Genomic DNA, 57671 nt, shown 5'->3' with positions numbered 1-57671 from the left:
CTAAAGTGTAAATAAGTCTAAAGGATAAGATTTTCCAGATTGTCAGCAAATACTTCTAAATTAGCGAAATAGTATTTCAGATGTCAAAAAAAATCTCACGAAAGTTTTAAAAGTCTTTGGCGAATAGAATTCGCTACTATACAAACAAAGTCCACGGAGGTGGACTAATAAAAACGTGGACTAATAAAAAATCAAGAGTTTCATAACCTGCCTCCGCAGGTTATGTCTGTATAGCCGCGATTTCTAATCGCCAGGATACTCTAATAAGCTAAAAGTGAATCATCCTGGAAAAATGAATGACGATTAGCTTATCATGACTCGCACTCCCGTTTAGTGACATCGTGGCGATAGCGAAACATTGCTTCTAGTTGCACTTGCACTAACCAACCACTGACAAATTCAACTGTTCCTCCGCCAGGCATAGAGAAGGAAATAGCATCAGTTAATTTGGTTTTGCCATCTTCCGGTTCAAATTCATGTCGATGTACCCAAGACTCAAAAGGGCCAGATATCTGTTCGTCGGTAAACAGGCGATATTTTTCACATTGAGTATGCCGCGCTAACCAAGTTAAGGGTAATGGGCCGAGAAACAGGCGAAATTCGGTGATAGCACCCACGTTTAGCCCCCCCTCACGACGAACTACTTGGACTGGCTGCCAAGGTGGATTCAGCAGTTGCAAAATATCTGGCCTTTCGTGAAATTTCCAAACTACTTCTGGTGGGGCATTAATTACTGAGGAATGTTTAAAGTGCAGCATGGAAAGAAAAACCTAAAATTTAACTTTCGGATTCGGCATCAATCTCGATATCTAGGGTATCTTCATCAACCCGCACATACAAAATATTTGGGTTACAGCAAACTTGACAATCTTCAATGTAAGATTGCTGTCCTCCAGCACTCAAATCAATAAAAGTTAAGTTCGGTTCACCGCAATAGGCGCAGTAATACTCAGCTGTGTTTTGCATCAAGTTTTCAGCTATGAATTCAATGGCTGTAATTCCTTTGGGGATGGATTGATATAACTCTTAGCATCAGCCAAATGCTTTAGTAGTGTAGACTGTGGCAGAGGCCCTTGCAAGTGGCTCCAGGGTAATACTTGCTCTGTTGACCACTCGGCGTGGACGTAGAAATCTAAATCGGGGATTTGTCCTTTGAGTTGTTTGAAAGCACGTTTGTAGCTACCCAAGGAATCGCCAAAGTCACGAGTAAGTTGGAGGAGTTGGGACACTCTGCGATCGCCTCTGGATAACAAAGCCTGTATAATCGACCAATTATAGCTTTCTGGGCGAAATTCTATCCCCTGTGGTTTTAGCTGTTTTTGCAAAAACTGCAACCGCTTTTCTGCTTGACGATTTACGCCAAACCATTGAAACGGCGTATGTGCTTTGGGTACAAAGGTGCTGCATCCGAATGTTAAGCGCAATCCCGGCACAGCTTTTTTGATATTACGCATCATCGCCACGGTTTGCTCCAAATCCTCTGCTTCCTCACCGGGAATTCCTGCCATTCCGTAGAGTTTCAAGCTTTTTAATCCGCCAGCTTTGGCATTTACAGCTGCTTGAATAATTTCGTCGTTATGCAGCTTTTTGTTGATGATTTGCCGGATTTTTTCGGAACCACTTTCTACAGCAATTGTAAGCGATCGCGTGTCTCGTTTCGTCAAAGTTTCTGCTAACTGCACTGTTACGGTATTGGTTCGCACTGATGCAATACTGAGACGGACATCATCATACTTTGGCTGACTAATATAATCCAGCAAAGTCTCAAATTCTGGATGCTGTGTAACAGAAGCTCCTAATAATCCTAACCGATTTGTAACTTCTAAACCTCTGGCGATCGCTGGAATTAAAGAATCTTCAAGACTCGCTGTTCTAAAAGGCAGTGTGAGATAACTCGCCAAACAAAAGCGGCACATTTCTGGACAACTTCTCACCACTTCCACCATGTAAATATTTTCCCATGCGGCTTTTTCGGTGACTACAGTCGATGCCGATAGAGTATTTCCTCGATAAGTCTGCTTTTGCACCACTGCGGGAATTTCTGGAGAAATTGGTTTAATTGACTTTACTGCACCATCTATTGCGTGATACTCGACTTCATATAAACTGGGAATATAAATTCCTGGGACTTGTGCAAGTCTTTTTAGTTGAGTTTGTCTTGAGGCATTTCTTACTTCTTTGTACGCTTCAATGAAATTCCCCAGCAGGTTTTCACCATCCCCCAGCAAAATTACATCAAAAAAAGCTGCAAAAGGTTCGGGATTAGCTGTGAGAACGGGGCCACCACCAAAAATTATCGGATGAGAATCATCGCGAGAAGTTGCCAAAATGGGAATTTCTAAAGATTCCAGCAAATTTAAAATATTCACATAATCCAGTTCCCAGGAAATCGAAAATCCCACAATTTTCGGGGTTCTGGGGAGTTGTTCGTGAGTATCTGTAAACAGGCGACTCACCTGTACATCATCACGCATTGCCAAGGTTGCCCACACTACCTGATAGCCGAGGCTAGTGATACCTACGCTGTACTCATTGGGAAAGGCAAAAATGATGGGGATAGCGTTGGTGTCTGGGGTGGCGGGAGTGAAAAGGAGGCGTTCAGAGGTAAATACAGATGATGTCACAGGTGTTTCTTACAGGCAAGTTTATCTATATCTAATTTTAAGCCATAGAATAATGAAGTTAAAAACCAATGTCACGCTGTTAGCAAGAATAATCGGTAAGGATTGTAGATATATTCCATAAATTAACCACAAAAAAATCCCAGTTATGAATGTAATCAGTGTAACCAAAGAAACATCTTTTGCTGATTTTGTTTGCCACGTTTTAAACATCTGTGGCAAAAAAGAGATTGTGGTTATTGTGGCAGCCGCTAATCCTAAAATTGTCAGAAAATCCATTTATACAAACCTATAAAATAAACTTTTTATTGGTTACAAACTTAGAACCTGATTTTTATAATACTGTATTAATGTCTTCTATTTTACATTGGAACGTGAGGTAGAAAATGGAGAAAACAAAAAGGGAAAAGTTAAACTCTTTCCCCTTCTCCTTTCAGCTTTATCTTAATCATTAAAGGATATTAGGACTTACGCACTGTAAAAAAGAATTATGTTGTGTATCAACGTCAATATGTCGTTTCAGGTTTTTATTAATCATTCTTTGATGGGAAGTAGACCCGCGCGGTAGGGGCAATTCATGAATTGCCCCTACGACAAATGTGGTTTTTCAAATCACCCATATTTGCTCTTTCGTGTCAATGCGTAAGTCCTAGATATGTGATTGACGCTAGCAAAATCGATTAATTAATTCTTCACGGGATAACTGCAATAGTAAAGGCGTAAACTCTTCTGGTGATAACGCTAATAAAGGTTCAATAATTGCTTGAAGCTCATTATCTATTTCACCAAAGCGAACTTTGAGCAAGTTTTCCACCACTAAGCGTTCTCCCTGCTGAATTCCTTGTTGTTTAGCTTGTTCTCGGTCTTGTTGGTAAAGTGGTGCTAATCTCATAAGTAATTCCCTATCTTCCTCGTCTTGATTTTGAGTGATTTGTAAGTGAGTAATTGTTCGAGGTAATCTTTGGCAAATTGGTCGTGAATAAATCTGGTCATGTTGGTAGTTTGGTGATGCAAACCAGTTTATTTACCATTGTCTGACGATTTTTTGAGATAAGATTTAGCCCAAGCATAGCGAGATGCATCTTCTTTTAACAAATACTCTGCTGCTTCATGTCGTTTTTCCTCATTTTTTGTACTCCTGATTACTCGTTTTATTTCAGCATCTATATCTTTAGTTTCAGCCCCACGCTCAATGGCTTGTTGAAACCAATAATTACCTTGCTCATAGTTATATTTGTCATAACATATAGCACCCATTAAGGTGTAAGGTTGATGACTATCAGGCTGATACTCCATAGCTTTTTTTGCACAATTTTCTGCATCATTTAATTTATCACTATCTCTGAATGCTGCTCCTCTAGTGACTAAAATAGCTGATTTTAGATTACTATCGTTGACTCTATTTAAGTCCAGGTCAGTAAGTTTTAATGCCCGTTTAGGTTCATTTGCTTTGCGCCAATAACCACTAGCTGTGGGGATATGCCACTTGTGTCCAGTACGACCAAGTTCTTGTTCATAAAACTCTGCTTCAAGTTTGTAATAGGCGAGAGCGATTTTACCATTATCAGATAATAGCCCCTTTTCCATAAGCTGCAAAACGAACTTAGGATCTAGCCGTTCTTTTTTCTCTAATTTGACCATGATCGCGTAAAATGGCTCTTGTGGAAGTGAAATATCTGTCAATCCATATTTTATTTTGAGTGCAGCAAAGTGCTTTTTTTGGGCTAAAATAATGATATCTTCATATTCATTATTTCTTAGCCAGTCAATTTCTAAATCGCTCATAACGATTAATGATACTATCTTTGACTTCAAAAGAAAAGCATATTTATCATTAGCAATTTCAATTGTTTCAGACAATTTAAACTGTCTTAAAAAAATAATATCCTGCTCATTTAAATGAGTTTCCGAATCAAGTTTTTTCAGAATTGCATATAAATAATTAGTAGGTGATAAATCTTCATGTTGGCTAGCTTTATACTTTGCCTTCAATGCAATAAATTCCCGTTTTTGTTCGAGTTCTTCAGCAATGGCAATTGTTTCGGTAAGTCCTTGCTTTTCTAGCCAGTCAATTTCTGAATCAATTAATTTTTCGTCTGCATCAAGTTTTTGCAGTATTTTATATAGTTGACTTGATAATGATGTGTCTGGATGTTGGCTTGCTTGATACTTACTCTTTAGCTGGGTAACTTTAGCTCGTGTTGCAGACTCTTCTTTTTCAAAAATTTCTATAGCTTCAAAAAGTTCATTATTTAACAGCCACTCGTATTCATTATCATTTAAGCTTGCTTCTGTGTCGAGCTTTTTTAGTATTCTATACAGTCGGTTATTAGGATGTGAATCTTGATACTTGGTGGCTTGATATTTCTCCTTTAGTTGTGCAAAACGTTTTATATCTTGAGCAATTGTAACTATTTGAGTAAGATTATTATCTTGCAATAATTTGATTTCTGAATCAGTCAAACTCTTTTCTGATTCAAGTTTCCAAAGTATTGGATACAAAACACTGCTTACTGATGATTCCCCATTTTTGGCAACTTTATACTTAGCTTTAAGATCAGAAAATTCAGCTTCTAGTCTTTTGGATTCTCCCATCCTAAATTGTTGTAGCCAGATAATTTCAAGGGTTTCAAAAAGCTCATATTCTTGTAACCAATTAGATTCTAAGTCAAGCAGTTCAATTCCTAAATCAACTTTTCGCAGTATGAGATACAGCAGACTAGCGGGTGATGAATCTTGATATTGAGTTGCTTGGTACTTGGACTTTAAAGCAGCAAAGTGTTTTAACCGATTTTGAGACTCTTTAGCCATGTTGATAGTAGATGCGATCGCACTTAGTCAAATGTGTTATCCGCTACTATAGCAATACCAATAAAAAAGGGCGAGTGAGACACCCACCCCCGAAGCATAAATATTTTCTGTACGTTCTGTAGTCCTTACAAGACCTGACACTGCCCATGATGCCGTAATAAATGGTTCAAAGTGAAAAAGCTTTCTCTCGTTCCCAGACTCTGGTTGGGAATGCCTATTGGGGGGCTGCCGCCTCCTGAATTTGCGACAGAGCCACAATGAGCAGCATTTCCAGCAGAGGCTAGAAACGAGAATTTTTTCTCTCTTGTTTTTTGGGGCTTAAGTTGACACCCATGAGCAAGGCTATGCCCCTCAGCGTGGTCTATTTCCTATAAGCAGAAACTTATCAAAGAGTTCCTTTAGAATGAAATCGCCCTAGTATTGGGTCATAACATCTCTGCAATTTCTACTACAAGTTTTCTGACATGAGGTTCTTTCAAAACTGTTTGATGTTCACCAGTTACACAACAAACGCGCACTCGGTCACTGGTTAATTGCCCCCAACCCACAGTAGGATCATCTGGAAACTGTTCTGCTAATGATGCAGTTTTGAACAATGAGATAGCACCTTTAATCGGTTGTGGTTGATAACGCAGACTTGCCCGCAAATTAGCTTTGTAAACGTTGAGTAAGCCTAAAATTAAATTCCGTCCCGAATCAGGAGGAATGAGTTCATGGTGTTGCAACAGTTGCAGCACATAATCAAATTGAGCCGCTTTATCTAGAATCGAAAGTTCCTCATAAGTAACATTTACAGTTTTATAAAAATGCAGTCCTATTTGCTCAACAATGAAGCAAAGAATTGCAGCTTCATCTTCAAGAGAAGCCTCAATTTGTGGAGTGGGTAATGGTGGATGGGTATCGATAATTAATAGATGCTCAACCTGTTCTCCTATAGCTTCCAATTGGGAAGCCATTTCAAAAGCAACCAGTCCTCCCAAAGAGTGACCACCTAGCAAATAAGGCCCAAAAGGCAGGATTTCTCGAATTGCATTTAGGTAACTAGCAGCCATTGCTTCGATAGTATCTAAAGGCAGTTGTTTCCCATCTAAACCTTTTGCCTGAAGTGCATAGACTGGACGTTTTTGACCCAAAGCTTGAGCAAGTACGGAGTAGGAAAGAGCATAACCGCCTGCTTGATGTATGAGAAATAAGGGGGGTAAATCACCCTTAGTTTGTAGAGGAACTATAACATCTAAATCGCTGCTTGATCGCTCTTGTTCTAGCAAAGCTGCCATCTTTTCTATTGTACCTTCGCGGAATAAAGTAACAACAGGTAGATTACATCCTAATCGCTGTTCAATTGTTGCTATTAACCGAATAGCTAAGAGCGAATGACCACCCAAGTCAAAGAAGTTTTCAGTAACACCAATAGGGCTAATTTTTAGTATTTCTTCCCAAATTTGCACTAATTTATGCTCTAACGCTGTCCGAGGCAAAACTTGTTGGCTGGAGTCGATATTTCTTTCAAAGTTAAGTGCAGATAGTGCCTTTCTGTCAACTTTGCCATTAGGTGTTAAAGGTAGAGAATCTAATATGACAAAGTGTGCTGGTACCATGTAGTCAGGCAGTTTTTCTTTCAGGAAGGTACGTAGCTGATTTACAGAGGTAGGTTGCTCGGTTGAGGGGACAATGTATGCAACTAGGCGTTGGCTTTCTATTGAATCTGCACAAGTAATCACTACCGCATTGAGGACATCTGGATGCTGATTTAATACTTCTTCAATTTCTCCTAATTCGATGCGTAAACCGCGAATTTTTACTTGGTTATCAATACGGCCCAAAAATTCAATATTGCCATCAGTAAGATAACGGGCTAAGTCACCTGTTTTATAGAGACGTTCTGATTTAGAATTATTAAAAGGATTGGGAATAAACTTCTCGGCGGTTAACTCTGAACGGTTTAAATAACCACGCGCCAGTCCAGCGCCACCAATGTGCAGTTCACCAGGAACACCAATAGGAACTGGTTGCAAATTCTGATCGAGAATATAAATCTGGTTGTTAGAAATTGGGCGACCAATTGGAACAATTTTTTGCTTAATTCCAGGCTGACAAGTTGAGAATGTTGAATTGATGCAAACTTCAGTTGGCCCATAGAGATTGTGAAAGTTTACCTTTAGTTTACTAAACAAACCTTCTTGTAGAGAAACTGATAAAGTTTCACCTCCACAGAAGACGTGTTTTAGAGAATTACAAGTTTCAATTCCTCCTTGTTCTAAGATCATTTGTAGTAAGGATGGAACAAATTGAACAAAGGTGATTTTCTGTTCGTTAATGATTTTAATTAGATAAGCACTATCCTGATGACCTCCTGGACGAGCTATAACTAACTGTGCGCCTACTAACAATGGTGCGTATAATTCCCAAACCGAAGCATCGAAACTTAAGGGAGTTTTTTGTAGCAGCTTGTCTGCTTCCGTTAGGGGAAATGTTGCTTGTATCCAGAACATATGATTGCAAATAGCGCGGTGAGAGATCATCACTCCCTTGGGTTTACCTGTAGAACCAGATGTGTAAATGCTATAGGCTAAGTTTTCCGCTACTACGCCGCTAATGGGGTTTTCTGTACTTTGTTGGGTAATGGTTTCCCAGTCAGTATCTAAACAAATAATCTGTATATTGTCTTGAACATCAAATTTTTCTAGTAGTTTTTGTTGAGTTAACAAGATTGGTGTCTGAGCATCTTCTAAGATGAAATTGATCCGCTCTTGGGGATAAGCTGAATCGATGGGAACATAAGCGCCACCAGCTTTAAGAATACCCAACAACCCAATTACCATTTCTAGCGATGCCTGCGGCAACGTCTCCGACGAACGCTCAACGCAAATCCCTACTAATACATCTGATTTTACCCCAAATGAACGCAGATAATGCGCCAATTGATTGGCCTGTTTATTCAACTCCTTATAAGTCATATTTTCGTCTTCAAACACCACCGCTATTGCATCTGGTGTCTTCTCTACCTGAGATTCAAACAATTGATGAAGACACTTATCTTGAGGATACTCAACTTGAGTTTGATTCCAATTTCCCAATAATTGATTTTGCTCAGTTGCTGTTAGTAGAGGTAATTCTGTAATTCGCTGTTGAGGATTAGCAACAATACTTTCTAGCAATGTTTGAAAATGACCGACCATCCGGTTAATTGTAGTTACATCAAATAAATCGGTTCTATATTCCCATGTTCCCTGAATTCCTGTTTCTGTTTCAATCATTAATAGAGTTAAATCAAACTTAGCTGTCACCTGTTCTAATTCCAAGGGAATGAGGCTCAAATTAGGTAGTTCTAAATTGCCTATCGGAGCATTTTGTAAAACAAACATCACCTGAAACAAGGGATGATGGCTGAGATTTCTTTCGGGATGTAGTTCTTCGACAATTTTTTCTAGGGGGACATCCTGATGAGCGTAAGCTTGCAGCGTTTCTTCTTTAATTCGCAACAGTAATGTATTAAAATCAAGATTACCAGTTAAATCGGTTCTGATGACTAAAGTATTGACAAAAAAACCAATCAGTTCTTCAATTTGTTTGTGATTCCGGTTAGCAATTGGCGTACCAATTAATAAATCCTGCTGTCCCGAATAACGCATTAACAGGGTGCTAAATACGCCTAACAATCCCATGAACAGGGTAGCACCTTGAGATTCGCATAACTTCTGTAAGCGATCGCTCACTTCTGTATTAATCGTAAAGGATACTGTAGCGCCTTGATAACGTGCGATCGCAGGACGGGGAAAATCAGTCGGTAACTCTAAAATATCGATTTTCCCACCAAGTTTTGCTTTCCAATAAGCTAGTTGTGCAGGTAGTTGGGTTTGCTCAAAAATTGTTCGTTGCCAATGGGCAAATTCCCAATATTGTAGAGATAAAGGTGATAAAGGCGATGCATCACCCCGGCAAAATGCTGCATAAGATAAGGATAATTCCTTAATCATTAAACCCAATGACCAACCATCAGAAATAATATGGTGCATTACCAAGACAAAAACATGAACGTCCTCAGCTAACTGATAGAGATGGACGCGCAATAAAGGCAGTGTGCGAAGATTGAAGGGAGAAATAATTGCTTCTCTAATTGCTTTTTTAACTGCTTCTTCCTGGTTTTCTGGCTCTAAATGACTCAGATTTATTAGCGTCAATGGAACTTCATCGGATTCATGAATAACTTGTATAGGAACTCCGTCATTACTCTCAAAAGTTGTGCGTAATACTTCATGACGTTGAATTATTTCTTGTAAACTGCGGTGTAGCGCCTCTTGATTTAAATCTCCATCCAAACGAAAAGCGATCGCCATATTGTAAGCAGCATTATTCGGTTCCAACCAATCTAAAAACCAGAGTCGTGCTTGAGAGAAAGAAAGCGGTAAGTTTTCTCGCTGGGCAATGTGGGGGATAATATCTTGAAGCGTATTTGTAAAATCGCTCACCACAGCCAAGCGCTCAATTTCCTCAGCTAAACCTGCGATCGTTGAATGCTCAAAAACTTTTCTTAACGGTAATGCTAAATTAAATTCTTCGCGAATCCGAGAAACTAACTTAGTTGCTAGCAGCGAATGTCCTCCTAAATGGAAGAAATCGTCTGTCACACCGATGCTATCAATGCCTAGCACATCAAGCCAGAGGGTGCATAGTCTTGCTTGGGTGCGGGTTGTGGCTTGAATAAAGGCTTGTTTACTAAGTGCTAAATCTCGCTCTGGTGCAGGTAAAGCGCGTCTATCCAGTTTACCACTGGGAGTCATCGGGAAGCTTTCTAGAAGGACAAAGGAAGACGGACGCATATATTCTGGTAATTCTTCCCGCACTTGTTCTTTTAACTGGGAAATTAGCGTTTTTGCAAAACGTCCTTTGAGCGGATCAATCCAGTAATAATTAGTAGCTTGAGTAGAAATTATACTATTAATTGGCATTACTGGAGAGCGGCGTTTTCCATCTGTTGCTGGATAGAAACAAACATCAAAATAACTCGGACTCAAATCTGGAGAGTAGCTAATAATTAATTGACAACCAATTTCTTTAGCAATAGCAGATAAATCTGCTGGATCAATTGCTTGTGTTAAGTTAATTTCATCGATAAATTCGCGTAACTCTCCAATTGTTTTTTCACCATCATTTCCTTCTACCCACTGTAAAACTGCTTCATCTTTAATTAAACGTGCATTGGGAATACCACGCCAACCAATTGCACCTGTTTTGATGATTTCTTGACGTAAATCGTCTAATTGCAAATTAGCTGTTTCCCAATTTTTCCAAACAGGTTCTATAGCATTATTTGGTGATACACCTAACTTGTGCAATACGACATCATAACGATATTTAGTTAGTTCGTTGTGGTTACTTTCCTCTTTGAGGTGAACTTCTACCGCCGCCAAACTGGGGAAAACTTCGGTCAGATTCACAAAGAAAGTTGGATCAAGTACTAATTCATTTTCTGTTTCTGCCAGTCGTCGAACTTGGGTTTTAAAACTTTCCCTATTTGTATTGTCATCAGCTTGAGAAAAGGCAACGCTGGTATGAAAATAATTTAAAAGTGGTAAATTACGATTATCGCCAATAAATAGACTTCCTCCCGGTGCTAATATTTCCAACGCGCCTGCAATTACCTGCTGTAAATACTCGATAGAGGGGAAATATTGAGCGACAGAATTAATAATAATAGTATCGAACTCAGCATCAGGAATTTGGGAAAAATCAATGGCTTCTCGTGTCAATAAATTTACATTATTCCACGAGCGATTTTGAATAATATTTGTCAATCGGCTAATTGCTTCCTGGGAAAAATCAGTTCCCCAATAAGATTCTACCTGAGTAGCGATATTCAATAAAATCATCCCCGTACCGCAGCCAATTTCTAGAATCCGTTGGGGTTTGAGTGCTTGAATTCGCGCCAGAGTATTATTTAGCCATTGACGCATATCGGCGGCGGGAATGGGTTGATTATCATAACTACTATTCCAACCAGTGATATTAAAGGCTTCGTTGGCTTCAGTTTCATTATTACGATAGGTTTCGTTAAAGGTATATTGCCATTCTTGGGTTTGTTCCTGCTTCAATGTTTCATAGTCTGGAATTTGATGTTTGGGAACGATGTAAGCGGCTATTCTCACATCTTCTTGGCTTTCTTTCTGGACAATTACTAAAGCATCGCGCACCCCTGGATGACGTTTGATAACTCCTTCAATTTCACCCAATTCGATGCGAAAACCACGAATTTTTACTTGATGGTCGTTACGTCCTATATATTCAATTTCGCCATTCTCAAGGAAACGAGCTAAATCACCAGTTTTGTAGAGACGTTCTGGGTTTGAATTGTTAAATGGATTGGGAATCATCCGTTCTGCGGTTAATTGTGGGCGGTTAAAATAACCGCGAGTTACACCCGCACCACCAATATACATTTCACCAACTACCCCAATGGGAACAGGTTGGCAGTGATGATCTAGAATATATAGAGAAAGGTCGGGAATCGGTTCGCCAATTAAACTACCAAGACGTTGTTTTACATCCCTTAAGCGAATCGGACGGTAAGTAACGTGAACGGTGGTTTCTGTAATTCCGTACATATTTACTAGCAAAGGGAACTCATCATCATGGCGTTCAAACCAAGTTTCTAGACTTGCTAAATCGAGCGCTTCACCACCAAAAATTACATAGCGTAATTCTAGTTCTCCTTCCCGACAAAGTATTTCTTCCGCTTGCATTAATTGTCTAAAGGCTGAAGGTGTTTGGTTTAAAACTGTGACTTTAGCATCGCACAGTAAGTTATAAAATTCTTCGGGAGAACGACTTACTAAATAAGGTACAATTACTAAACGACCACCAAATAAAAGAGCGCCCCAAATTTCCCAAACGGAGAAATCAAAGGCGCAGGAGTGAAAGAGTGTCCACACATCTTTGGCGTTAAACTTGAACCATTTCTCAGTAGCCAACATTAAACGCACAACATGACGATGGGTAACAACGACTCCTTTGGGTTTTCCTGTGGAACCGGAGGTGTAAATAATGTAAGCTGCGTTATCTGGCTGAACTAAAACTTCTGGTTCTGTTGTTTGTAGTTTTGCTAGTTCAGCTTTGCAATTATCAATAAATATAACAGTAGCTTGGTAAGGTGGAATTTGCTCTTGAAATTGGGTGTGTGTGAGCAAAACTGCAACTTGACTATCTTCAATCATATAAGCGATGCGATCGCTCGGATAATCGGGATCGAAGGGAACATAAACCCCACCCACTTTCAGAATCGCCAAAATAGAAACTACCAAATCTAAAGAACGAGACAGCCACAGTCCCACTCGTGATTCTGGTTTGACACCAAGATTAATTAAATGATGTGCTAATTGGTTAGCGCGATGATTTAATTGTGAGTATGTCAGGGTTTCGTTTTCAAATATTAACGCTGTCTGTTGGGGACGCAACTTTGCTTGTTGACTAAAGATTTCATGCAAACAAAATTGCACGGGAAAAGTTTGGTGAGGTTTAGCTGGAACTAATTGAGATAATTCTTCAGTCAGCAGAAAAGGTAAGCGGCTCACGGGTGTATCCGGTTGCGCTATTAAATTTTCTAGGAGTTGGCAAAAATGACGCGCAAATCTTTCTACAGTTTCTCTTTTGAATAAATCTACGTTGTAAGATAAAACCCCATTTAGCTGCTCTTGGCTTTCGGTGATAAACAACTCTAAATCAAAACGAGATGCTTCTTGAGTTGCTAATATTGAAACTTCTAAATCACCTGTACTAAATTGCGGCTTGGGTGCATTTAATAAAGTAAACGCAATTTGAAATAAAGGATTGCGACTAGTATCTCGTTCAAGATGCAGACGGTCTACTAAGGTTTCAAATGGTACTTCTGTATGTTCAAAAGCCTCCAGTACTGTTTCTCTGACTCTATTTAGCAGCTTGCGAAAACTAGGTTCGTCTGATAAATCGGTGCGAATCACCAACATATTGACGAAAAAACCAATGAGTTTTTCAGCATCGATTCCTGGACGGTTGGCGATGGAAGTACCGACTGGTATATCCTCTTGTCCGGTATAACGCGCCAAAAGAGCCTGGAAAGCACCCATCAGGGTCATAAATAAAGTAGTACCTTCTTTTTGGCTAAAGGTACGAATGGCATTTGTGAGAGAAATAGGTAGAGAAAATTTCACCAAATCTCCCCGAAATGATTGGAGGCGGGGTCTAGTAAAATCAATGGGAAATTGCAAAACTGGTAATTCTGCTAATTGTTTCTCCCAATAAGCAAGACTATCTTGCAAAGCTAAATTGTTAAATTTTTCTTGTTGCCATAAGGCATAATCGGCGTATTGAATTTCTAAGTCTGGAAGTGCTGTTTTATCTTTTTTAATAGCCAGTTGGTAAAGAGCAGCAATTTCTTGTAAAAAAACACCAATTGACCAAGCATCAGCAATGGTATGATGAAGAGTGAGGGTGAGTATGTATTGTTTTGATGCTAGCCGAAAAAGGCGCGATCGCACTAATGGCCCTGTTTCTAAATCAAAGGCATATTCAGCTTCAGAACGCGCTATTATCAAGATTTGTTTTTCAGTTTCTGTTGTATTATTACTCCAATCTTCTAATATAATTTCGGCTAAATAATTTGGGTGAATCCGTTGCCAAGGTTCCCCATCAATTGCTATAAATGTGGTTCGTAGGCTTTCATGTCGCTGCTGCAATTGTTTAAAAGCTTGCTGCAAAGCTTCTACCTGCAAATCTCCATGTAGACTAAATACAGAATAAATATTATAAGCAGAAGATGTCGGTTCTAATTCACAAAGAAACCACAAGCGCCTTTGTTGAAAAGAAGCAGGTGCTTGGGTAAGACTGCGGCGCGGAATTAAAAACTGGTCTTTTTCTAGTTCGAGTCCTTCCTCTTCTAGAAGGAATTCTAAAAGTTCTATATCGTTGATTTCTGAGTAGTTCATCATAATATAGCAATCCTAAATGAGTTGTAAAAAATAGTTTTTTAATCAAACCACAGAGACACAGGAGCTATCTTGCAAGGCACTGGGATGTTTCTGTATGTCTGAGATATGGATGTCAAGAAAGTTAAACAGGGGTTTTTTGGAAATGACTCTTTTAGGCATAATCTTTACTTAAAATTTTTGGGTTAAACAATCCTGAAACCTATTTACTCGTTGCGTTCAAAGCAGACATAAATCCAGTCTTTATAGTCTGTACTAGTGGAAGTTCCAGCCCTTTGCATTTGTAGACTCACAATATTTTTGGGAAAATTTTACCTCTCAAGATTTGGCCCTCAGCACAAGGAAGCCTGCTTCAATTGCAGAATAAGATAAATTTTTTACATCATGGTGTTGACATGATCATATATTTCATATAATTATCTTCTTGTCAACCACACTTGGACTGACGATAAGTTTTAGTTATAGCTTTTATAAGCAAATTCTCGAAATAAAAACATTTTATCTCAAATGAGCTAAACCATATTTATAAATGAGGAGATTTATATAGTTAAAATTTATACCATAATCCTTTATACAACCTTGAGAGTAAGTGTTAAATAATTAACTTAATGTTTTTCAATCCGTGCGTACTTGGTAAATATTAACTTCGCCTGAAAGCCAATTATCCCATAGCTTTTGCCCCTAAAAAAGGTTAAATTATTTAAGGAATTATGACACCGTGAATAAAATATTTCCATTATCAATCAATCAAAGAGAAATTTATATCGACCAAATGATGTGGTTGGAAGGTTCCCATCTGAATATCGGTGCAGTTGTCACGGTTCAGGGTGTTTTCGATATTGAAGTTTTCAATTATGCAATTAACAAAATAATCCGCTCCCATCCAGGTTTACGAACACGAATTTATGAATCTGAAGGCAAACCTTTGCAGACAATTGCACCGCACCAAGATGCAAAAGTGACTTTGGTTGATTTCTCCAGTCATGAAGATAGTGAAGGAGATGCCGAAAAATATATAAAAAGAGAATTTTCCACGCCTTTTAGCTTTGGTGAAAATACCCCACTTGTGGCTTTTCAACTAATTCGTACCAACAGCCAAAAACATATTATTTTTGGTAAATATCATCATGTTATTACCGATGGTTGGGGAACCTCTATTTTCTTCAGAGAATTCATAAGAACTTACAATCAAATTATCAACAACGGTGCAGATAATCAAACAGAAAGAGATTGGTATTTAAGTGAATATCTTCAGGAAGAATCAGATTATTTAAAATCAAATAATTTTCAGCGCGATCGCGAATATTGGCAGCAGCGCTTAAAGCAGGTTTCACCTAATATTTTCCCTCAAATTAAATCCCAAAAATTGATGGGGAACCGCCAATCTATTTATATTTCTCGTGAGCAATATAACCGAGTTAATACTATTGTCCAAAATATCCAATCAAATGTTTTTCATTTGATTCTGAGTTTAGTTACAATTTATTTAGCTAAACGCTATACCAAAAGTGATTTAGTTGTTGGTTTGTCTCTTTTAAATCGCAATAAAAAAAGCTTTAAAGATGCCATTGGTTTATTTGTCAGCACTATTCCATTCCGGGTGGAAATCAATGGCAATAAAACAGTCCATGAACTTCTAGATCAAATCCGTTCTCTATTACGGCAAGACTATCGCCATCAACGCTTTCCTTTAGGAGAAATAAAGCGAATTTCTGGCTTACAACCAAGTAGCAAAGACCATTTATTTGAAGTTTATCTTTCCTATGAAAGACACGATTACAACGAATGTTTTACTAATAGTGAAACAAGCTGTGTTCCTCTCTACAGCTATCAACAGAAAGTTCCACTCATTATCTATGTGCGAGAATATGAGGAACATAGTGACATCAAAATTGATTTTGACTACAACCTTTCCTATCTAGATTCTGAGACAGTAGAACAGATAGTTACAAACTTCCAAAACCTGTTTGAGGAAGCTGGAGAAAATTTAGAAAAAACCATTTCTAGCCTTTCTATTGTATTACCAGAAACAAGAGTTTCACGGGATATTGAAAACCTCTACCCTTGTAGGGGAGAGGCTTTGAATTTTCCCCCTTCCCTTGTAGGGAAGGGGGTTAGAGGGTTAGGTTCCGCGTTAACCACAGAAACACTCGTTTCTGCTTTTGATAGCACCGCCAATAAGTATTCTGAAAATATCGCAGTTCAATTTAACAAAATCACTCTCACCTACGCCGAACTCAATGCAAAGGCGAATCGCCTCGCTCATTATTTGCAAAGCCAAGGAGTGCAGCCAGGAACACGAGTAGGATTATGTTTAGAACGTTCAGAAAACGTAATTATTGCCATACTAGGAATCCTGAAAGCTGGTGCAGCCTATGTTCCCCTAGATCCTAATTCTCCCTCTGCACGTCTGCAACTAATTCTAGAAGATAGCGGGATTTCGGCACTCATTTCTGAAGACTCAGTTTTATCCGAATTGACTAACAAAGAAGTAGTAGCATTCACTCTCAAATCTATAGAAAAGGAACTTAGCAATCAGCCAGATACATCACCACAAATTTACTTTCAATCGGAATTTCCCGCTTATATAATTTACACGAGTGGTTCCACTGGTACACCTAAAGGTTGTGTTGTAACCCATGCTAACGCCATCCGGCTAATGCGTTCCACAGAAGCTTGGTTTGGCTTTAACGAAAAAGATATTTGGACGCTGTTTCACTCCTTCGCTTTTGATTTTTCTGTGTGGGAATTGTGGGGAGCTTTGCTCTACGGTGGTAGAGTGATTATTGTTCCTTTCTGGTTAAGTAGAACGCCAGAAACATTCCGCGAATTTCTCACCACAGAAAAAGTAACTGTCCTCAATCAAACTCCTTCGGCGTTCAACCAACTGATTCGCGCCGACGAAGCCAGTGTGGGAAAACTGGCGTTGCGCTATGTTATCTTTGGCGGTGAAGCTTTAGATTTGCCAAGTCTGAATCCCTGGCTGGAACGATACGGAGATAAAACCCCGCGTCTAATTAATATGTACGGGATTACAGAAACCACTGTTCATGTCACCTATCGCCCCATTTACCAGAGCGACCTCACCAAAAACCGTGCTAGTGTAATCGGTACAGAGATTCCCGACTTGCAGATATACCTGCTCGATGAAAAACTAGAACCCGTTGCTGATGGATTACCAGGGGAAATTTATGTCGCCGGTGCAGGGGTGACTTGCGGTTATTTAAATCGTCCCGCACTGACAGCAGAACGGTTTTTACCGAATCCTTTTGCAGAAGGACGACTTTACCGCAGTGGCGATTTAGCGCGAAGATTGCCTAACGGTGATTTAGAATATTTAGGAAGGGTAGATAGACAAGTCAAAATTCGCGGTTTTCGGATTGAGTTGGGAGAAATCCAAACAGCGCTAACGTCCCATTCTCAAGTTCGTGAAGCTTTGATTTTGACTGATGAATGGGAAGAAGAAAATAGGCTGGTTGCTTATTATGTTCCAGGAGAATCTCATCCCAATAGCAATGAATTGCGTCAATACCTAAAAACCAAGCTGCCTGAGTATATGATACCAGCAGCTTACGTGAGTTTAGAAGCCTTTCCTTTGACTGTTAATGGTAAAATTGATACTAAAGCATTACCCGCGACCGATTGGAACCTTTTAAGGGTAGAAGAAGATTATGTAGCTCCCCGCAATGCTGATGAAGAAAGCTTCTGTGCAATTGTAGCCGCAGTCCTTGGTCTGGAAAAAGTCGGGATTGATGATAATTTCTTTGAAATTGGCGGTGATTCAATTCTGGCTTTGCAAGTGATCGCTAAAGCTAAAAAAGCAGGTTTTGCAATTTCCGCCAGAGACCTCTATGAGTTTGCAACTGTGCGTCAGTTGGCTGTGAAAAAAGCAGTATTAACTACAACTGAGTTAAGTGAAAATATTGATATTTACCTTCTATCAGAAAGCGATCGCCAACGTTTACCAAAAGATGCAGAAGATGCTTATCCCCTCTCCAGTTTACAGGGGGGAATGCTCTATCACAGTGAGATGCATCCTGATTCGGCGATTTTCCACCAAATTTTCACCTTTGATTTACGCCTCACCTATTCTGAAGCAGCTTGGAAAAATGCGATCGCTGATATATGTCTAGCACATCCAGTATTGCGGACTTCTTTCCATTGGACAGGATACAGCACGCCGATTCAAATCGTTCACGCCCAAGTTGAATTACCTTTAACGGTTGTCGATTTACGTAATTTGGGAGCGAATGCACCTCAGCAAGTTGTGGAATGGATTGAATCTGAAAAAACCCGCTCCTTTGATATTACGAAACCTCCCTTATTCCGCTTCCAGATTCACCGACTCTCAGATGAACAACTCAGCTTCAGCTTCAGTTTTCACCACGTCATTCTGGATGGTTGGAGTGTCGCAACATTGCTCACGCAATTGTTACAACGTTATGTTCAGTATTTAGAAACCGGAAATGTTCCAGCGTTGACAGTTCCAGAGATTGCTTACAGAGATTTTATCACTCAAGAACAACAAGCGATCGCTGACAAGGAACTGCAAGAATTTTGGCAAAAACATCTCAGCAACTTGGAAGTTAGCACCCTCCCGCGTCTGAATGTAGAGCATCCCATGTCTCTAAAACGCCATCTGCAACGCTTATCAATCACCATTAACGAGCAGTTAGCGAATAACCTCCGCAAACTTGCCAAAAATGCCGGAGTTCCTCTGAAAACAGCGCTTTTAGCCGTGCATCTGCGCGTTCTCTCCTTTTTAACTGGACAAAATGAAGTCGTAACTGGTAACGTCATCAATGGACGACCCGAAACCCTCGACAGTCAAAATCTGTTGGGTTTGTTCGTCAATACGGTACCGTTGAGGATGCAATTGACATCTGGTAGTTGGTTAGAGTTAATCCAAGCCGTTTTCCGTGCTGAACGGGACATCCTCCCTTATCGGAATTTCCCGTTAGCTGAGATGCAACGCCTGATTGATCAACGTCCTCTATTTGAAGTGGGATTCAACTACGTCCATTTTCACGTATATGAAGGCTTGCTAAATCTACCCCAAGTTGAAGTTAAGAACGTTGATATTTTTGAAGAGACAGACTTTCCCTTTCTGGTAGAGTTTTGTCTGGTTCCAAAAAGTGCAGCCCTGCAATTGAATTTAATCTATGACGTGCAGCAGTTTGGGGCAGCACAAGTTGAGCAATATGGCAAGTATTATCAAACTGCCCTGACTGAACTCGCCTCTGAAACCCAAACAATATACCACAGGCGATCGCTCATCTCTGCTGAAGAACGCCATAGCTTACTGCAAGCTTCCAATCTCAACTCAGCCAGTTATCTATCTGACCAAACTCTGGTTTTTGCTTTTACTCAAGCGGTGTCCCAATATGCGTATAAAACCGCCCTCTGTTTCCAAGAAACTACTCTCAGTTTTGCAGAATTAGATACTCGTTCCAATCGCCTTGCACATTACCTAAAAAACCGAGGCGTTAGACCAGAAACCCTTGTGGGGCTTTGTTTAGAACGTTCCGAACAGTTAGTAATAGCCATCCTGGCAATTCTCAAAGCTGGTGGTGCTTATGTTCCAGTTGATACTAGTTATCCGAGCGATCGCATTGATTTTCTATTACAAGATAGTGGCGTTTCTCTACTCATCACCCAGCGTTCAGTTGTTACCCAAATTCCCGCAGGTGATACCGAAATTGTCATTCTAGAAGATATAGCCACCCAACTAGAAAATCAAAGCAATGAGTCCTTAGCAGTTCAGATATTACCAGAGCATCCCGCTTATGTAATTTATACAAGTGGTTCCACAGGTAAACCCAAAGGTTGTATCGTTACCCATGCTAACGTTATCCGCCTGCTCAAAGCCACTCAATCCTGGTTTGAATTTAACAGTGCAGATATTTGGACATTGTTTCACTCTTACGCCTTCGATTTCTCCGTTTGGGAACTGTGGGGAGCCTTGTTGTATGGCGGTCAAGTAGTCGTAGTCCCCTATTGGACAAGTCGCTCACCAAAGGACTTTTACCAACTGCTCCAAAACCACAAAGTCACGGTATTAAATCAAACTCCTTCAGCCTTCAAGCAATTAATTCAAATAGCAACAATAGAGACAGAAAAACTACCTTTACGGTACGTAATTTTCGGTGGAGAAGCCTTAGAATTACCAAGCCTACAACCTTGGTTTGAGTTATATGGCGACGAAAAACCGAGGTTAATTAATATGTACGGCATCACCGAAACCACCGTTCATGTCACCTATAGACCTATTATCCAAGCAGATGTAAACACCAATCGAGGTAGCGTTATTGGTCAACCGATTCCCGATTTAAATCTCTATATCTTAGATGAAAATCTGGAACCAATGCCGGTAGGAGTTCCTGGGGAAATGTACATTGGCGGTGCGGGAGTGACGCGGGGTTATCTGCATCAGCCTTGTTTGAGTGCAGAGAGATTTATTCCCGACCCCTACGCCAAAACTCCCGGTAGTCGTCTATATCGCAGTGGAGATTTAGCGCGTCGTTTACCGAATGGCGAACTAGAATATCTTGGACGCGCCGACCAGCAAGTTAAAATACGCGGTTTTCGTATTGAACCAGGGGAAATTACCGCCGTTCTCAGCACTCACCCTCAAGTTAAAGAAGCCTTAGTCACCGTGGGGAAAGCTGCAAATGGGGATAATCGGCTAATTGCCTACTTTATTTCTAATAGCGAGTCAGACCTGAAAACCGTCTTACCAGAGTTTTTAAAGAGCAAATTACCAGATTATATGATTCCAGGGGTCTTTGTGCCACTAGAAGCCATTCCCTTAACAGTGAACGGCAAAGTAGACCACAAAGCCTTACCAGCACCCGATTGGAGTTGGACAAGGAAACCTTACATTGCACCCAGAAATGACCAAGAAGCAACTATCTGTTCCCTGATGGCTAGTTTATTACAAATAGAACGGGTAGGAGTTACCGATGATTTCTTTGAAATTGGCGGAGATTCCTTGCTAGTTACCCAATTAGCCATCCGTTTGCGCCAAACCTATCAAACCGAGTTTCCCCTACCTCAATTATTCACCCATCGCACCCCAGAAGCGATCGCTCTTTTACTAGCAGCTTCTCCAACTGTGCAAACAACCGCCGATATCCCCAAAGCATCGCGTCAACGCCGTTCTGTAAACTTAAGCGATGACGGCATATTAGTTATGACCAAAATAAAGGAGCCTAAAAAACCATGAGTAACAACGAACACAACGACGAAACTATTTATCTTGTAGTAGTCAATCATGAAGAACAATATTCAATTTGGCCGAAATGGAAACAGGAACTGCCATTAGGATGGAAATCTGTAGGCAAAGAAGGCTCTAAAGCTGAATGTTTAGCCTATATCGAAGAAGCATGGACAGATATGCGTCCTTTAAGCTTACGTCAGGCGATGCAAGAAAAATCTGCTCATCCTGAATTGTAAAGCTTAACTTGGGAATTGGGGGTTGGCGACTAGGGACTAGGAAGAATCAAAACCATGCCCCATGCCCCATGCCCAATGCCCAATGCCCAATGCCCCATGCCCAATAAGTAATGAGTAAAATTCCCAAAATAATCCATCAGATTTTTTTTCTGGGAGAAGCAGCCATACCAGAAAAATATCGTCGTTATCACCAAACAGTTTTGCAGCATCACCCTGATTGGGAACACCAATTTTGGGATGAAGCCAGAGCAAGGAAATTTATGGCGGATAATTATTCCTGGTTTCTGCCAGTATTTGATGCTTATCCCCATAAAATTCAACGTTTTGATGCCATACGCTATTTCATTCTTTATCATTATGGAGGCTTCTATATTGATATGGATATTGAATGCCTCAAACCACTTGATGATTTATTAGCAGATTTTGAGCTTGTGCTTTCAAAATTGGTTTGCTTTAGTAATGCCATTATGGGCAGTGTTCCAAGACATCCCCTCTGGCTAAAAGTGTTCGAGGAATTACAAAAACGCAAAGATAATTCAGCCCAAAATACCATGCCCTATTATGTGGGCTACAGCACCGGGCCAATCATGTTAAATGATTGCGTAGTAGTAGATAAATTCCATGAAAATCCTACAGTTCGTGTATGCCCAGGCTACATTTTTGAACCAGGTGCCCCAATGGAACTTAACGGCAAAATCTTCAAGAGTCAGCCTACCTCAGAGACTTATACCATACACCACATGACTACTTCTTGGCTGCCTGCAAAACATCAGATAACCAGAGTTTTATTCGGTATGCTTTTAGAACCATACTGGTTCTTTCGCTCTTTGCTCAAAGGTACTGTGTGATTCTTTTGCGTTGGCTTGTTTATAAAATAACCTCACGTCAATAAAGTGGTAAATACAATTAAAGAAGTCGAAAGTCGGAAGGACGCTCGCGGACTCGCTACCGCTACGCTAACGGAAGTCGGAAGTACAGTTTTGTAAGGGGGACTTAAACCCGCCGAAGTTTGTTAAAAAAATAAAGATCATAATTTTTATGTGGACAAATAATTAGTCTGACAGAAACTTTGAATTTCCCCCTTCTCTTGTACTACGGTGTACACACATCTCTACACACTATACAAAACATCGTTTGATTCCCCTAAATCCCCCAATAAATTGGGGGACTTTGAGAATTTTTTGCCCCCCTTAAAAAGGGGGGTTGGGGGGATCAAAAGGCTGTGGGGCAACCTGACAAGACTTGTGTGTACACCGTAGCTTCCTTTGTAGGGAAGGGGGTAGGCGGTTAGGTCTTTCTTGTAATTTACTCAACTGAAAATCGGTGTAAACATAGCTAGTTTGACAAAATTAAAGATTGACAATCACCTGATGATATTTCTTGAGACTAGGGCGATGGCCAACACTAATAAAGGTTATCCCTGTTTCTATTAGAAGACTATAAAGATGTTCTTCGTTGTTAATATCTAAAGCACTGGTTGCTTCATCTAAAATTACATATTTTGGTTTCGTAACTAAAATCCGAGCAAAAGCTAATCTTTGTTGTTCTCCCAAAGAAAGAACATCACTCCAATCTTGCTCAACCTCAAAACCACCGAACCGTTCTGCTAAGTCTGACAGATTTACTCTGTGGAGAACTTGATGGAGTTCTTCATTATTCAGAGCAACCTTGGCGTTAGGATAGATTAATTGTTCCCGAAGAGTCCCTAAAATCATATAAGCACGCTGCGGTAAAAATAGCATTTCTTCTAATTCTGGACGAACAATTACACCTGTTCCCGAATTCCATAAACCAGCTAAGACACGCAACAAAGAACTTTTCCCACAACCGCTATCTCCCATAATTAGTAATCCCTGCCCTGTTTGCAGTGCTACAGAAAGGTTGCTAAATAAAGTTTTTTGATAATTGGGAGTCTGGACAGTCAGGTTTTCCAAGGCTAAACGGCTATCTAGGACTATATCAATAGTCTTAGCATTAGCTATTGCTTTTGTTGGCTGTTTGAGATATTCATAAAATACGTATAGGCGATTAATTGAAGCAGCGAATTTAGTGAATTTTTCAAACTGATACATAATCAGATTCACAGAAAAAGCGACCTGTCCAAAAGCGCCACCGGCTTCTGTAACTTTTCCCACCTCCGTCTCACCTGACAAAATTTGGTTTCCCAGAATCAATGCTGGGATAATCCAGGGGAGATAACCAAACTGATATTTAAATATGTTTAAATACACCTCTGACCATAATATCAATCGCTTAAAGTTATGAAAAGCCTCATGAAATATAAGTTTAATTTTGTTGGCTTCCTGAAGGATGCCGTTATAGAAGGCAATAGACTCGGCATTCTCTCTGATGCGGACTAAAGCAAAGCGAAAATCGGCTTCTTTTTTTAGTTGTTCAAAATTTAGTTGGGTTAATTTTCTCCCATAGAACCCAAGAGTTATAGCGTAGGCTAAGATAGAGTAAATTACCAGAGCAATAACTAGATTTTTGGAAATAGACCAGAGAATGACACTAAAAGCAATTACTACAAAAAGAGCTTCCAGACAGTTGACCAAAAATTGAATAGATTGCTGGCAAAAATTGGCCACATCTTCAGAAATACGTTGGTCTGGGTTATCAATCTCTTTGTGGGAGTTACTCAGATCATAAAAAGCGCGATTTTGGAAATATTGATTGAGTAAATGATGGGTCAACCAGCGTCGCCAATAGATGCCGATTGTCTCTCGCAGATAACCATAGCCAGAATTCAGTAAACCAAAGACGATTATCCCCCCGAAGGCAACTACTATACCTTGCCAGAATTTAGTACTATTATGGGCGGCAAGAGCAGAAATTAAATCTCCCTGTATACTATTTAACAACACCTTGAGTTGGGTGGTAGCTAACAATAAAAATCCGAGAAGCACAAGTAAACCTATAGCACCTCGTTTTTCATTGCCTAACCAATAGAGTTGAGCGATCGCCCAAAACTGTTTGACCGCTTTCAAGTTGAATCGATTCATTTGTAGACTACATAAATGTTTTTAGTTCTGAGGATTTTCATAACTACGCCCTATAGTTACTACGCTAGAGGTTAATCAGGGACAGGTTCAAAATAAAGCCTCCTTGATGATCATATCTAATCTTGATAAATATGAAGAGTGTCCCTTTGATCAATAATTTATCCCCTACTAGCGATCGCTAACTTTATCCCTGTATATCTATGCCGTGATCTTAAGTTTAGAGACTTCCTCTTAGTTAAAATTAAGTAGTACTTTCATCTCGATTTTACCAAGTATAAATATAATACAGAACGACAAATAAACCCTAATTTTAGACATAAAAATGCGTATTTTCACATTGATTTGGTTAGGACAACTAATTTCTCTGATTGGCGTCTCTATGACCGGGTTTGCTCTGGATATCTCGGTTTTTCAGCAAACTGGCTCCGCCACCCAATTTGCTTTCCTTACCCTTAGTTGTACGATACCACTGATCGTCATTTCACCAATAGCAGGCACATTAGTGGATCGTTGGGATCGTCGCTGGACAATGATTATTAGTCATGTCTGTAAAGGACTGTGTACCCTGATTTTGATCGTGCTAATAAGTATTGGTCAACTAGAGATTTGGCACATCTATCTCAGAAATATCATCACTTCCATCATCGGTGCTTTCCATACGCCTGCTTATAAAGCTTCCATTACCTCTTTGGTGCCTCAAGAGGATTTAGCACGGGTGAGCGGTATGATTCAATTGGGAATGGGCATTCAGCAAATCATCTCGCCTTTACTAGCAGGTATTCTGCTGGGTATTGTTAAGCAAAGAGGCATTCTGATCATCGACTTCGCAACTTTGCTGGTTGCCCTTGTTCCCCTTCTGTTGGTGCGATTCCCTAAAGTAATTCCGGCTGCTGATGCAAATCAGGACACTCAGCCTTCCTCACTTTTGCGAGAAACACTCTATGGGTGGACTTATCTAACAGAGCGTCCTGGATTACTCAGTTTTGTGATTCTGTTCACCATTTACCAATTCCTGATTGGCTTCGTCAGTGTATTAACCTTTCCCCTAATTCTTTCTTTGACTACGCCCACTAGCTTAGGACAGATCGCATTTGCTAGCGGTCTTGGTATGTTCGTGGGAGCTATAGTGATGAGCACATGGAAGAATAGTTGGCAGAACTTGATCAGCCCTGTTTTAATCACTATGTCGCTGAGTGGGGTGTGCATTGCCATTGCTGGTTTACGCCCTTCTATCATCCAAATTGCGATCGCTACTTTACTTTTCTTCCTGACTATGCCTTTCATCAATGGCTCAGTACAAGTTATCTTGCAGACAAAAGTTGCCGAGTCGGTACAGGGAAGAGTCTTTGCATTAACCGGAGCGATGTGGGGGGCCGCTGTACCGCTCGCTGCGATTGTTGCAGGCCCACTAGCTGACTATGTTTTCGAGCCACTGATGGCTTTTAATGGACTTTGGTCTCAAGTACTGGTTGGCCAAATAATTGGTTCTGGGCCTGGTCGTGGTATTGGACTATTGTTCGTAATCATCGGGTGTTTTATATTAGTGACAGCATTTATTGGATACCAATACCCTGGCATCCGAGATTTGGAAGTTGATGTACCTGATTTTGAATCTTCAGCAAGCAAGGTGGCCCCCATGTAGCGATTAAACTTGCTCCTATTCTTGAGCTTTTCTTGTCACCCGTAATAGTCGCCCTAAGACAAATGTGAATGGTGGAAGTTTAATTCGCATACCACCTTCCACAAGATGGAATACTCCACCCGATGTGGCAATCAGCATATCGACTCCGCAGAACTCACCGTACCAATTAGGAATCTTGAAAACCTGCTCCACTACTGGTGTGGCCCCCAGGTTCATCGCAATGAAAAGCGGCTGTTCATCCTCTGCACCATGAATGAGTACACACCAAAGACCATTATTCCTAGAGCATAATAGGGTACGGTTTCCACTCGAAATTAGTCTATTTTGAAACCTAATTTCGGCAAGCTGTCGAATTAGTAAAAAACTTGGGTGGTTTTTATTATATGGTTCAAAAATTTTGCGGTTAATCGGCCCAAACTCCCACACACATGCAGGGTTATCAAACATATCTTCTCGCACATAGCAATCATGACCAATGCACTCACCTGTATGCTGGTGTTGATGCATCCCTAAAGCGCCAGAAAATTCTTGCTCTGTTCCTTGATAGATAGAAGGTATTTGCGGCCCTAAAATCAAGCAAGCAAGTGCAAAATATAACCGGACTCGCGCTTCATCTTGGTTTCCTAGACAACTCAAGAATTGATGGAAAATTCTACTTGTGTCTTGGTTATCGAGAAACATAATATTATTCTGCCAACCAGCATGATATGGGTATGATGGCTCTAGAAAACCACAAAAATAATCTGCCAAACCCCCTAGCCAATTACCATCAGCCAAAGAATGCTTGATAGCATAATAAGTAGGGTAGTCGATCAGATTTGAAAATTTCGCCCCATTGTAGGCAATTACTTCTTCATGAGTACTGCCAGCATGTTCGGCTATTTGCAGAAACTGCTTTTTTCCCAGATAGGCAGCATACCTTGATATCTCTTTAACGCAAGGCTGCCAGAAATCAAGACCAACGTGACGTGCTGAATCGTATCGGAAGCCATCAATGTCTGTTTCTGCAATCCAGTATTTTAGGTGTTGAATCAGTAATTCTCGAACATAGCTTGTCTCTGTTCGCCAATCTTCCAGGAAGCCAAAGAGTCTTTGATTTACCATATCAGTGTATTCCGGCCCGTGGAAGAGTAATGTGTTACGTGCTTCTATCGGAAAAGGCATAACCGCAGAGTCATCACCTTGCACATACTTGAACTCTCCCCCTGGTGGCCCCCCATACTCTTCCCAGTTAATACTATCTGCAATATGGTTGGTAACAACGTCTAAAATGACAGCAATATCAGCTTCATGAGCAGTTTTCACCAACTCACGCAGACACATGAGTGTACCCAAACGTGGATCAACCATCAATAAGTGGATGGGATGATAGCCATGATAGCCATCAGCAGCGTTGACATAGACAGGGCTGATGATAATAGCTCGAACTCCCAATGACTTCAAGTATGTTATCTGCTCAATTACCCCCCGAATTGTCCCACCATGACTTGTATAGGGGGAAGTCGGATCATATTTGACTGCACTTAGACCAGTGTAGTTGCTGTCTGCACTGCGAGCAAATCGATCAATCATGATTGAGTAAAATAGACGTGCTTCCCAATCATCGGGACTAGATGTCATTGCAACCTTTGGTTTTAGTCCATATAAAGGCTGATTATTCACATACCCCAGGAATACAGATGGAATTTCAGCCATTGAGCGGGGTGCTTGATCACAGACTAACAAAAAATGCGATCGCGTGCTTGTATGTTCATTACCAAATGTATCCACATAACCTAAACTGTAACGATATCCTCCCCCGTTACTGATAGGTGGTAGGATGACTGAGAACATTTGAAAGCCATTTTCTATAACGCTTTCAGTTTGTGCCGTAATTCGATCTGAATCGCAATATCCTTGTCCATCATTCAATTCATAGGCTATCTGACCATAATCTGGATTTTTAGATAAGTGAACACCAAATCTGATGGAGATTTTTTCATCACTTCTAAACACCCAAGTATATGGTGCTGTGCTAGGGTCTAGATGTACTTCACAGTATTCGTCAAAATAGCGCATATAGCATTCCTACGAATTAAAAATGGTGAGTTGGCAAACAAGTTATCTCAGGTAATGGACTTACCGATTCATTAATCAAAATTTTCTTCTAGAATTTATAGTTGCATATTTCTAGTTACTTATATTAGATTTAATCTAAAATTATCTAGATTTAAATCATTAGCGAATATTGTGTAAAATTCTTACCAGTCAAGAGTATTGGCTCATATTAAAGTCACCTCAGTTAGAGGATGTTTTAAAAGTTACGAAAGGTATAATTTTGCTGTTCTACACTGGGTTAGGTGCGACGAAAAATTAAGGTTTTAGCCATGTACTGAGATACTTCGCTGTGCTAACTATGAGAGCGAAAATTCCAAAAAGTCACACAAAAGATTGCTAGCAACTTTGCAAGATATTCATTCATCTCGAATTTATAAAATAGCCAATTTACAATTAAACTATTTAAAATAAGTCCAAAAAAACAAATTAGGTTGAATTTGAAAAAACTTAAACACAGTCGATTTATTAAATTATTAATCTCAATATATTGATTCATTCGACTTCTAGTGTCTTATTTTTTTACTCCATCTCTACCACTTATACAATCTCAAACACTACTGTTCATGTTTGCTTAATTTTATCGAATTGCCATAAACCTCCAGGTGGTGGATTAAGCACCTGAATTACTTTCAAAGAATAGGTTATATCTTGCTCCATTTGATGAAATAAACTACTATTATTTTGCATAAATAAAATATGACTATAATCCTGAGCAATTGGCAGCAGACGCTCATCTGCTACTCGCAGTAGGCGAACTTTTGGTAAATAATGACTTAAGGTTAGAATTCCTCCCAAATTAACAGGAGAGTCATTAATTACCAGTAAAGGTCTCTGTGATTGATTGAGAACTTGACCTGTTTCTCTGATAAATTGGCCATCCGATTGCGTCCACCAATTCTCAGCTTGAAAAAATCTGGCATCAGAAACCAAACCGGCTATAAACAATCCAACTATTATGAATTGAGGGATTTTTATCTGCCAGTTATGTTCTTGGAAAATCTGAAAAACTAAAACATAGGCTAGAATAATTTCTAGACTGAGATATAAAGGCAATTGGTAGCGAACTTGAAGGGAACGAGTTCCTCCATAAATTAGGTCAGATATAATTAATAATAAACCAGGAAATCCTCCCAATAAAAAAATCAATAAACTGGTTTTATTTTTAGGCATTTTTGCAAAAAAATATCCGAGATAAATTATCAAAGATAAACTGAATATTAAGGTAGGAATGCTATAAATTAAATAACCTTCTACAGCCAAACTATTAAACACGGCTATATCTGAAGTTAAATTAAGATCAAACAATATTCGGGTAACTCGAATCAGAAAAATAGCGATTAGCTCGAAGGGATTATCTATCCTTTTGACTGCAAACCCTGAAGTTAGCTCTAGTGCTGTGCTAATGTGGGTGACAATCACAATCAACCAGGGTAAAAGCATTAAGAAGGCAGCAATACTCACAAGCAGATAATTGAGTAAGGTTTTGGTGAAACGAAACTGTTGTTGAATAACTACATAAATACCATGAGCTATCATTACCAGAACTGTAAATAAATGGGTGTATAATCCCAAGATTAATGTGAGGAAATACACAGCCCAATTTGCTTTTTTTTCTTGTCTAATGGTTCGCAATAAAGCAGCACTCGATACTAAAATCTCTACCATCCACAAGCTGTATTGACGTGCTTCTTGAGCAAAAAATAACTGCAAAGGAGAAACGGCAATCAATCCCATCGCCACCCATCCCACAACTGGAGACTCAAACAACTCTAAACACAGCCAATACACGCTGGGAAATATCAGCAGACTGATGAGTGCTGATAAACTCCTGACCCCAGTAGGTGAATCTCCAAATACTTGCGCCCACAATCTCACCATTACGTAATACAAGGGCGGATGCTGCGGGTCTGAGGTGATTAAGTAATTCACTGTATCAACCACACCACGATCTGGATTAATATGTTGATATTTGTCGAAGATGGTAATAGGAATTGTGCCTTGATGATTAGAAATTTCCTGTTTTAGCTCGGCTACCGTGTGACCAGAAATTGCTACGGATGTCCAAGATTCATCACAGCAGTATGTTTTTTGTCCTAGATGGGCAAAGCGAAAGAAAATACCTAACCCGATGAGGATTATTATTAAGATTTTTAACCAAGTCGGGGGATTTGCTTTTGCTAGTAATTGCGGCTTGTCCATTTATTGCACATGTTTCATTACAGACAAAGTTGTTAATATAGCAATCCTAATTCAGTTAGGTAGTAGCAGTAATTTTCTCCATTTCAAAAATACCTCAATCAGGCTCAAAAAATTTGCTTATCACGTACTACCAACAGCTATTAAAGGGTAGATGTTGCGCTTCTGAAGTCGTTAAATAACTTTTTAATGTTTATGATCCAACGTATTTATTATCTTATTAATTACTATTTCTCCATCACCGGTTAACAATTCTTCATCAATTTGTTTCAACACAAAATAAGTGTACAAAATGACTGAGATGATTAAAATAACTAGCCCTTCAAGAACCATCAAAAAACCGATCCCACGCCCTGAACCAGTTTCAATCACCTGCCCTACAGTACTAGCAAGTAGCCCATCAGTAGATAGCATAGGTTCCAAAAATCCGTCGGTTAGTGGACTGGCACTAAGATTACCAAAAGCCCCACCCAAGCCTGCTACAGTGTAGAACAATGAAAGGACACGTCCCTGAACATTTGGGGGGATACTAGTTTGCAAAATTGTACTATTAGTACTTAGAATAATGGGCAAGGTAAAAAATGAAATAAAAATGCCCAAGGCGATGATCGGAATAGAGGGTTTAATGCCAGCAATTACTAGACCTATCCCATTTAATGCCGAAAATAGAAACAGAGCAGAGAAAGATTTTTTGCCTCCTCCCCAAATACTCATAAGGATGCTGCCAGCAACCATTCCACAGCCGGCAATTGACATTACACTCCCAAATGTCGTAGTCGAGGAGAAGGATAATATCAAGGGATTAATTAAAACAGAGGTCATGCCATTCACAAAAAAATAAATTGTCATGAATGCCAGTAGAATCAGCAAGAAAAAGCGAGAGGAAATGTTTTCCCAGCCGTAAATAATATCATTGATAATGGTAGACATTCCCATATTTGGCAGAATACTCGGTTCTGGCTGAGGAATATTAATAAATAGTAGGGTTAACAATGCAATTAAATAGGTAGACAAATCAATCAGCAGCAAGCCTTGAAGTTGTACATTAGCAATGAGTAGACCTGCCAAGATTGGTGCAACCAGTTGTCCTAATGCTGTGCTGAACTGAATCAAGCCATTAGCCCTCCCCATCTGTTTGCTAGGAACCATCAAAGGTAAAGCAGCTCCTTTGGCAGTCATTTGAAAAGAACCGCAGACTGAGGTAAAAAACGCAGAAATATAAGTATGCCAGAGTTGTAGATTGCCAGTCAGTAGCAGTACAGCAAGTGTGAGTGTGATTAAAGCCGCAGCTATTTCACTAAAAATAATTGTCCATTTGCGATTCCACCTATCTACTAATGCACCGACAAAGGGAGTGATTAACACACCTGGCAATGTTGTAAAAAATATAACCAAGCTTAATTGTGTAACAGCATGAGTGTTCTGATAAACCCAGATACCTAAGCCAAATCCTGTCAGGCGATTTCCGATTTCAGACAGAGACTGCCCCAGCCAGAAGAGAGTGAAATTACGCAATTCACGAATTAGTTCAATTAGTTTAGTTACATACATATTTCATAACTTAGATGTTGTATATTTTGTGGATTGTAAGGATTCAGCAGGTAAATAACAAATGTTTAAATGCTAAAAAAATCACATACTATACTATTGTATTATAGAATCATCGACTCAAAGCTCTCTTTAAAATAGCGGGTATCTGTGCTGCCAATCTCCGCCCAGGAGGGGTTAGAAATTGACTAAGAGGTGGCTTTGACCAGAAATTTACAGAAATATTTAGCTCGTGATTTGAATTGTCTAGGGAATATACTTGATGCCACCAAAAAGCAGGAATAAATAAAATTTCTCCCAGTTCGACAATACACTCAAAATATTTGGCTTTTTGGTAATTGGGAAATTTATCCAAATCTGGCTTTTCAATATTTATTTGGCTCATGTGGGGGAGTTTTGAACCAGCAGGGAAAGGATATAATGAAGATGTTTGTTGGGGGTTAAACAACAGAAAGCGCTTGCGATCGCTAACTTGAGTAAATAAATTATCCATTGCATCATAATGCAATGGGGATGTATTGCCGCCAGAACCAATCCAAATAGTTGGATCGACAAATAACTTTTTATCAAAATATTCTGGGAACTTAATATCTGGCAGTAGTTCGGGAAATTCTGTAGGAATTGACTGTTGTTGGAGATAGTAGAATTTATCAAATTTATTTTTTGAAACCAGGATGTTGATGAAGTCACTAAATTGCATTTTCTGTCTCAAATTAGCAAATCCATTTTCCAAGCTGCCTGTAAAAATGCTATTTTGAGAAACACTTATCTCAACCTGTTTATCACTGAATAAGGTAGTGAGATAATTAGCAGTCCACAAAGATAGAGCATTCCAATCATTAATAGCCCCAGTGATGATGACGGGTCTTCTAGGAGAGAGAAAATTCCTTTGAAATTCTTCTCTTGTCGGTTGTTCAACCCTTTCAATGTGGCTCATTGCGGTTAAATCATGTTTGCTCATCAAAAAATTCCTATTTGTAGATTTTTCCTGGAATTAGGCAGACTGGGTGAATAACATGAAAGTAAATTTATCAGATAAAGCAGCAACCATTTCTGAAAATTAAGAATTTTATCAATCCTTTTGACGTTTTTGTTGAAGAAGTTTAGCTTTTTCTTCTGGAGTCATTTGTTTGAGGCGTAAAAACGCTTTGGCGATTTTTTCAGTGCGTCCCACTTGTGGTTCTCGTGTCAATAAAAGTTGTGCCATTTTTTCAATTGTTACCGTATCAAAAAGTTCCCGTAATTCCAAATCAATCAAGAATACTTTTCTGATGCGAGCATGAACTTGGGCGGCTAATAGAGAATGTCCGCCAAGTCGAAAAAAGTTGTCCATAACTCCCACCCTCTCGACTTGCAGAATTTCTTGCCAAATATAGGTTAATGCTTCTTCGATCGCATTTCTCGGCGCTGTATAATCAACTTGATAATCAAACTGATTTGGTAACGGTAGAGCAAGGCGATCAACTTTATTATTAGGTGTTAGCGGCATAGCATCTAGAAACACCCAAGAGTCAGGCAGCATATAATCGGGCAGTTTGGCCAACATATATGATTGCAATGTTTCGAGAGGGGGTTTTTCAGCTTCAGATTTGACAACTAGATATGCAACAAGCTTTTTACCTGCTACAGTATCGTTAATAGCTTGGACAATAGCTTGCGCGATCGCAGGATGAGTTTCTAAAACTGTTTCAATTTCCCCTAATTCGATGCGGAAACCACGGATTTTAACTTGGTAATCCATGCGTCCCAAGAATTCAATTTCACCATTCGGTAGCCAACGCGCTAAATCACCAGTACGATATAATCGCTCACCAGGGTTTGCGGCTAAGGGATTCGGGACAAATCTTTCCGCCGTCAAATCTGGTCTTTGGCGATAACCCCGTGCTAATCCGGCTCCCCCAATCAACAACTCACCTACAATCCCTTCAGGAACGGCATTACCAGCATTATCCCAAATATAAATTGATGTGTTGGCAATTCCCCTACCTATCGAATGTGCATCCTGTTGCAGCTTAATTTCTTTGATGGTAGACCAAATTGTGGTTTCCGTCGGCCCGTAAACATTCCACAGACTCACCTGAAAGTTGAGAAGAGAGGCGGCTAAATCAACTGGCATAGCTTCTCCACCGCAGAGAATGCGAAAACCATCATTTGTCTGCCAACCAGCAGCCAAGAGCAATTTCCAGGTAGTTGGAGTGGCTTGCATCACCGTGGCTTGGGATGTTTGCAGTAGTTGAGCTAACTTAAATCCATCTCTGGTGGTTTCCTTGTCAGCGAAGACTAATCTTGCACCGCTAATTAGTGGTAAGAAAAGTTCTAGTCCAGCAATATCAAAAGAAACTGTAGTTACTGCAACCAGGGTATCAGCAGCAGTCAATCGCAGTTTTTCTTTGAAACTGAGGAGGAAATTCACCAGAGATTCATGCTGAATTTGTACTCCCTTGGGTCTTCCAGTGGAACCAGATGTATAGATAACGTAAGCTAAGTGGCTGTTACCAGCAAGCGGAGGTGGTGCGGTATCTGATTGAGTCGAAACCGAATTTAGCAACAGAACTTCTGCTGATGATGCTGGAAGTGCTGATACAAGTTGATCTTCGGTGATGATTACAGCTGCCGCGCTGTCTGCAAGCATCCACTCCAGGCGATCGCGGGGGAAGGTAGGATCTAGTGGTACATAGGCCGCACCTGCTTTCATAATTCCTAATAGTGCGATCGGCAAACCTGCATGACGTTCTAAACAAACCGCCACTAAGGTTTCCCGCGTCACAGCAAGTTGCAGTAGTGCGTGAGCAACTTGGTTAGATTTGCGTTCTAAGTCTGCGTAGGTTAGGGAGGGGAAAACTGCGATCGCATCGGGAGTTTGAGCGGCTTGCTGACTGAATAATTCATGTATTGGGGTAATGGGTAATGGGGAATGGGTAATTGGGTGATTTACCTCACCTACTTCCTCTTTCGATAACAAACCAATTTCACCGATGAATTGCGGTTTTTCTGTAACAAAACTGGTCAATATCTGTGTTAGATGATGTAATATATTTCCTCGTGCTTTTGCACTCCCAATCTGCTGCCCAAAAGCAATTTTTAGCGTCAAATCATCTCCTGGCAAGGCATATAGACTGATGGGGTAATGATTTTTCTCCACAGACTCAACAGAATGGATCGCCAGTTCTCCGGGATTTTGACGCAGACTTTCTTCCACTGGGTAATTTTCATAAACCACAATGGATTCAAACAAAGGTTCTCCTCTGGGAATGTCACTCCATCCTTGAATATCTACTAAACGAGTGAAGGAATATTGATTAATTGCCGAGATGCGATCGCGCAATTCTATTAACCACGGCTTCAAGGGTGTGGCTGCATCTAATTTCAGACGCAAGGGCAAGGTGTTAATAAATAGACCCACCATCTCTGCAAAACCTGATAATTCCGTAGTACGTCCCGATACGGTGACACCAAAAACCACATCTTCAGAACCACTATATCGGCTCAAAAGAATGCCCCAAGCAGCTTGTACTAAAGTATTTAATGTTATCTGATTCTTTTGAGCAAATATTTTGAGTTGGGTGTAAATTTCTTTGGGGATAGTAGTTTGTAAGGTTTGGTAATCATCCTGGGAGTGTTTTTTAATACCCAAAGTGGTTGCTTCCCGGAAACCGCTTAATTCTTTGCGCCAGAAAGATTCTGCTAAACCAGATTCTTGTTTGTGCAACCAAGCAATAAAGTCTCGGTAAATGGGTGGCTGTGGTAAATTTGGGCGTTCTGTTTTAGCTTGGTAAAATGCGATCGCATCCCGGAAAACTAGAGGTAACGACCAACCATCTAAAAGTAGATGATGGTGAGTCCAGAGGAATTGCCATTTCTGTTCTTGGGTTCTCACTAAAGTCATCCGCATCAGTGGGGCCCTTTCTGTTGACAAGCTTTGGTGGCGGTCTGTTGTTAACAGAATTAACCATTTTATTGCTACTTCATCAATATCGCATTCGCGCCAATCTTCGTAGACAAAGGGCAAATTGACTCGGCGGTGAATGCGTTGCAACGGTCGGGGTAAATCGCGCCAGACAAAGGAAGCGCGTAAACTAGGATGGCGATTTATACAAGATTTCCAAGCCTTTTTAAAAGTTTCTACGTCTAGAACTCCCTCAATTTCACCACTCACCTGTTGCAGATAAATATCTTTTTCTGATTCATAATTTGAATGAAAAAGTATTCCCTCCTGAACAGGCGACAAAGGATAAATATCTTCCACATCAGTAGTTTTTGCCAAAGCAATAACCAGTTGTTCTGAATTAAGGTTAGCGAGGGGAAAATCAGCAGGTGTTAAACTGTATTCTTGATGGCGGCTAGTTGCTAATAAAGTCTGTAAATGTTTGGAGAAACTATCTGCTAAACGGCGAATCGTTTCTTCTCGATGCAAAGCTTTGCTAAAACCAAACCGCATTTGGAGTTTACCGTTAGCAATTAAACTAGTAATTTCTAGTTGAAAAGCACGCCGATTTTTTGGGTGTCGGGATAGTCCGACATCTTCGGTGGCTGGGGTAAAGGGTGCTGCTTGGGAAAGCTTTTCATCAAATTGTCCCAAGTAGTTAAAGAGGATGCCTTGGGGAATTGGCGGTAAGATAGACGCGAATTCGGATTTTTGAGAGAGGATACCGTAAGCAAAGCCATTATTTGGCAAGTTCTGTAACTGTTCTTTGACGCTTTCTAAATTGCTGAATTTGCTCTTGTGAGTTTTCTCTAGTTTGCAGGGGAAAAGAGATGTAAACCATCCCACAGCATCAGAGATATCAATAGCAGTAAAATCGCTTTCTCGTCCGTGACTTTCTAGTGCAATTAATATGTTTGATTCACCCGTCCACTCTGTCACTACTTCTAACAGAACTGCTAAGAGAACTTCCTGAATCCTGACTTTGTGAGTGCGCGGTAGTTCATACAGCAGACTATCAGTTTCATCCTGGCTGAAATTGCATTCTATTTGGGTAGCAGAAATTTCTGTGTTCTCTGCTATCCCATCAGGAAAATCAAGGGGTAATTCTGAATTAGAAACTTGTTGTGTTTTCCAGAAAGCTACTTCTTCTTCCCAATCAGAATTTTCAGTCAAGGTATGTAGATGATGAGTCCACTGTGGGAAACCGACACTATGAGCAGATAAGGAAATTTCCTGTTCCTTTTGGAAAGCATCACAAGCGATCGCTAAATCTTGTAAAATGACGCGCCACGAAATACCATCAACGATGAGGTGATGGATAATTAGCAGTAACTTATCAGATGTATTCTCATCAGTCTGGAAGTAGACGGCGCGAAAGAGAGGCCCGTTGGCTAAATTAAGTTTAGCTTGAAATTGACTGGCAATTCTTTGTAATTCTGTTGATAATTCTGGTTGAAAAATCGCAGTCAGATTAACAATATCAAAGTTTAAAACATGACTATCATCCTCTAATGTTTGTATCCAACCACTTTCAGTTTTATGGAATCGGAGACGAAAAGCTGGGTGACTTGCGGCAATATGATTTAAAACCGTTTGAAAATGTGACGCATTAAATTCCGGCTTGACATCCAAGAAAATCGCCTGATTCCAGTGTTCAGGATGCTCTAAAGATTGCTGAAAAAACCATTGCTGAATAGGAGTGAGCGCTACTTCACTACCTACAGGAATTGATAAAGCATTGGGTAGTCTTGCTGTTGTTTTAATATGAGGTGTAAGTGCTGAAACTTGGGGATTTTTAAACAAATCTTGCGGTGTGAAATAAAGTCCAAGTTCTCGTGCTTTAGCAATAATTTGTAGGGCAATAATCGAATCTCCTCCCAATTCAAAGAAGTCATCTTTAATCCCTACACGCGATACTTGCAATACTTGCTCCCAAAGTTTAGTTAAAATCTCTTCAGTTTCGGTTTGTGGGGCAATGTATTGCTCACGAGTAACTGTATTTTCCTCTTCAGGAGCGGGTAGGGCATTGAGGTTAATTTTCCCATTAGGCAGTAATGGCCAAGCATCGAGACTGACAAACACCGAAGGAATCATATAATCAGGGAGCAGGGCAGATAATTGCGATCGCAAAACTGTTTGCCAGGATGTCGGCGGTGTTTTCAGTTCCAGATAAGCAATTAGTCGATTGGGTTTACCAGGAGTAGCAATAGCTTTGGTGACAGCCCGAACTACCCAAGCTTGTTTTTCTAAAGCTGCCACAATCTCGCCAGTTTCAATACGGAAACCTCGGATTTTGACTTGTTGATCTGCACGTCCTAGAAACTCAATAGTACCATTAGGTAAATAGCGGGCGCGATCGCCTGTGCGATACATCCGACTGCCTGCATTTTCAACAAACGGATCGGGTAAAAAGCTTTCGGCGGTCATTCTTGGGGCATTCCAGTAACCACGAGCTAATTGGGAGCCAGCCACAAATAATTCACCCGATGTACCAATAGGCACAGGTTGCAGATGAGAATTTAGAATATATAAATGAGTGTTACTGACTGGTTTGCCAATGGGAATAACGTCGGTAATTTCGTTTTCTCCACAACGATGGAAAGCAACATCAATAGTTGTTTCCGCCGGGCCATAAAGATTCACCAATGTCGAGAAGTTAGATGCAACATTTCTAAACTCATCCCACACCCGTTTTTTCAGTGCTTCACCACCACTGAAAACCAAACGCAGACATGGACATTCAGAAAATCCCGGTTCACCAATGAGCATTTCTAAAAAACTCGGCACTAATTGCAGCAGAGTCACATTTTCTTGCTGAATAGTTTTGACTAGATACGCCGGATCTTGATGACCTCCCGGCTTCGCCATCACGAGTTTAGCTCCCGCCATCAAAGGTGTCCAGAATTCCCACACCGAAGCATCAAAGCTAAATGGTGTCTTTTGCAACACTACATCCTGACAATTCACCCCAAAAGTCTCTAAAAACCAAGCCTGATGCTGGGCTAAAGCCTGATGGGAAATCGCAATACCTTTCGGTCGTCCAGTGGAACCAGATGTAAATATGATATAGGCGATATTGTCAGCCAAAACCTGAATTTCTAAATCTTCAACAGATTGAACTGCAATTTCTTCCCTATAAATATCAACACAAATAAGTTGACAAGAATCATCCAAAAATTTTCTTGTACTCTCGTTTCTTTGCGGTTCGTTTTTACCATTCCAAATTTCTAAATCTGAACGAGACAGCAACAGACTAACATTAGCATCCTTCAATATCGACTGAATACGGACAGCCGGATAATCAGGGTCAATTGGTACATAACAACCACCTGCTTTCATCACCGCCAGCATAGCGCAAACCATGTCTAAAGAACGCTCCAAACAAATACCCACAGGCTGTTCTACACTAATACCAAACTCACCCAAAAATCGCGCTAACTGATTGGCTTTTTGATTCAATTGGGTATATGTCCAACTTTCTTCTTCACAAATAACAGCGATATAATCAGGATTTTCTGCTGCTTGTTGGGCGAAAATTTCATGTATTGGCGATTGGAAATTGGGGATTGGGAATTGTTCATTATGAATTAGACTATCTATGACCAATTCACGATGAGCCTGTGGATTTGCAATTAACGACTCTAAACTTAGTTGACAATAGTTAGCAATGTTCTTGATTTGCTCATCATCAAATTGTTGACGATCATAGTTGATATTAAATGAAAGAAGTCCCGCACCTACTTCCTCACTCCAACTGACAGCAAAAGGAATATTTGTTTCATCCAAAGATTCCGCCTGGATTAATTCCACTTCCCGCCAATTTAGCAGTCCTTGATAAATGTGGAAATGAACAAAATTAAAGGAAGTTTCATATAAAGGTTGATTACCATTTAACCTTTGCAGTTCTGCCAAAGGAAAACGACGATTTGGCATTAACTCTTGTTCAGCCCGCCAAGTTTCTGCAATCAAATCAACCCAAGAACCTCTCCGTAATGATAAGCGTAATGGCAATGTATTTAAGAATAGTCCTAAAACGCGATCGCTGTCAGTTTCTGTCGGTCTACCACTGCTCACCAATCCAGTAACCACTTCTGTATCACCAGAGTAAAAACCAATAACTTGGAGATGAACTGCTAGTAATAAGGTTTTCAGAGTCACACCCAATTGCTTAGATAAAGCTTTTAAATTCTGGGAAGTTGTTTCTGACAAAGTGATATCAAATTTACCCATCCTAGAAAGTGCTATCTGTGTCGATGTCACTGGGTAGCGTGGTAGTCTAGTGAAGGGAATTTCTACAAGTTTATTTTGCCAAAACTCTCGCTGATTACTATCAACCAAAGCTTGTTGTTCTAAGGTAATAAACCTAGAGTATTTTAAAGCAGGTGGTGGTGGTGGTGCAGGTACACCCCGATCAAGTAAATGGAGGTACAAGCCTGTTAATTCTGATAAAAAGTTAGCTAAACTCCATCCATCCATGATCGCATGATGCAAAGTAAAAGATGCTTGCATCACATTTTCATCCAGCAGGTGAATATGAAAACGTATTAATGGCGCACTCTTGTAATCGAAGCGATTTTCCCGTTCCTTGGCAATAAATATTTTTAGATAATCATCTTGTGCTGATAACGATAAATTAGTTAAATTCTCAAAAATAACTTGAGCAGGTACTTCTTTAACAACTGCCTGAATCGGTTGACTAAATTCAGCTAAATAAAATGCCGTCCGTAATATCTGATGTCTGGCAAACATTTGGATATAAGCTGCTTCCCAAACTTTGAGATCAAAAGGTATACGAATTCGGAAGCTGAAAACATCATGGTAAGTTGTAGAACTTTGGGAATATTCACCATGAAAGAGCATTCCTGCTTGCAGTTGCGCTAAAGGATAGGCATCCTCAGCCCAATCTTGAAGCTTTTCTCTATCTGCCAGTGAAATTAAGGCGAAAGGTTCTTCATCAATCTTATCGCTATCTACTACATCTGATTTTGCCAACAATGTGGCTAAATCCAACAGCACAGGATGGGCAAAAATTTGCTCTAATTTTAAGTTTAATCCCTGAGCTTGTGCGAGCGAAACAACGCGAATACTGCGGATTGAATCGCCACCCAAAACAAAATAATTATCAAATCGTCCCACGCGATTTACACCTAAAACTTGTTGCCAGATGTCAGCTAAAATTTCCTCGATGGGTGTAGCGGGAGGAACAAAAGCAACTTCGAGATTTTCCCGTTTAATTTCCGGTGTGGGTAGCGCTTTGCGATCAATTTTCCCGTTGGCTGTCAGTGGTAATCGCTCCAGATAAACAATCTGTGACGGTATCATGTAATCTGGCAGATGCTGCTGCAAATAATTTCGCAGCGTTTCGATTGTTGGTTGCTTTCCAGGAGTACAGACTACATAAGTAATTAAGCGTTGTTGATTGCTTTGGGCTTCAGAATGAACTAAAACAATAGTTTCCTGCACATCAGGGAACTGGGAAATAACGGCTTCGATTTCGCCAATTTCAATTCGGAAGCCGCGAATTTTCACTTGGTAATCTATGCGTCCTAGATATTCCAAATCGCCGTTAGGGAGAAAGCGCCCCAAATCACCAGTGCGATACAAATGCGATCGTGAATCTACTGAGAAAGTATCCTCAACAAAGCGTTCTGCGGTTATTTCTGGTCGGTTAAGATAACCACGCGCCACTCCAGCACCTCCAACAAAAATTTCACCAATCACTCCAGTTGGTAGGGGATTACCATCAGAATCCAGGATATAGAGACGTAAATCGGGAATTGGTTGACCAATTAAGCTACCAGATGAGTCGTTTATATCTTTTTTGTTAATAACTCTATAGGTGACGTGGACTGTCGTCTCTGTAATCCCGTACATATTCACCAAGCGCGTCTGATTTTCTCCATGACGTTCAAACCAGGGACGCAGACTTGGTAGATTCAGGGCTTCGCCGCCAAAAATTATGTACCGCAGGTGCGGGGTTTCCTCACCCGATTCTGCTGCTAGTAATTGAGCAAAAGCTGAGGGAGTTTGATTCAGCACAGTAACTTGCTCATCATCAAGCAGCTGAAGGAAGCTTTGGGGGTCACGGCTGACACAATAAGGAACGATTACCAGTCGCCCGCCATAAAGCAAAGCTCCCCAAATCTCCCAAACGGAAAAATCGAAGGCGAAGGAATGGAAGAATGTCCAAACATCCTGCTCGTTGAATTCAAACCAGTGCTGCGTGCTGCGGAATAGGCGGGTAACGTTGTGCTGGGTGACTAACACGCCTTTGGGTTTTCCTGTCGAACCAGATGTGTAGATAATGTAAGCCCCTGAGTCAGGGTCAAGAGTATCTCCTATCAAAGGTTCATTGCTTTCAGTTAAATAGGGCGCATCTTCCCTATCCAGACAAATTTTGAGTGGGGATTCTGGAAGTTGGGGACTGATGGTAGTTGTGGTGAGAATTAGTTCCGCTTCACAGTCAGAAATGGTAAACTCGATGCGATCGCGAGGATAAGTCGGATCAAGAGGAACATAAACACCCCCTGCCTTAACTACACTCAACAGAGCGATAATCAGTTCTGGAGAGCGCTCAAGGCAAATCACCACACGTTTATCTGCACCAATACCTTGCTTTTGCAGATATCGAGCAATATGGTTAGAACGGCGGTCTAGTTCTTCATAGGTAAAGCTTTCATTTTCAAATGTCAAAGCAATGCGGTTTGGATATTTGCTCACAGTTTCTGCAAATATTTCCCTGATAGTAATTGGTGATGGGTAATTGGTAATTAGCCTGTTATCAATTACCGATTCCTTATGACCAATTAGTGATAAAGACTGCAAAGGTGCTTGAGCATTATTTGCCATGTTAAACAGTAGATGGCAGAATTGCTCTAGCAATAATTCCATAGCCACCGCATCAAAGCGACCCGCATTGTAACTTAATTTCAGTGAGAGTCCATCTCCCGGAACAACCACTAGGGTCAAGGGATAATGGGTAGTTTCAAAGAAAGACGACTCAGGAACATTCAACCCAAAATCTGCTGATTTTAACGATTTATCAACTGGGAAATTTTCAAAAGCCAGCAAACTTTCAAACAGTGGTTGTCCTCGTGGAACATCACTCCATCCTTGGATATCTGATAGGCTGGAATGTTCAAACTGACGCATTAAGGCTGTGCGTGCTTGCAGGTTTTGCAACCAAGAATCAAGGGTTTGCTCTCCCGATATTAAGACGCGAAACGGCAAAGTATTAATAAAAGGGCCAATCATCCCTTCGACTTCTGGTAGTTCTGGGGGGCGTCCCGCGACTGTAATTCCATAAACTATGTCTGTGTTGCGGCTATAACGGTTAAGTAATATCGCCCAAGCCCCCTGAATCACGGTGTTGAGGGTGACGCTACAATTACGGGCTAATTTCTGTAATAAAGCAGTATTTTCAGGCGATAATTGGTGTTTGATTTCTCCACTTTCAAAAGTACTACCTAGCTTGGTTTTGGACAACATTAATAAGGGAGTAGCACTTTCAAAGCCACCCATATATTCACGCCAAAATGATTCACCATCTTGGGGATTTTTCTGTTTTAACCAAGCAATAAAATCACCATAAGGACGCACACTTGGTAGAGAAACTTCTACATTTTCTTTAGCTGCTTTGTGCAATATCAAGAATTCACGTAGCAGTATCGGCCAAGACCAACCATCTAAAATTAGATGGTGGTGACTCCACACTAAATCCCAGCAGTCTTCACCTAGACGAATTAAGGTTACTCGCATCAAAGGCGGACGATTAAGAATAAATCCCTGTCGTCTATCTGCTTCCAGAAATTCTCTCAGTCGTTTTTTTTGTGCGGAGTTACTCAAACCGCGCCAATCTTCTTCTGCTATCTTAAATACGAGATTGCGGAATACAACTTGTACGGGTTCAGTTTGCCCTTTGGTGATAATGGCAGTCCGTAAAATTGGATGGCGGTCAACTAAAGTTTGCCATGCTTGGCGCACTGCAATTACAGAAACATTTCCTTCTAAACGACAATGTAATTGCTCAAAATAAACGCCAGATTCTGGTTCATATAGGGAATGAAATAATAGTCCTTTTTGTAAGGGCGTGAGGGGGAAAATATCTTCAATTTTATCTTTGAGGCTCATATAATAATCCTATTTTAACGCAATACAGTTCACTTAAGTATTTCTTACTTCTCTTCCTTCTCTTACTTTGCGTCCTTCTCTGACGAGACGCTGCGCGAAGGCGTCCTTTGCGGTTCGTTAAAAAGATTGACTTTGACAAGTGAAGATTGGATAACAGTTATTCTAAATCTTCTAAAATTGAATCTAGTTCATTTTCCGACAACTCAACTAGATGAAAGTCAGTAGCACTATAAAATGAGGAATTGCTAGATGTTGAATCTGTTAGGTATAAACGGAGGTTGTTCAGATAACTTTCTACAAGGTTATCGATAGTCTGTCGATGATAAATGTGCTGGCTATAAGACCAGTCTACTTCCAAGCATTCGCTTTGGATGCGAGCATTAATTGCTAATAAGTGGGGACGTTCTTGTTTAGTAAATAATCCTGTTCCTGTGGGAGCATTGCTGATATTGAATAGGTTATTGCTTTTTGACACGCTGTCAATTGGCCCCAGATAATTGAAACTAATGGCAGGTGGTTGTACAGTGTCCAGGATTTCCTGTAAAGCTTGATTCTGACTGATGTAACGCAGCAACCCGAAGCTGATACCATGATGGGGAATTCCTCGTAGTTGGGTTTTAATTTCTTTAAGCAACACATCCTGATCTGCATTTTTGATCGGTTGTCTCAGAATAATTGGATAGAGGGATGTAAACCAGCCAATTGTTCTAGAAATATCCAATCCCCTGACTATTTCTTCTCGCCCATGTCCTTCTAAATCGATTAGCCAACTATCCAATTTATAAATGTCGGTTAGGGTTTTTAGTAATGCGGCTAGCATAATTTCTTGCACGCCAGCATGGTAGGTGCTGGTTGCTTGTTTGAGAAGAGTATTTGTTTCTTTTGGGGACAGTTGGCAAGATATTATGGCTGTACTATCTACTGTGTTGCTTCCAGGAATAACTGGATAATCAACAGGCAATCGGGTGACAGGAGTAGAGAGAATATTTTGCCAAAATGGGATATCTTTGATGAATTCGTTTGAGTCAGCCAGAATTTGTAAAGATGTAGTCCACTCTCGATAAGAGGATGTTTTCGGAGGTAAGGAAATAGGCTGATTATCTATAGCTTGTTGGTAGGCTTGGTTTAAGTCTTCCAGCAGAATCCGCCAGGATACCCCGTCTACAACTAAATGATGTGCGAAGAGAAACAGGACGTTTCCATATTCGGTGAGATTTGTGGCATATAGCACTCGTAGCAATGGCGGACGGTCAAATTGAAAACTCCCATGTTCTGCTTCCACGATCGCTGTTAAAGCATCTTGCTGTATTTGGGGTGGATAGTTGCTAAAATCTTCGAGCCGCAACGGGGGACTTTCAGCAAGCCCAGAGTAAGATTGCTCCCATTGTCCTTGATTTGGAAGGAATTTTAAGCGCAAAACATCATGATGGGCAACTATAGCATCTAATGCCATCAATAATGCATCGATTTTCAATGGTTCCTGAATATTCAAAGCGATCGCTTGGTTCCAGTGGTGCGGATGAGTCCAATTTTTAGCAAAAAACCAATGCTGGATGGGTGACAGGGAAACAGTACCAGTTAATGGTTCATCAGGGCGGGGTGACTCACCTGGCGCTAATGGTTTGGTTCTCGCCGCTATTCGGGACAGGGTTTGAGCTTCAAATATGTCTTTGGGGCTAATCTCCCAGCCAGCAGCACGGGTGCGAGAAACGATTTGCAAGCTAATGATCGAGTCTCCCCCCAACTCAAAGAAATTATCATCGGGATTGACGGTTTCTAACCCCAACACTTCTGCCCAGATTTGGGCTAATATCTCCTCTGTTTGAGTTTTTGGTATGGTTGGGGTTGTTGATATTTCGGGTGCGGGAAGGGCTTGGCGATCAATTTTGCCGTTGGGGGTGAGGGGCCATTGTGTGACTAACACCACGGCACTGGGAATCATATAAGCTGGTAAAACCTCTGTTAAATAATCTCGTAATTCGTTGGTAGTAGGTGGGTTTTCCTTGGGTGTGAGAGCATAAGCTACTATGCGCTTGCGTCCTGGCATATCTTGGCGCAGGATTACCACTGCACTGTCTACCCTGGCGTATCTGGTTAAAGCAGCTTCAATTTCCCCTAATTCAATCCGATAACCGTTAAATTTTACCTGAGCATCTTGCCGACCCATAAACCGGATGTTTCCTTGCAAGTCGTAAACGCCGCGATCGCCTGTTTTGTAAAGTCTCGCTCCCGGTGTTTTGGCTAAGGGATGGGGAATAAATGCCTCTGCTGTTAAGCTGGGGCGATGTAAGTAGCCTCGTGCTAAACTGATTCCCCCAATATAGATTTCCCCAGTTACACCCAAAGCCACTGGTTCTAAAAAGGAGTCTAGGAGGTAAATTTCGACATTAGCGATCGCTTTCCCAATGCTGGGTTCACCGAGTAAATGGGAACAATTCATCAAGCTGGCGCAGACTGTTGCTTCTGTGGGGCCGTAGGCGTTAAATACTTGGCGTCTCTCTCCACCCCAACGGCGAAGTAAATCTCCAGAAGCCGCTTCCCCAGCCACAATCAGGGTTTGCAATTGCGGTAAATTTGCAGGTTCAATGGCGGCTAGCAGCGACGGGGGAAGGGTAACATGAGTAATTTGCCAATTGGTTAAAGCTTCCCAAAGAGTAGAACTAGGAGAACGATTTGCCTTTTCTTGCAGATATAGAGTTGCGCCGCTACCCAAGGCCATAAAAATCTCAGAAATTGCAGCATCAAAATTCAGAGAAGCAAATTGGTAAACGCGACTCTCGGCTGTAATACCAAAACTCGCAGTTTGATTGCATACCAGATTTTGAATACCTGCATGAGACACTAAAACGCCTTTCGGTTTACCTGTGGAACCAGAGGTGTAAATAATGTAGGCGAGATTTTCTGGTCTAATTTTTAAATTAGGACGATTAGTGCCATGAGGTATTGATAATTGCTCCTCATCTCCAATAATTATCACTTTAATATCAGCTGGAAATAATTCGGGAGGCGGGGCTTCTTTTGTGAGAATCAGACGAGTTTGGCTATCTTCCACAATGAATTGCAGCCGCGTTTCGGGATAGCTGCGATCGAGGGGGAGAAATACCGCCCCCGCTTTCAACACGGCTAGCAGGGCAATAATAAAGTCTAGGTCAGGGTGAAAATATAAACCTACAATTGATTCATAGTTAATGCCGATTGATATTAAGGTGGCGGCTAATTGATTAGCACGTTTTTCTAATTCGCCATAAAAAATTGCATCCTCGCCACAAACTAGCGCCATAGCATTAGGGTGTAAATCTGCCGACTTTTCAAACAACTGATGAGCCGTGCGGAAATCTCCCCAAGCAATAGCATTCCCTTCATGGAAGATGCGCTCTTGTGCTGATAAAGCCGAGATTTTTCCTAATACAAAATCCGGGTGTTCGGCCAGATTTATCATAATATTTCGCAGGCGTGACAGCAGAATTTTCGCGGCTGTTGCAGACAGAAATTTGGTTTGATAATTCAGCTTTAATAGCAGTCCAGTATCTGGGATTACACCTATTGTCAAGGGGTAATTAGTTCGTTCATAAAACTGGATCTCATCAACTCGAAAATGCTGACCTTGCTCTTTTAAAGTTTGGTCAACGGGGTAATTTTCAAAGACTAAAATACTCTCAAATAACGACTCTCCCGCCGCCAGAGGGATTTCCTTTTGGATATCCGTCAGTTTGCTATATTCGTATTCTCGCATCTGCACATGATGCTGTTGAATGTTTTCTAGCCAAGCGGCGACGGTTACTGTCGGATTGAGGCGAACTCGCATCGGTAGGGTGTTGATAAATAACCCTACCATATTTTCGATTTCTGCAAGTTCCGGTGGTCGTCCAGAAACGGTAACACCAAATAGTACATCCTCTCCCGCACCATGTTTTTGTAAACAAAGTCCCCAAGCACCTTGAGCTAGAGTATTAAGTGTAAGTCGATGGTTTTGTGCCATCTTTTGTAATTTGGCAAATTCTGCTTGACTTAGGCGTAATTCTACTTCCGCATAGGCAGGTAAATTAGATACTAATTCCTCTTCTGGTAGTTGCCAAGATAGGCGAGTGGATGTATTAATACCATGCAGACTTTCCTGCCAAAACTGCTTGGCTTCTTCACGATTTCGAGTTGCTAGCCACTGAATATAATTACGATAAGGTGGAACAGGAGGTAGGGAATGGGGAACTCGTTGACAGGTTGATTGATAAATAGCCAGAACTTCTTTAAATATTACTGGTAATGACCAACCATCGAGGATGATATGGTGATGACTCCAAAGCCATTGCCAGGTAAAATTGTCTAACTGAATGACACTAAACCGCATCAATGGACATCTATCTAATAAAAATCCATTTTGACGATCTTCTCTCAGATATTGCTGAAGTTTATTCTCTTGCTGTGGAGACGACAAATGGCGCCAGTCTTGTTGTAAAATAGAGAAATTAACAGATTTACTAACAATTTGCAGAGGCGTATCTTGATTGTCCCAAACAAAGGCGCTACGCAAAATTGGATGTCTATCTACAACAGCTTGCCAAGCAAAATTAAAATTGTCAACATCGAATTTTCCGATGATTTTACCTGTTACTTGTTCAAAGTAAATTCCCTCTTCTGGGTTATATATTGTGTGAAATAGCATCCCTTCCTGCAAGGGAGACAGGGGATAAATATCTTCTAACTGGGAATATTTCTCTTGCAGAATGTCTAGATAAGATTGGGGAATCCTAACTAAGGGAAAATCTGATGGTGTATATCCACCTACATCTATTTCTGTACAATGGTTGAGGATATCTAGTAGATTTTGTTGAAACTCACCAGCCCATTTAACAATTGTTTGTTGGCTGTGCAAGCTGTAACTATACAACCAATCAACGCGCAATTCACCTTCAACAACAATACTGTTAATATCAATGATGTGCGGGCGCAAACCTTCTGGATTTCGTGTTAATTCAGTCTCTTCATTCAGTAAGCGGAATAACTTATTTTTGCCGCTTTCACTTCGCACTTGACCGAGATAGTTAAAGCTAATGGGTGCTGGTAAAGCTTCAGCAAAACTATTAGCAGTTTCGTTATTCAGATATCTTAAAAGACCATAACCAAACCCTCGTTGGGGAATGGAACGCAGTTGTTCTTTGACGGTTTTAATTATATCTGCCTCTAGACTACTGACTGGCAATTCTAGATGCAGAGGATAAAGAGTAGTAAACCAGCCAATGGTGCGAGTAATATCTAAATCTGAGGATAATTCTTCTCTACCATGCCCTTCCATAAGAATTTGCAGTATTTGCCCTTGGGTAATATTCTTCAAGGTTTTACCTAAAGCGGCGATTAATAATTCTTGGGGTTGGGTGCGGTAAGCTTTATTAGCTTTAGTCAGAAATATCTGAGTTTGTTCTTTGGTTAATTTCCAGGAAACTGTTTTAACAGATGACTCTAAGTTGTCTGTTAAAGAGTTGGCGAAATCTAGCGGTAATTTCGCATCCCCTTTGATAATATCTAGCCAAAACTGTGTTTCTGCTTGAATATCTGTTGAGTTGGCAAAAGTTTGGAGAAATTGACTCCACTGCTGAAAAGAAGTTGTGGGTGATGAAATTTGGCTACCACTAATTGCTTCTACTAAATCCTGAAGTAAAATCCGCCAAGAAACGCCATCAACAATCAAGTGATGAATAACTATTAAGAGTCGAGATGGGCGATTTTCTCCCAGATTAAACCAAATAGCACGAGCAAGGGGGCCGTTAGTCAAATCAAGCGATCGCTGTATTCGCTCCCCAACTTCCCGCATGGTAGAATTTTGCTCAGACTCTCTTTTCAGGGCTAAATCAACTATTTCCCAAGAAAAGGCGGCTTTGTTTTCTGTATAAAACTGTTGCCAAACTCCTTTTTCTTGTTGAAACCGTAATCGCAAACTATCGTGATGGGAGGAAATAACTTGAATCGCGGCTGCAACTGTTGGCGCTTCCAGGGATTGATGGACTTCCAAAAGTAAGGCTTGATTCCAATGGTGAGGATTGGGAAGATTGAGGTTAAAAAACCATTTTTGGATGGGACTGAGGGGAACTTCACCTGCAACTATAGCAGTAGGTAGGGCTGGCGCTCGCATCATTTGCGCTACAATAGCCAGCCGTTGGACTGTTTGTTGCTGAAATATTTCTTTTGGCGTTAATATCCACCCTTGACGGCGCATTTCGGTGACGACTCGCAACGCCAAGATGGAATCACCACCTAAATCGAAGAAATTATCCTCAATCCCTATAGAATCCAAACCTAAAACTTGCTCCCAAACGTGACAAATTACCTTTTCAGCGTCAGTTTGTGGTGGTATTAAACTGCGTCTAGCAGTAGCTTTATTCCAATCTGGTGCAGGTAATATTTTGCGGTTAATTTTACCTTGGGCGGTCAAGGGGATAGCATCCAACAACATAAAGGCCGCCGGAATCATATAATCGGGTAAACGCTCTTTCAAGGCTGTCCGCAACTGATTTTGATCGGTCTGACCATTCGGTACAATATAAGCCACCAAACGCTGATCATTTTCAGCTTCTAAGTGAACAATAACTACCGCTTCTGCTACTTGTGGGAGTGTGGCTAAAGCTGCTTCAATTTCCCCTAATTCAATACGAAAACCGCGTACTTTCACTTGCAAATCGCGGCGTCCCAGATATTCAATATCGCCATTGGGCAACCGTCGCGCCAAATCCCCTGTACGATACAATCTAGCTCCCGGTTGTTGGCTGTAGGGGTCGGGAATAAACCTTTCTGCTGTCAATCTTGTCCGATTGAGATATCCTCTAGAAACACCCATACCACCTACATAAATTTCTCCTGGGACACCAAACGGTGAGGGTTCTAGGGATTCGTCTAGTATATATAGAGATAGGTCTGGGATGGGTACACCAATGACGCTACCGCGATTTTGGGAAATATCCTCTTCTAGAATGGGACGATAAGTAACGTGAACGGTGGTTTCTGTAATCCCATACATATTGATTAAACACGGATTGCTATCGCCGTAGCGTTCTATCCACGGTTTGAGGCTTTGTAATTCTAATGCTTCTCCACCGAAAATAATTGCTCGTAAGCTTAATTTGTCTGCAAATTCTCTATCAGCCCGAATAAGTTGGCGAAAGGCGGAAGGAGTTTGATTGAGGATGGTAACGCCTTCTTGTTGTAAAAGGGTGCGAAAAGCTTCGGGAGAACGACTTTCTAAATAAGGAACTACAACTAGTTTGCCACCATATACTAAGGCTCCCCAAATTTCCCAAACTGAAAAGTCAAAAGCGAAGGAGTGAAACAGTGTCCACACATCATTTTCATTAAAGTCAAACCATGCTGCTGTATTTTGCATGAGTCTGACAACGTTGTTGTGAGTTACTAAACAACCTTTTGGCTCTCCTGTGGAACCACTAGTGTAAATAATGTAAGCTGCTTGATTAGGGATAATTTGGGAAGTAAAATTTACGTTTGGTGAAAATTCTATCTTGTCAATCACCAATAATTCCGTTACCACCGCCGGAATTGCAGATACCAAAGCCTCTTCTGTCAATAACAGAATAATCCCACTATCTTCTACAATAAAATGTAGGCGATCGCTCGGATATTTAGGGTCTAGCGGTACATAAGTACCACCTGCCTTCAGGACTGCAAGTAAGGAAATTACTAACTCTGCACTCCGTTCTTGAAAAATCCCTACCCGTGTTTCAGCACTCACTCCTTTTTGTTGTAAAATAGCCGCTAGTTGGTTGGAGCGTTGGTCTAATTCTTGATAAGTTAATTTTTTTCCTGATGCAATTAGAGCAATTCTATCGCCATGAGTGCGGGCGCTTTTAATAAATAGTTCTACTAAATTTGTTGGCTCTAATTTTGCATATTCTGATGTCGAGCCGAAGGCTAAAAGTTTCTGTCGTTCGCTGGTTGTTAACAGCGGTAAAGCGTTAATGCTAACATCAGGCGCACTAACGGCAGCGATTAATATTTGTTGATAATGAGTTAGTATTTGATGGGCTGTTTCCGGTGTGAACAAATCGGTGTTATATTCTAGTGCTACTAGCCATCCTTCCGCAGCAGGTTCTAACATCAAACTGAGGTCGAATTTAGCACCACCATTATCTATATAGATGGGTGTGACGGTGATTCCTGGTAACTTAATTTCGCCGATAGGTGCATTTTGCAGGGCGAAAAGGGTTTGAAAAATGGGTGAACGACTAGGGTCACGCTTAATTTTCAGTTTCTCTACCAAGAGTTCTAAGGGGACATCCTGATGAGTGTAAGCTTCAACGCAGGTTTGAGATATCTGGCGCAGAAGTTGACAAAATGAAGGTTGACCAGAAAGATCACCGCGTAGGGGTAAAGTATTAACAAAATAACCAATCAGGTGATCAATTTCGCTACGTTTGCGATTAGCGATCGCACTACCAACTATAATATCGGTTTGACCAGAATAACGAAATAATAAAACTTGATAAGCTGCCAATGCCACCATAAAAAAGGTAGCACCTTCTGCTTTCGCCAATACCTCCAGAGAAGCAGTGAGGGATGCTGACAGAGGTTCGCGCCACACTGCGCCCTTAAAAGTTTGTGATGCTGGACGTAATTTGTCTAGAGGTAAATCAAGCACCGGCAGAGGTGATTTTAGTGCTTGTTCCCAGTAAGCTAATTGTTGTTGAACTGACTCTGCTTGCAGCCAATTTTGTTGCCATTCAGCATAATCACCGTATTGAATTGGTAGTGCTGGTAAAGAGACTTGTGAACCTTGAACAGCAGCACTATAAAATTCGGTCAATTCCTTAACAAATATTCCTAAAGACCAGCCATCGCTGATAATATGATGCATATTCACCAAGAGAATATGCTCTTGTGCTGATATCTGATACAAAATCGCTCTCATCAATGGGCCTTTGACGAGATTGAAAGGGCGACGCGATTCTGTTTCTAAGATGATTTTGAGGTTTTCTGCTTGTTTATCTAATAGTGATTCGATTATTTTATATTCGAGATCAAATTCCTGTTCTGGATGAATTAATTGAACAGGTTCCCCATTTTCTTGAGCAAACGTTGTTCGGAGAATTTCATGGCGGTTGATAATTTCCCGGAAAGAATCTTCCAGGGCTACTTGCTGAAGATTACCCACTAGACGCAAGGCAATCGGAATATTATATGCAATGTTACCAGAAGAAACTATTTCCTGATACCAGAGTTGCCTTTGAGAGAGGGATAGAGGCAATACATAAACTTCCATAAATCAAATTCGTTTATGAACAACAGAATTGATATTAATAATTAGCGGAGGTTTCAGTTTGGGATAAAATCTTTAACCAATACTCTTCATCAATCGTTTGGTTGAGTCCCAATGGCTCGGTTAAAGTTGACTCTGGCCGGTTAAAGTCGATAAGTAAGACAATTCTGGTTTTGTCAGATTTATTCCAGGCTTCATGCTCAAATGTATCGTCAAAAATTAAACACTTACCTTCTTGCCAACTTCTAGTTTCACTGTCTACCCGAATAGCGCATTCATCGGGCACAACTAAGCCCAAATGGCAGCGCAAAACAGCTTTAGTAGCGCCAAAATGAGGGCCGATATAGGTTCCTGGAGCTAAAGAAGAAAACCCCGCCGTTGTCATACCTGGTATAATCTCAACTAACTTAGTTGTCTCAGGGCACAATCGGCAGTTTTCCTCAATTTTATTGCTAAAAGCATACAATCCAAAAACTTCCCAGCCTTGGTTATAAATATTTTTTTCTGGCCAATCAATAAAGTTTTTTGGCTGGAGTTGCTCTAATTCTTTTCTGATTAATAGCCAGTTGGCTTCTAAAACTGCGATAAATCCAAACTCACTTGATTCAAAAAACATTTTGCAGTATCTTGTTCCTTGATTTTGTTTGTTTCTATTTTTATAAACTTCTTGGAAAAATGCTCAAAACGCTGGAATGTTTATCTAGAGCATGAAGTTGAACACAGATTCATGCAAGATGTTAAGTTATCTTGCGATTTTCTTGGTTAACTTGCATCTGGCTCCGAATACCATTCCTAATTTTTGGACTTTTGCAAGAGGTCTAATAACATTTCAGTTGCTCATCATACCATGTTCTGTAAAATACTATGCAATTAGAAAATATTAACGCAATAGTGACCGGGGCTGCCAGTGGAATCGGACGTTGCATCAGTTTAGAGTTGGCTCGTGCTGGGGCCAAAGTGGTTGGCGGCGATTTGGATGTGGATGGTCTAAAAGCCTTGGAAGCAGAGGGTATTGGATTGCCAGGAGAAATCTACGGATTACAGCTTGATGTAGCGAATGAATCAATTGTTAAAGAATTTGTTCTCCTCGCTTTTGAAAAGATTGGATATGTTAATACCTTGGTTAACAATGCGGGCATTCTTCGTGATGGGTTACTAGTTACACGTGACGAAGAGGGTTGGTTACGTAAACTGCCGACGGCACAATGGAAGCGGGTAATTGATGTGAATTTGACCGGTGCTTTTTTGATGTCACGAGAATTTGCGGCTGTAGCGATTGAGAAGAATATTTCCCCAGCTTTAATAGTGAATATCTCTTCTGTAACCAGGTCAGGCAATCCTGGTCAGTCAAATTATAGTGCCTCCAAGGCGGGACTAGACGCAGACACACGTACATGGGCTTTAGAATTGGCATCCTTCGGATTTCGGGTAGCCGGCATCGCACCTGGATTGACGAATACCCCAATCCTCAGTCGAGTATCTCCAGAAGCCTTGGCACAAATGACTGCTAAAATACCTATCGGTCGCATAGCTGAACCTTACGAAATCTGGCAGGCCATGCGTTTTATTATTGAATGTGATTACTTTACTGGTAGCGTCATAGAAGTGGATGGCGGTGCCCGATTTTAACCCACTCCCGTGTAGATGAGTAATTCGGTTGGACAATTTGAATTACTCAAATGTTTTAATTTAGGTCACGTAGGACTTACGCAAAATATCTCTGAAACTCTGATTTCTCTGTGTACTCTGCGCCTCTGCGGTACCCTTCTCCTGACGGAGACGCTACGCGAACGGGAAGCCACTTCGTGTCTACGTTATTCCGTAACTCGCGCGTAATATCATGTCCAACTTAATACTTATGTCATTGCGAGGGTCGCGTGGCAATCCCAAACCTTTGCGATTGCTTCTCTACGAGACGCTACGCGAACATTCCACTTCGTTGCATTCGCAATGACATATCGTAAGTGATTTGCCGAACTTGATATAAGTCCTATCACGGATAAAATAAAACTGTTAAACAAGAATCCCGTTGCCTGAAAGCTAAGGAATGTCGAAATCCCAAAAAATTACATGAATGCTGAAGACTTTTTAAACCAAGGATTAAACCACAATTCGCAAGGGGATTATCAAGGAGCGATCGCAGCTTACACCCAAGCAATCAAGCTCAATCCTAACTATGCTGAAGCTTACCATAATCGAGGGATTATTCTCAGTGGTCAACTCAAAGATTATCACGGTGCGATCGCAGATTTTAATCGCGCCATCGAAATCAATCCCAATTTTGCCACAGCCTACTATCACCGAGCTAATGCACGTTACTTTTTAGGCGATTATCAAGGAGCGATCGCTGATCATAACCAAGCATTACAAATAGATCCCAATTTAGCCCAATCTTACCACAGCCGGGGTAATGCTTACTTTGCCTTAGAAGACTACGACAAAGCGATCGCAGATTATATCCAAACAATAGAGATGAGTACCCAATTAGCTGATAATATCAATATTGATATCGCCAATGCTTATCATAATCGGGGTGTCGCTCGTTTTGAGAGCGGTGATCATCAAGGAGCCATCGCAGATTTTCAGCAAGCTTTACAATGGCATCCCCATTTTGCCGCAGCTTACAGCAATCGGGGTAATATTCATCATATCTTAAGAAATTATCACGAAGCGATCGCTGACCACGACCGAGCATTACAATTAGATCCTAACTTGGCGGAGGCTTATCATAACCGAGGTAACGCCCACTACGCTTTAGCAGATTATCAAAGTGCGATCGCAGATTACAACCGCGCACTTGAAATAAATCCCAACTTTGCCGGAGCATACTACAATCGGGGTCTTGTTCTTTCTTATCTTAAAGAATATCACCGAGCAATTGAAGATTTTAACCAAGCATTAAAGCTGAATCCTGATGATGTGCAAGCCTATTCTGAGCGGGGTCTTGTCCGTAGTACTATTGAAGATTACGAGGGTGCGATCGCAGATTATGACCGAGCATTACAAGAAAATCCGACTTTAGCTTTAGTATACGGCTTTCGGGCCAATGCTCGTCGCCGATTGGGAGATTATCAAGGTGCAATTGAAGACAGTAATCGCCTATTACAACTCAATCCTAATTTAGCAGAAGGATATTGCGATCGCGCGGCGGCTCGTCGTTCTTTAGGAGATCATAAAGGTGCAATTAAAGATTATGATCGGGCATTACAGATTAATGATAACTTAGCCGCAGCTTATTATGGTCGGGGTATTGCTCGCGAAGCCCTGCAAGATTTACAGGGAGCAATTGATGATAACACCCAAGCAATAGAGCTTGTTCCTGATTTTTCGCAAGCGTACTGCAATCGAGGAAATGCTCGTCGTCTTTTAGGAGATGAACACGCAGCGATCGCAGATTATAATCAAGCATTAGAAATTAATCCTGATTTAATTGAAGCATATTATAACCGAGGTTCTACCCGCTATGCTTTAGAAGAATATGAAAGTGCGATCGCAGATTACACCCAAGCTTTACAAATTAATCCCCAATCTGCTGCATTTTACAGCGATCGCGCTAATGCTCGCTATGCCCTAGAAGATTATCAAAAGGCAATAGAAGATTACAGCCGAGCGATCGCGATCGACCCCAGCTTTGCTGAAGACTGGTACAATCGGGGTCGTAGCCGTTCTTTATTAAAAGACTTACAAGGAGCGCTTGCAGACTTAAACCAAGCTTTACAGCGTCAGCCTAATTGGGCTTCAGCTTACATCCTTAGGGCAGATGTCTACCAAAATCTGGGAGACTCTCAAAGAGCAATTGCCGATTTCCAGAAATCCGCAGACTTGTATTATCAAGAAGGAAATATCCAGTATTATCAACAAATTATTGAGCTAATTGAACAACTTAAATGAGGGCATTGGGCATGGGGCATTGGGCATGGGGCATTGGGCATGGTTATTTTCCTTGTCCCCTTGTCTCCCTGCTCCCCACTACCTATTCATATCATGTCCGCCAAATTACCCATAATATAAAGAACCCCACCCCCAACCCC

Annotated in this window: 22 protein-coding genes; 6 read left to right on the top strand and 16 right to left on the bottom strand. The window is 40.8% G+C overall.

Annotated elements, in window-relative coordinates; genetic code table 11:
* Window positions 1-311: 311 nt before the first annotated feature.
* The 7 genes from HWQ41_RS23870 to HWQ41_RS23840 form a co-directional block, all read right to left on the bottom strand.
* Window positions 312-758 (bottom strand): SRPBCC family protein, encoded by a 447-nt coding sequence (locus HWQ41_RS23870; RefSeq protein WP_292768464.1) that lies wholly within the window; start codon window positions 756-758, stop codon window positions 312-314.
* Window positions 759-777: 19 nt separating this feature from the next.
* Entirely contained in the window at window positions 778-966 is a 189-nt protein-coding gene (locus HWQ41_RS23865) for a CPXCG motif-containing cysteine-rich protein (RefSeq protein ID WP_292768463.1), read from the bottom strand.
* 11 nt (window positions 967-977) lie between these two features.
* Window positions 978-2624 carry a radical SAM protein gene (locus HWQ41_RS23860; protein ID WP_292768462.1) on the bottom strand — a complete coding sequence of 549 codons (1647 nt, stop codon included), beginning with the start codon at window positions 2622-2624 and terminating at the stop codon, window positions 978-980.
* 21 nt (window positions 2625-2645) lie between these two features.
* Window positions 2646-2900 (bottom strand): SemiSWEET transporter, encoded by a 255-nt coding sequence (locus HWQ41_RS23855; RefSeq protein WP_292768460.1) that lies wholly within the window; start codon window positions 2898-2900, stop codon window positions 2646-2648.
* Window positions 2901-3288: 388 nt separating this feature from the next.
* Window positions 3289-3513, bottom strand: coding sequence for a hypothetical protein (locus HWQ41_RS23850; protein ID WP_366931701.1), 225 nt, complete (start codon window positions 3511-3513; stop codon window positions 3289-3291).
* Window positions 3514-3641: 128 nt separating this feature from the next.
* Complete coding sequence (locus HWQ41_RS23845; RefSeq protein ID WP_292768457.1) at window positions 3642-5432, bottom strand: hypothetical protein; 1791 nt, start codon at window positions 5430-5432, stop codon at window positions 3642-3644.
* Window positions 5433-5857: 425 nt separating this feature from the next.
* On the bottom strand, window positions 5858-14392 hold the full coding sequence (locus HWQ41_RS23840; RefSeq protein WP_292768454.1) for a non-ribosomal peptide synthetase: 8535 nt from the start codon (window positions 14390-14392) through the stop codon (window positions 5858-5860).
* A gap of 715 nt (window positions 14393-15107) precedes the next feature.
* Here HWQ41_RS23840 and HWQ41_RS23835 point away from each other — a divergent pair.
* The 3 genes from HWQ41_RS23835 to HWQ41_RS23825 all read left to right on the top strand — a co-directional run bounded on the left by HWQ41_RS23835 (window position 15108) and on the right by HWQ41_RS23825 (window position 22692).
* Window positions 15108-21614: a non-ribosomal peptide synthetase gene (locus tag HWQ41_RS23835; RefSeq protein ID WP_292768451.1), complete on the top strand. Its 6507-nt coding sequence runs from the start codon at window positions 15108-15110 to the stop codon at window positions 21612-21614.
* Window positions 21611-21844, top strand: coding sequence for an MbtH family protein (locus tag HWQ41_RS23830; protein ID WP_292768448.1), 234 nt, complete (start codon window positions 21611-21613; stop codon window positions 21842-21844). Before HWQ41_RS23835 ends, HWQ41_RS23830 begins: the two co-directional genes overlap by 4 nt.
* Before the next feature lie 110 nt (window positions 21845-21954).
* On the top strand, window positions 21955-22692 hold the full coding sequence (locus HWQ41_RS23825) for a glycosyltransferase (protein WP_292768445.1): 738 nt from the start codon (window positions 21955-21957) through the stop codon (window positions 22690-22692).
* A 501-nt stretch (window positions 22693-23193) separates the two neighbouring features.
* Here HWQ41_RS23825 and HWQ41_RS23820 read toward each other — a convergent pair.
* Window positions 23194-24846, bottom strand: coding sequence for an ABC transporter ATP-binding protein/permease (locus HWQ41_RS23820; protein ID WP_292768441.1), 1653 nt, complete (start codon window positions 24844-24846; stop codon window positions 23194-23196).
* 322 nt (window positions 24847-25168) lie between these two features.
* On the opposite strand from HWQ41_RS23820, the gene HWQ41_RS23815 reads away from it, so the two are divergent.
* Complete coding sequence (locus tag HWQ41_RS23815; RefSeq protein ID WP_292768438.1) at window positions 25169-26488, top strand: MFS transporter; 1320 nt, start codon at window positions 25169-25171, stop codon at window positions 26486-26488.
* A gap of 15 nt (window positions 26489-26503) precedes the next feature.
* Here the strand turns inward: HWQ41_RS23815 and HWQ41_RS23810 are convergent, their stop codons facing one another.
* The 8 genes from HWQ41_RS23810 to HWQ41_RS23775 form a co-directional block, all read right to left on the bottom strand.
* Window positions 26504-28546, bottom strand: coding sequence for an alpha-amylase family glycosyl hydrolase (locus tag HWQ41_RS23810; RefSeq protein ID WP_292768435.1), 2043 nt, complete (start codon window positions 28544-28546; stop codon window positions 26504-26506).
* A 331-nt stretch (window positions 28547-28877) separates the two neighbouring features.
* Window positions 28878-29081, bottom strand: a complete 204-nt coding sequence (locus HWQ41_RS23805; protein ID WP_292768432.1) for a GtrA family protein — start codon at window positions 29079-29081, stop codon at window positions 28878-28880.
* A 65-nt stretch (window positions 29082-29146) separates the two neighbouring features.
* Window positions 29147-30784: a glycosyltransferase family 39 protein gene (locus tag HWQ41_RS23800; protein WP_292768430.1), complete on the bottom strand. Its 1638-nt coding sequence runs from the start codon at window positions 30782-30784 to the stop codon at window positions 29147-29149.
* A gap of 183 nt (window positions 30785-30967) precedes the next feature.
* Window positions 30968-32332, bottom strand: a complete 1365-nt coding sequence (locus HWQ41_RS23795) for an MFS transporter (protein WP_292768428.1) — start codon at window positions 32330-32332, stop codon at window positions 30968-30970.
* Window positions 32333-32441: 109 nt separating this feature from the next.
* Window positions 32442-33290 carry a cupin-like domain-containing protein gene (locus HWQ41_RS23790; protein ID WP_292768425.1) on the bottom strand — a complete coding sequence of 283 codons (849 nt, stop codon included), beginning with the start codon at window positions 33288-33290 and terminating at the stop codon, window positions 32442-32444.
* A gap of 111 nt (window positions 33291-33401) precedes the next feature.
* Window positions 33402-44384, bottom strand: a complete 10983-nt coding sequence (locus HWQ41_RS23785; protein ID WP_292768422.1) for a non-ribosomal peptide synthetase — start codon at window positions 44382-44384, stop codon at window positions 33402-33404.
* 157 nt (window positions 44385-44541) lie between these two features.
* Entirely contained in the window at window positions 44542-53643 is a 9102-nt protein-coding gene (locus tag HWQ41_RS23780; protein WP_292768419.1) for a non-ribosomal peptide synthetase, read from the bottom strand.
* Between the two features lie 34 nt (window positions 53644-53677).
* Window positions 53678-54256 carry an aspartyl/asparaginyl beta-hydroxylase domain-containing protein gene (locus HWQ41_RS23775; protein WP_292768416.1) on the bottom strand — a complete coding sequence of 193 codons (579 nt, stop codon included), beginning with the start codon at window positions 54254-54256 and terminating at the stop codon, window positions 53678-53680.
* Between the two features lie 248 nt (window positions 54257-54504).
* On the opposite strand from HWQ41_RS23775, the gene HWQ41_RS23770 reads away from it, so the two are divergent.
* Entirely contained in the window at window positions 54505-55269 is a 765-nt protein-coding gene (locus HWQ41_RS23770; RefSeq protein ID WP_292768414.1) for an SDR family oxidoreductase, read from the top strand.
* 441 nt (window positions 55270-55710) lie between these two features.
* On the top strand, window positions 55711-57531 hold the full coding sequence (locus tag HWQ41_RS23765) for a tetratricopeptide repeat protein (RefSeq protein ID WP_292768412.1): 1821 nt from the start codon (window positions 55711-55713) through the stop codon (window positions 57529-57531).
* The last annotated feature ends 140 nt before the right edge of the window (window positions 57532-57671 follow it).

The organism is Nostoc sp. NOS(2021), assembly GCF_017115025.1.
GTDB lineage: Bacteria > Cyanobacteriota > Cyanobacteriia > Cyanobacteriales > Nostocaceae > Nostoc.
The sequence above is the reverse complement of the archived record's forward strand: the minus strand, read 5'-3'. Positions and strand labels throughout refer to the sequence as shown.

Excerpts from the sequence above, each read along its gene's own strand:
- HWQ41_RS23870 (WP_292768464.1), bottom strand. The coding sequence starts at position 758 with ATGCTGCACTTTAAACATTCCTCAGTAATTAATGCCCCACCAGAAGTA.
- HWQ41_RS23865 (WP_292768463.1), bottom strand. The coding sequence starts at position 966 with ATGCAAAACACAGCTGAGTATTACTGCGCCTATTGCGGTGAACCGAAC.
- HWQ41_RS23855 (WP_292768460.1), bottom strand. The coding sequence starts at position 2,900 with ATGGATTTTCTGACAATTTTAGGATTAGCGGCTGCCACAATAACCACA.
- HWQ41_RS23850 (WP_366931701.1), bottom strand. The coding sequence starts at position 3,513 with ATGAGATTAGCACCACTTTACCAACAAGACCGAGAACAAGCTAAACAA.
- HWQ41_RS23845 (WP_292768457.1), bottom strand. The coding sequence starts at position 5,432 with ATGGCTAAAGAGTCTCAAAATCGGTTAAAACACTTTGCTGCTTTAAAG.
- HWQ41_RS23840 (WP_292768454.1), bottom strand. The coding sequence starts at position 14,392 with ATGATGAACTACTCAGAAATCAACGATATAGAACTTTTAGAATTCCTT.
- HWQ41_RS23830 (WP_292768448.1), top strand. The coding sequence starts at position 21,611 with ATGAGTAACAACGAACACAACGACGAAACTATTTATCTTGTAGTAGTC.
- HWQ41_RS23825 (WP_292768445.1), top strand. The coding sequence starts at position 21,955 with ATGAGTAAAATTCCCAAAATAATCCATCAGATTTTTTTTCTGGGAGAA.
- HWQ41_RS23820 (WP_292768441.1), bottom strand. The coding sequence starts at position 24,846 with ATGAATCGATTCAACTTGAAAGCGGTCAAACAGTTTTGGGCGATCGCT.
- HWQ41_RS23815 (WP_292768438.1), top strand. The coding sequence starts at position 25,169 with ATGCGTATTTTCACATTGATTTGGTTAGGACAACTAATTTCTCTGATT.
- HWQ41_RS23810 (WP_292768435.1), bottom strand. The coding sequence starts at position 28,546 with ATGCGCTATTTTGACGAATACTGTGAAGTACATCTAGACCCTAGCACA.
- HWQ41_RS23805 (WP_292768432.1), bottom strand. The coding sequence starts at position 29,081 with ATGAATCAATATATTGAGATTAATAATTTAATAAATCGACTGTGTTTA.
- HWQ41_RS23800 (WP_292768430.1), bottom strand. The coding sequence starts at position 30,784 with ATGGACAAGCCGCAATTACTAGCAAAAGCAAATCCCCCGACTTGGTTA.
- HWQ41_RS23795 (WP_292768428.1), bottom strand. The coding sequence starts at position 32,332 with ATGTATGTAACTAAACTAATTGAACTAATTCGTGAATTGCGTAATTTC.
- HWQ41_RS23790 (WP_292768425.1), bottom strand. The coding sequence starts at position 33,290 with ATGAGCAAACATGATTTAACCGCAATGAGCCACATTGAAAGGGTTGAA.
- HWQ41_RS23785 (WP_292768422.1), bottom strand. The coding sequence starts at position 44,384 with ATGAGCCTCAAAGATAAAATTGAAGATATTTTCCCCCTCACGCCCTTA.
- HWQ41_RS23780 (WP_292768419.1), bottom strand. The coding sequence starts at position 53,643 with ATGGAAGTTTATGTATTGCCTCTATCCCTCTCTCAAAGGCAACTCTGG.
- HWQ41_RS23775 (WP_292768416.1), bottom strand. The coding sequence starts at position 54,256 with ATGTTTTTTGAATCAAGTGAGTTTGGATTTATCGCAGTTTTAGAAGCC.
- HWQ41_RS23770 (WP_292768414.1), top strand. The coding sequence starts at position 54,505 with ATGCAATTAGAAAATATTAACGCAATAGTGACCGGGGCTGCCAGTGGA.
- HWQ41_RS23765 (WP_292768412.1), top strand. The coding sequence starts at position 55,711 with ATGAATGCTGAAGACTTTTTAAACCAAGGATTAAACCACAATTCGCAA.